The organism is Sphingomonas sp. Leaf343 (genome assembly GCF_001423765.1).
Taxonomy (GTDB): domain Bacteria; phylum Pseudomonadota; class Alphaproteobacteria; order Sphingomonadales; family Sphingomonadaceae; genus Sphingomonas.
On sequence record NZ_LMPG01000011.1, the window covers coordinates 164,345 to 219,973 of the forward strand.

Annotated in this window: 55 protein-coding genes, 1 tRNA gene and 2 pseudogenes (2 of these 58 only partly in view); 24 read left to right on the forward strand and 34 right to left on the reverse strand. The window is 68.0% G+C overall.

Annotated elements, in window-relative coordinates; genetic code table 11:
• A protein-coding gene (locus ASG07_RS08400) for a hypothetical protein (RefSeq protein WP_055844388.1) crosses the window boundary here: on the forward strand, positions 1–1,625 show its 3' portion. 148 nt of this gene lie to the left of the window's left edge; the window shows 1,625 of its 1,773 coding nt (coding positions 149–1,773); its start codon lies beyond the left edge, outside the window; it ends in the stop codon at positions 1,623–1,625.
• A 61-nt stretch (positions 1,626–1,686) separates the two neighbouring features.
• Positions 1,687–1,869: a hypothetical protein gene (locus ASG07_RS08405; RefSeq protein WP_055844392.1), complete on the forward strand. Its 183-nt coding sequence runs from the start codon at positions 1,687–1,689 to the stop codon at positions 1,867–1,869.
• Here ASG07_RS08405 and ASG07_RS08410 read toward each other — a convergent pair.
• The 5 genes from ASG07_RS08410 to ASG07_RS08430 form a co-directional block, all read right to left on the reverse strand.
• Positions 1,856–2,473 carry a MarC family protein gene (locus ASG07_RS08410; RefSeq protein WP_055845006.1) on the reverse strand — a complete coding sequence of 206 codons (618 nt, stop codon included), beginning with the start codon at positions 2,471–2,473 and terminating at the stop codon, positions 1,856–1,858. The two genes, ASG07_RS08405 and ASG07_RS08410, sit on opposite strands and share 14 nt — an antisense overlap.
• An 11-nt stretch (positions 2,474–2,484) precedes the next feature.
• Positions 2,485–3,369, reverse strand: a complete 885-nt coding sequence (gene folD / locus ASG07_RS08415; RefSeq protein ID WP_055844395.1) for a bifunctional methylenetetrahydrofolate dehydrogenase/methenyltetrahydrofolate cyclohydrolase FolD — start codon at positions 3,367–3,369, stop codon at positions 2,485–2,487.
• Between the two features lie 56 nt (positions 3,370–3,425).
• A complete protein-coding gene (locus ASG07_RS08420; RefSeq protein ID WP_055844398.1) occupies positions 3,426–3,734 on the reverse strand; it encodes a YggT family protein in 309 nt (102 codons plus the stop codon).
• Positions 3,735–3,835: 101 nt separating this feature from the next.
• Positions 3,836–4,747 (reverse strand): acetylglutamate kinase, encoded by a 912-nt coding sequence (argB, locus tag ASG07_RS08425; protein ID WP_055844401.1) that lies wholly within the window; start codon positions 4,745–4,747, stop codon positions 3,836–3,838.
• A 190-nt stretch (positions 4,748–4,937) separates the two neighbouring features.
• Positions 4,938–5,570 (reverse strand): queuosine precursor transporter, encoded by a 633-nt coding sequence (locus ASG07_RS08430; RefSeq protein WP_055844405.1) that lies wholly within the window; start codon positions 5,568–5,570, stop codon positions 4,938–4,940.
• A gap of 214 nt (positions 5,571–5,784) precedes the next feature.
• Here ASG07_RS08430 and ASG07_RS08435 point away from each other — a divergent pair, with 214 nt between their 5' ends.
• The gene (locus tag ASG07_RS08435) at positions 5,785–7,113 is read left to right on the forward strand and encodes a NupC/NupG family nucleoside CNT transporter (RefSeq protein WP_055844408.1); all 1,329 of its coding nucleotides are present in this window, start codon (positions 5,785–5,787) and stop codon (positions 7,111–7,113) included.
• Positions 7,114–7,150: 37 nt separating this feature from the next.
• On the opposite strand, the pseudogene ASG07_RS18130 reads toward ASG07_RS08435, so the two are convergent.
• From ASG07_RS18130 to ASG07_RS08450, 4 genes and pseudogenes are all read right to left on the reverse strand, one after another.
• Positions 7,151–7,249 (reverse strand): annotated as a pseudogene (locus ASG07_RS18130) (PEPxxWA-CTERM sorting domain-containing protein); the annotation flags it as partial.
• A gap of 183 nt (positions 7,250–7,432) precedes the next feature.
• Positions 7,433–8,620: pseudogene (locus ASG07_RS08440) on the reverse strand (esterase-like activity of phytase family protein); the annotation flags it as partial.
• Between the two features lie 142 nt (positions 8,621–8,762).
• The gene (locus ASG07_RS08445) at positions 8,763–9,314 is read right to left on the reverse strand and encodes a fasciclin domain-containing protein (RefSeq protein WP_055844411.1); all 552 of its coding nucleotides are present in this window, start codon (positions 9,312–9,314) and stop codon (positions 8,763–8,765) included.
• A 109-nt stretch (positions 9,315–9,423) separates the two neighbouring features.
• Positions 9,424–10,293 carry a 3-hydroxybutyryl-CoA dehydrogenase gene (locus tag ASG07_RS08450; RefSeq protein WP_055845012.1) on the reverse strand — a complete coding sequence of 290 codons (870 nt, stop codon included), beginning with the start codon at positions 10,291–10,293 and terminating at the stop codon, positions 9,424–9,426.
• A 73-nt stretch (positions 10,294–10,366) separates the two neighbouring features.
• On the opposite strand from ASG07_RS08450, the gene ASG07_RS08455 reads away from it, so the two are divergent.
• On the forward strand, positions 10,367–11,506 hold the full coding sequence (locus ASG07_RS08455; protein WP_082474673.1) for a DUF1176 domain-containing protein: 1,140 nt from the start codon (positions 10,367–10,369) through the stop codon (positions 11,504–11,506).
• A gap of 76 nt (positions 11,507–11,582) precedes the next feature.
• Here ASG07_RS08455 and egtD read toward each other — a convergent pair whose 3' ends face one another.
• From egtD to gluQRS, 5 genes are read right to left on the reverse strand one after another with little or no spacing between them, the layout of a single operon-like run.
• Positions 11,583–12,560, reverse strand: a complete 978-nt coding sequence (gene egtD, locus ASG07_RS08460) for an L-histidine N(alpha)-methyltransferase (RefSeq protein WP_055844417.1) — start codon at positions 12,558–12,560, stop codon at positions 11,583–11,585.
• A gap of 1 nt (position 12,561) precedes the next feature.
• Entirely contained in the window at positions 12,562–13,809 is a 1,248-nt protein-coding gene (egtB, locus tag ASG07_RS08465; RefSeq protein ID WP_055844420.1) for an ergothioneine biosynthesis protein EgtB, read from the reverse strand.
• 36 nt (positions 13,810–13,845) lie between these two features.
• Complete coding sequence (locus tag ASG07_RS08470) at positions 13,846–14,394, reverse strand: cob(I)yrinic acid a,c-diamide adenosyltransferase (protein WP_055844423.1); 549 nt, start codon at positions 14,392–14,394, stop codon at positions 13,846–13,848.
• Positions 14,395–14,418: 24 nt separating this feature from the next.
• Positions 14,419–14,646, reverse strand: a complete 228-nt coding sequence (locus ASG07_RS08475; RefSeq protein ID WP_055844427.1) for a twin transmembrane helix small protein — start codon at positions 14,644–14,646, stop codon at positions 14,419–14,421.
• Between the two features lie 9 nt (positions 14,647–14,655).
• Positions 14,656–15,510 carry a tRNA glutamyl-Q(34) synthetase GluQRS gene (gene gluQRS / locus ASG07_RS08480; protein WP_055844429.1) on the reverse strand — a complete coding sequence of 285 codons (855 nt, stop codon included), beginning with the start codon at positions 15,508–15,510 and terminating at the stop codon, positions 14,656–14,658.
• Positions 15,511–15,590: 80 nt separating this feature from the next.
• On the opposite strand from gluQRS, the gene ASG07_RS08485 reads away from it, so the two are divergent.
• The 3 genes from ASG07_RS08485 (at position 15,591) to ppc (ending at position 19,352) form a co-directional block, all read left to right on the forward strand.
• A complete protein-coding gene (locus ASG07_RS08485) occupies positions 15,591–16,157 on the forward strand; it encodes an HNH endonuclease (protein WP_055844431.1) in 567 nt (188 codons plus the stop codon).
• A gap of 28 nt (positions 16,158–16,185) precedes the next feature.
• Complete coding sequence (locus ASG07_RS08490) at positions 16,186–16,590, forward strand: hypothetical protein (RefSeq protein ID WP_055844434.1); 405 nt, start codon at positions 16,186–16,188, stop codon at positions 16,588–16,590.
• Between the two features lie 77 nt (positions 16,591–16,667).
• Positions 16,668–19,352: a phosphoenolpyruvate carboxylase gene (gene ppc / locus ASG07_RS08495; protein WP_055844436.1), complete on the forward strand. Its 2,685-nt coding sequence runs from the start codon at positions 16,668–16,670 to the stop codon at positions 19,350–19,352.
• Positions 19,353–19,565: 213 nt separating this feature from the next.
• Here the strand turns inward: ppc and rpmG are convergent, their stop codons facing one another.
• A complete protein-coding gene (rpmG, locus tag ASG07_RS08500; RefSeq protein WP_055844439.1) occupies positions 19,566–19,733 on the reverse strand; it encodes a 50S ribosomal protein L33 in 168 nt (55 codons plus the stop codon).
• A gap of 177 nt (positions 19,734–19,910) precedes the next feature.
• Here rpmG and ASG07_RS08505 point away from each other — a divergent pair, with 177 nt between their 5' ends.
• From ASG07_RS08505 to ASG07_RS08520, 4 genes are all read left to right on the forward strand, one after another.
• Entirely contained in the window at positions 19,911–20,231 is a 321-nt protein-coding gene (locus tag ASG07_RS08505; RefSeq protein WP_055844442.1) for a hypothetical protein, read from the forward strand.
• Positions 20,232–20,247: 16 nt separating this feature from the next.
• The gene (locus ASG07_RS08510; protein WP_236694607.1) at positions 20,248–20,799 is read left to right on the forward strand and encodes a TMEM165/GDT1 family protein; all 552 of its coding nucleotides are present in this window, start codon (positions 20,248–20,250) and stop codon (positions 20,797–20,799) included.
• A gap of 61 nt (positions 20,800–20,860) precedes the next feature.
• On the forward strand, positions 20,861–21,358 hold the full coding sequence (locus ASG07_RS08515; RefSeq protein WP_055844448.1) for a Dps family protein: 498 nt from the start codon (positions 20,861–20,863) through the stop codon (positions 21,356–21,358).
• Positions 21,359–21,362: 4 nt separating this feature from the next.
• The gene (locus ASG07_RS08520; RefSeq protein ID WP_055844450.1) at positions 21,363–21,545 is read left to right on the forward strand and encodes a DUF1328 family protein; all 183 of its coding nucleotides are present in this window, start codon (positions 21,363–21,365) and stop codon (positions 21,543–21,545) included.
• On the opposite strand, the gene ASG07_RS08525 is transcribed toward ASG07_RS08520, so the two are convergent.
• Positions 21,529–22,443, reverse strand: coding sequence for a metallophosphoesterase (locus ASG07_RS08525; protein ID WP_236694608.1), 915 nt, complete (start codon positions 22,441–22,443; stop codon positions 21,529–21,531). The genes ASG07_RS08520 and ASG07_RS08525 overlap by 17 nt on opposite strands.
• On the opposite strand from ASG07_RS08525, the gene ASG07_RS08530 reads away from it, so the two are divergent.
• The gene (locus ASG07_RS08530) at positions 22,442–24,016 is read left to right on the forward strand and encodes a cisplatin damage response ATP-dependent DNA ligase (RefSeq protein ID WP_055845018.1); all 1,575 of its coding nucleotides are present in this window, start codon (positions 22,442–22,444) and stop codon (positions 24,014–24,016) included. The genes ASG07_RS08525 and ASG07_RS08530 overlap by 2 nt on opposite strands.
• A gap of 4 nt (positions 24,017–24,020) precedes the next feature.
• Here the strand turns inward: ASG07_RS08530 and ASG07_RS08535 are convergent, their stop codons facing one another.
• The 6 genes from ASG07_RS08535 to ASG07_RS08560 all read right to left on the reverse strand — a co-directional run bounded on the left by ASG07_RS08535 (position 24,021) and on the right by ASG07_RS08560 (position 31,299).
• Positions 24,021–25,004 carry a glutathione S-transferase family protein gene (locus ASG07_RS08535; RefSeq protein WP_055844453.1) on the reverse strand — a complete coding sequence of 328 codons (984 nt, stop codon included), beginning with the start codon at positions 25,002–25,004 and terminating at the stop codon, positions 24,021–24,023.
• A gap of 69 nt (positions 25,005–25,073) precedes the next feature.
• The gene (locus tag ASG07_RS08540; RefSeq protein WP_055844456.1) at positions 25,074–25,859 is read right to left on the reverse strand and encodes a glutaminyl-peptide cyclotransferase; all 786 of its coding nucleotides are present in this window, start codon (positions 25,857–25,859) and stop codon (positions 25,074–25,076) included.
• A gap of 87 nt (positions 25,860–25,946) precedes the next feature.
• Entirely contained in the window at positions 25,947–27,527 is a 1,581-nt protein-coding gene (gene purH / locus ASG07_RS08545) for a bifunctional phosphoribosylaminoimidazolecarboxamide formyltransferase/IMP cyclohydrolase (protein ID WP_055844459.1), read from the reverse strand.
• Positions 27,528–27,546: 19 nt separating this feature from the next.
• Positions 27,547–29,223 (reverse strand): heparinase II/III family protein, encoded by a 1,677-nt coding sequence (locus tag ASG07_RS08550; protein WP_082474696.1) that lies wholly within the window; start codon positions 29,221–29,223, stop codon positions 27,547–27,549.
• A gap of 59 nt (positions 29,224–29,282) precedes the next feature.
• A complete protein-coding gene (rpe, locus tag ASG07_RS08555; RefSeq protein WP_055844465.1) occupies positions 29,283–29,948 on the reverse strand; it encodes a ribulose-phosphate 3-epimerase in 666 nt (221 codons plus the stop codon).
• Positions 29,949–30,000: 52 nt separating this feature from the next.
• Positions 30,001–31,299: an RsmB/NOP family class I SAM-dependent RNA methyltransferase gene (locus tag ASG07_RS08560; RefSeq protein ID WP_055844468.1), complete on the reverse strand. Its 1,299-nt coding sequence runs from the start codon at positions 31,297–31,299 to the stop codon at positions 30,001–30,003.
• 74 nt (positions 31,300–31,373) lie between these two features.
• Here ASG07_RS08560 and ASG07_RS08565 point away from each other — a divergent pair, with 74 nt between their 5' ends.
• Both ASG07_RS08565 and ASG07_RS08570 read left to right on the forward strand, forming a co-directional pair.
• Entirely contained in the window at positions 31,374–31,535 is a 162-nt protein-coding gene (locus ASG07_RS08565; RefSeq protein ID WP_082474698.1) for a DUF1674 domain-containing protein, read from the forward strand.
• 45 nt (positions 31,536–31,580) lie between these two features.
• Positions 31,581–33,419, forward strand: a complete 1,839-nt coding sequence (locus tag ASG07_RS08570) for an AsmA family protein (RefSeq protein ID WP_055844472.1) — start codon at positions 31,581–31,583, stop codon at positions 33,417–33,419.
• A gap of 177 nt (positions 33,420–33,596) precedes the next feature.
• Here the strand turns inward: ASG07_RS08570 and ASG07_RS08575 are convergent, their stop codons facing one another.
• Positions 33,597–34,574: an NAD(P)H-dependent glycerol-3-phosphate dehydrogenase gene (locus tag ASG07_RS08575; RefSeq protein ID WP_055845021.1), complete on the reverse strand. Its 978-nt coding sequence runs from the start codon at positions 34,572–34,574 to the stop codon at positions 33,597–33,599.
• Entirely contained in the window at positions 34,574–35,599 is a 1,026-nt protein-coding gene (gene tsaD / locus ASG07_RS08580) for a tRNA (adenosine(37)-N6)-threonylcarbamoyltransferase complex transferase subunit TsaD (protein WP_055844475.1), read from the reverse strand. The genes ASG07_RS08575 and tsaD overlap by 1 nt, the downstream gene beginning before the upstream one ends.
• Positions 35,600–35,691: 92 nt before the next feature.
• On the opposite strand from tsaD, the gene hemC reads away from it, so the two are divergent.
• The 3 genes from hemC to ASG07_RS08595 all read left to right on the forward strand — a co-directional run bounded on the left by hemC (position 35,692) and on the right by ASG07_RS08595 (position 38,204).
• Positions 35,692–36,603: a hydroxymethylbilane synthase gene (gene hemC, locus ASG07_RS08585; protein ID WP_055844478.1), complete on the forward strand. Its 912-nt coding sequence runs from the start codon at positions 35,692–35,694 to the stop codon at positions 36,601–36,603.
• Positions 36,600–37,265: a uroporphyrinogen-III synthase gene (locus ASG07_RS08590; protein ID WP_082474675.1), complete on the forward strand. Its 666-nt coding sequence runs from the start codon at positions 36,600–36,602 to the stop codon at positions 37,263–37,265. Before hemC ends, ASG07_RS08590 begins: the two co-directional genes overlap by 4 nt.
• Positions 37,266–37,346: 81 nt before the next feature.
• Complete coding sequence (locus ASG07_RS08595; protein ID WP_055844481.1) at positions 37,347–38,204, forward strand: hypothetical protein; 858 nt, start codon at positions 37,347–37,349, stop codon at positions 38,202–38,204.
• A 33-nt stretch (positions 38,205–38,237) separates the two neighbouring features.
• Here the strand turns inward: ASG07_RS08595 and ASG07_RS08600 are convergent, their stop codons facing one another.
• The 3 genes from ASG07_RS08600 to ASG07_RS08610 all read right to left on the reverse strand — a co-directional run bounded on the left by ASG07_RS08600 (position 38,238) and on the right by ASG07_RS08610 (position 42,326).
• Positions 38,238–39,122: a YihY/virulence factor BrkB family protein gene (locus ASG07_RS08600; RefSeq protein ID WP_156361798.1), complete on the reverse strand. Its 885-nt coding sequence runs from the start codon at positions 39,120–39,122 to the stop codon at positions 38,238–38,240.
• A gap of 97 nt (positions 39,123–39,219) precedes the next feature.
• Complete coding sequence (locus tag ASG07_RS08605; RefSeq protein WP_055844485.1) at positions 39,220–40,011, reverse strand: DUF72 domain-containing protein; 792 nt, start codon at positions 40,009–40,011, stop codon at positions 39,220–39,222.
• Entirely contained in the window at positions 40,008–42,326 is a 2,319-nt protein-coding gene (locus ASG07_RS08610; protein WP_055844488.1) for a DNA translocase FtsK, read from the reverse strand. Before ASG07_RS08610 ends, ASG07_RS08605 begins: the two co-directional genes overlap by 4 nt.
• 197 nt (positions 42,327–42,523) lie before the next feature.
• Here ASG07_RS08610 and ASG07_RS08615 point away from each other — a divergent pair, with 197 nt between their 5' ends.
• Together ASG07_RS08615 and ASG07_RS08620 are read left to right on the forward strand one after the other, a co-directional pair.
• On the forward strand, positions 42,524–43,738 hold the full coding sequence (locus ASG07_RS08615) for a UbiH/UbiF/VisC/COQ6 family ubiquinone biosynthesis hydroxylase (protein WP_055844492.1): 1,215 nt from the start codon (positions 42,524–42,526) through the stop codon (positions 43,736–43,738).
• A 45-nt stretch (positions 43,739–43,783) separates the two neighbouring features.
• Positions 43,784–44,134 (forward strand): PilZ domain-containing protein, encoded by a 351-nt coding sequence (locus tag ASG07_RS08620; RefSeq protein WP_055844496.1) that lies wholly within the window; start codon positions 43,784–43,786, stop codon positions 44,132–44,134.
• A 3-nt stretch (positions 44,135–44,137) separates the two neighbouring features.
• Here the strand turns inward: ASG07_RS08620 and ASG07_RS16920 are convergent, their stop codons facing one another.
• From ASG07_RS16920 to ASG07_RS08645, 6 genes are all read right to left on the reverse strand, one after another.
• The gene (locus ASG07_RS16920) at positions 44,138–44,311 is read right to left on the reverse strand and encodes a Trm112 family protein (RefSeq protein ID WP_082474677.1); all 174 of its coding nucleotides are present in this window, start codon (positions 44,309–44,311) and stop codon (positions 44,138–44,140) included.
• Entirely contained in the window at positions 44,308–44,925 is a 618-nt protein-coding gene (locus tag ASG07_RS08625) for an LON peptidase substrate-binding domain-containing protein (protein WP_055844499.1), read from the reverse strand. The genes ASG07_RS16920 and ASG07_RS08625 overlap by 4 nt, the downstream gene beginning before the upstream one ends.
• Positions 44,926–44,935: 10 nt before the next feature.
• On the reverse strand, positions 44,936–45,829 hold the full coding sequence (locus ASG07_RS08630) for a tetratricopeptide repeat protein (RefSeq protein ID WP_055844502.1): 894 nt from the start codon (positions 45,827–45,829) through the stop codon (positions 44,936–44,938).
• 359 nt (positions 45,830–46,188) lie between these two features.
• On the reverse strand, positions 46,189–49,611 hold the full coding sequence (locus ASG07_RS08635; RefSeq protein WP_055844505.1) for an error-prone DNA polymerase: 3,423 nt from the start codon (positions 49,609–49,611) through the stop codon (positions 46,189–46,191).
• A gap of 67 nt (positions 49,612–49,678) precedes the next feature.
• Positions 49,679–51,193, reverse strand: a complete 1,515-nt coding sequence (locus ASG07_RS08640) for a Y-family DNA polymerase (RefSeq protein ID WP_236694610.1) — start codon at positions 51,191–51,193, stop codon at positions 49,679–49,681.
• On the reverse strand, positions 51,138–51,938 hold the full coding sequence (locus ASG07_RS08645) for an ImuA family protein (protein WP_055844509.1): 801 nt from the start codon (positions 51,936–51,938) through the stop codon (positions 51,138–51,140). Before ASG07_RS08645 ends, ASG07_RS08640 begins: the two co-directional genes overlap by 56 nt.
• A gap of 151 nt (positions 51,939–52,089) precedes the next feature.
• On the opposite strand from ASG07_RS08645, the gene ASG07_RS08650 reads away from it, so the two are divergent.
• A tRNA-Gly gene (locus ASG07_RS08650) sits at positions 52,090–52,164 on the forward strand.
• Between the two features lie 48 nt (positions 52,165–52,212).
• Here the strand turns inward: ASG07_RS08650 and ASG07_RS18020 are convergent.
• On the reverse strand, positions 52,213–52,341 hold the full coding sequence (locus ASG07_RS18020) for a hypothetical protein (RefSeq protein ID WP_269082631.1): 129 nt from the start codon (positions 52,339–52,341) through the stop codon (positions 52,213–52,215).
• Positions 52,342–52,470: 129 nt separating this feature from the next.
• Here ASG07_RS18020 and ASG07_RS08655 point away from each other — a divergent pair, with 129 nt between their 5' ends.
• From ASG07_RS08655 to ribA, 4 genes are all read left to right on the forward strand, one after another.
• A complete protein-coding gene (locus ASG07_RS08655; protein ID WP_055844516.1) occupies positions 52,471–52,995 on the forward strand; it encodes a DUF1440 domain-containing protein in 525 nt (174 codons plus the stop codon).
• A gap of 35 nt (positions 52,996–53,030) precedes the next feature.
• A complete protein-coding gene (locus ASG07_RS08660) occupies positions 53,031–53,702 on the forward strand; it encodes an outer membrane lipoprotein carrier protein LolA (RefSeq protein ID WP_082474679.1) in 672 nt (223 codons plus the stop codon).
• A 301-nt stretch (positions 53,703–54,003) separates the two neighbouring features.
• A complete protein-coding gene (gene xth, locus ASG07_RS08665) occupies positions 54,004–54,837 on the forward strand; it encodes an exodeoxyribonuclease III (protein ID WP_201780983.1) in 834 nt (277 codons plus the stop codon).
• 35 nt (positions 54,838–54,872) lie between these two features.
• Positions 54,873–55,629, forward strand: the 5' portion of a protein-coding gene (gene ribA / locus ASG07_RS08670; RefSeq protein WP_055845028.1) for a GTP cyclohydrolase II. The gene runs 263 nt beyond the window's last position; 757 of the gene's 1,020 nt are visible here — the first part of the coding sequence; its start codon is at positions 54,873–54,875; the stop codon falls past the right edge of the window.

Below are 55,629 nucleotides of genomic sequence, written 5' to 3' on the forward strand. Positions count from 1 at the left end.
TCGCTCAGGTGCGCGCATGGCTGGGCGGTCAGGGCTGGTCGGATCTGCGCCAGTATCGCCTGAACCCGCCCGCCGGATTCGACATCCACTGGAGCCGCATCGTCGACCTGCCGATCGCCGGCCTGATCCTGTTCTTCCGCCTGTTCACCAGCAACGCGTGGGCCGAACGGCTGGCGTGCGGCATCGCGCCGCTGCTGCCGCTGTCGATCGTCTTCGTCGCCCTGTCGGCGATGGTCCGCCGCCTCGTCGCGCCGCTGGCATGGACATTGGCGCTCGTCATCCTCGTCACCGGCGCGACCGCGACGATGCTGATGTTCATGCCCGAACGCATCGATCACCACGGCTGGCAGCTCGCCTGCCTTGCCGTCACCGTCGCGGGGCTCGGCGATCGTCGGGGTCCGCGCGGCGGCGCGCTCGTCGGGTTGGCCAGCGCGATGTCGCTCGCGATCGGGCTGGAACTGCTGCCCTATGCCGCGATGGCCGGCGCGATCATCGCGCTGCGCTGGGTGTGGGACCCGCGGGAGGCGCGGCGGCTGGCCGTCTACGCGCTGACGCTGGGCGGCGGCGGCGCGATCGGCTTCGCGCTGTTCGCGTCGGACGCCAATCATGCGATGCGCTGCGACGCGCTGACGCCCGTCTGGCTCAGCGTCGTCGTCGCGGCGGGGGCGCTGCTGTTGCTGCTCGCCTTGCTGTCGCCCCGATCGGCGGGCGTCCGGCTCGGGCTGGCGCTCGTCGCCGGCGGGGTGATCGCCGCCGGGTTCGTCCACTTCTTCCCGCAATGTCTCGGCCGTCCCGAGGGGGTCTCGCCCGAACTGGCGCGCAACTGGCTGGACAATGTCCGCGAAGCCAAGCCGATCTACAAACACCCGTTCCGCGTCGCCTTTCCGATCGTCGCGCTGCCCGCCATCGGCCTGATCGGCGCGTTCGTCGCCGCGTGGCGGGCGCGGCGCGGACCGCAGGCGGTCGGCTGGGCCGCGGTCGCGCTGTTCAGCGCGTTCGCGGTGGCGATGCTGTTCTGGCAGGCGCGCGCCGGCCCCGCCGCGCAGTTGCTGGCGATTCCCGGCGCGGTGGCCCTCGCGTGGCTGCTGCTGCCATGGCTGTTCAACCACCGGCTGATGCCGGTGCGCGTGTTCGGCACCGTGATCGGCTTCCTCGTCGTCTCCGGCCTGTTTGCCGGCCTCGCGATCAAATACCTGCCGATCGACCGGCCGACGACCTATACGCGCCGCGTCAACGCCGCGACCGGGGAGTGTCTCCGCACCTCGCGGCTGATGACGCTCGACCGCATTCCGCGCGCGACGATGTTCACCTTCGTCGATCTCGGCCCGCGCCTGATCGTCGTCACGCATCACGATGCGATCGCCGGGCCGTACCACCGCAATGGCGACGCGATCCTCGACGTGCAGCATGCCTTCGGCCGTTCGCCGATGGAGGCGCGCGCGATCATGAAGCGGCACGGCGCGACGATGTTGCTGGTCTGTCCGGACATGGCGGAGGCGACGATCTACCGGGCGCGCAACCCCGGCGGCTTTTACGACCGGCTGGCGCATGGGCGGACGTTAGACTGGCTGACGCCGGTGCCGCTGGTCCGCGGCTCGCCCTACCGGCTGTACCGTATCGACTAGGAAACGGTTTGTTTCATCCTCGGGACGCCCTTAACCATTCGAGATTTCATATACGATCGCGATGAAGACGCTTCGCCCCACCGACCAACACCGGGAACTGGCCGCGATGATCGCCGAGTCGCTGTCGCTTGCCGATTCGCTCGGGCTGCACCGCGTCGGCATCGGGCTGAACGACGCGCTCGAACAGCTGACCGGCTTCGGCTACGCCCCGCCGGGGACGGAGCCGGCCGTCAACGCAGCGTGACCGCCAGCCCGTCCATCACGAACTGAACCGCCAGCGCCGCCAGCAACACGCCCAGCAGGCGCGTGATGACCGCCTCGATCTTCGCACCCAGCATCCGCATCAAAGGCCCCGCCGCCAACAAACTCACCAGCGTCAGCAACAGGATCGACGCCAGCGCGGCCATCACTACCGCCGACCGTTCAAGGCCGTCGTTGCGACTCATCAGCAGCATGACCGAGGCGATCGATCCTGGTCCGGCGATCATCGGCATCGCCATCGGAAAGATCGAAACGTCCTCCGCTTCGTCGGAAGAGATGTTGGCGGCCCGGTCCTCGCGCCTTTGCGTGCGCTTCTCGAACACCATCTCCAGCGCGATCAGGAACAGCATGATCCCGCCCGCGATGCGGAAACTGGCGAGGCTGATGCCGAGCCCCCGCAGCAAAGCTTCTCCGAACAAGGCGAACACGACCAGGATCGCCGCCGCGACACCCACCGCGCGCACCGCCATAGTGCGGCGGTGGATCGGCGTCGCGCCCGCCGACAGGCCGGCATAGATCGGCGCGCAACCGGGCGGATCGATAACGACGAAGAACGTGATCAGCGACGAGACGAACAGCTCCAGCAGGCCGGACGTGCTCACAACTCCGGCTCGGCGACGCCGGCGCGGCGGCTGGCGGCGACCAGCGTATTGCGCAGCAGGCAGGCGATCGTCATTGGCCCGACACCTCCCGGCACCGGCGTGATCGCCCCCGCGACCTGCACCGCGCTGTCGAAATCGACGTCGCCGACCAGCCCGTCGTCGGTGCGGTTGATGCCGACGTCGATCACGGTCGCGCCCGGCTTGATCCAGCCGCCCTCGATCATCTTCGGGATACCAACCGCCGCGACGACGATATCCGCCCGCCGCACCGCTGCGAACAGGTCCCGCGTACGACTATGCGCGATCGTCACCGTGCAGCTTTCCGCCAGCAGCAACTGGGCCATCGGCTTCCCGACGATGTTCGACCGCCCGACCACCACGGCATCCAGACCCGCAAGGTGGCCATGCACCGCCTTCAGCATCATGATACAGCCGAGCGGCGTACACGGCACCAGTGCCGGCAATCCGGTCGCCAGCCGTCCCGCGTTGACGGGGTGGAAACCGTCGACATCCTTCGCCGGATCGATCGCCGCGATGACCGCGTGGCTGTCGATGTGCGAGGGCAGCGGCAACTGCACCAGGATGCCGTCGACGCTGTCGTCGGCGTTGAGTTCCGCGACCAGCTCCAGCAACCCGGTCTGGTCGACATCGACCGGCAGGCGATACTCGATGCTGTTCATGCCGGCCGCGGTCGTCGCCTTGCCCTTCGAGCGGACATAGACCGAAGACGCGGGGTCGTCCCCCACCAGCACGACAGCCAGCCCCGGCCGGCGTCCGGTCGCAGCGGTAAAGCTCGCGACCCCCTCCGCGACGCGCTGGCGCAGGGCGGCGGCGTGCGCCTTGCCGTCGATGATCGTGGCGGAAGAGCTGGGAGCCGTCATGGCCCGCCCCCTTAATGCCAAGCCGCCACTTTCGCCAGTGTAGCGAATGCGGCCGATCAAACTCCCGCGGTCGCCGCCATATAGTTCATCATGATGTTGGGCAGCACGATGTTGGACAGGATATAGACGATCAGCAGCACGACCATCGGCGACAGGTCCAGTGCGCCGAAATCGGGCAGGATGCGGCGGATCGGCCGGTACAGCGGTTCAGTGATCCGTTGCAGCGCGTTCCATACCGTCCGCACGAAGTCGCTATACGTGTTGATGACGTTGAACGCGATCAGCCACGACAGGATCGCCTGCACGACGATGACCCACCACAGGACGTTGAGGAGCAACTGGACGATCTGGAGGATGGCGATCAAGGCGGGAACTCTCCGAAACGGGTGTCACCGGCATCTATAGGGTGTCGCGAGCCCCGGGAGAACCCGACGCCCGCAAAAACCGCTTCGCGCAGACATGCGGCCTACCGCGCCGCCTTCGCGCTCACCAGCGTACCCGCACCCTGACGCGTGAAGATTTCCAGCAGCATCGCATGCGGGATTCGCCCGTCGAGGATCACCGCTGCGTCGACGCCCGATTGCACGGCAGCCACGCACGTTTCGATCTTGGGGATCATCCCGCCGGTGATCGTTCCGTCCGCGCGCAGTTCCTCGACCGCGGCCGGGTCGAGCGAGGTCAGCAGTTCGCCCTGCTTGTCCAATACCCCCGCGACATCGGTCAGCAGGAAGAACCGCGACGCGCCCATTGCCGCCGCGATCGCGCCGGCCATCGTGTCGGCGTTGATGTTGTAAGTCGTTCCGTCCGCACCGACCCCGACCGGCGCGACGACCGGGATGATGCCCGCGTTGGACAACGTATCGAGGATGCTGCGATCCACGGCGATCGGCTCCCCGACGAAGCCCAGATCGACATGCCGCTCGATCCCCTGCAACGGGTCGGGATCGCGCAGGCCCACCTTCTCCGCCAGCACCAGCCCGGCATCCTTGCCGGATATGCCGACCGCGCGCCCGCCCGCCTGACCGATCCAGCCGACGATATCCTTGTTGATCGATCCCGCCAGGACCATCTCGGCGATCTTCGCGGTTTCCGCATCGGTCACGCGCAGCCCGTTCACGAACCGTGATTCAACGCCCAGCCGCTTCAGCATCGCGCCGATCTGCGGCCCGCCTCCGTGAACGACGACGGGATTGATTCCGACTGCCTTCAGCAGCACCACGTCCTCCGCGAAGTCGCGCTGCAACTCCGGATCGCCCATCGCGTGCCCGCCATATTTCACGACGAAGGTCTGGCCGGCGTAGCGCTGGAGATACGGCAACGCCTCGGTCAGCGTCTCCGCCTTGGCGAGCAGGGCGGCATCGGGAGAGTTATCGGTCATGATTGCGCCCTTAGCGGCCACCGTAACCAGACGAAAGCGGATGTCGTTGTGCGCTGGTCCTGACGGCGTATGGACGTCATCCAACCGATCGCGAGGATCGACGTCGAGAGCAGCGATCGTGATGATGACGCCCGAACCCGACGCACTGGCAGCCTTCGTGGCCGGCGTCGCCCCAGTGAAAGGCCCGCGCCTACCGATCCAGCCGCCGCCCCAGCCCCACGAACAGATAGATCGCTGGCGGCACCAGCACCGCCGACAGCACCACCTTCGCCAGCATCTGCCCGGCCAGCAACTCCCCGATCGGAAAGATGCCCAGGAACGCGATCGACACGAACAGCAAGGTGTCGACGATCTGGCTCAGGATGCTGGCGATTCCCGCGCGCAGCCATAGCAGCGTCGCGCCCTCCCGCCCTTTCAGCCATGAAAAGATCGTGACGTTCAGCGTCTGCGAGATGCCATAGGCGACGATCCCGCCCAGCCAGATGCGGGGCGTGCCGCCCATCATCAGCGCGAACGCGTCGCGACGCGCCGGCTCCATCTGCGGGCTCGCCGGCACCGCCAGCACGATCACCGCCAGCAGGATCGACACGATCAGCGGCACGAACCCGATCCGCACCAGCCAGTTGGCGATGTCGCGCCCGTGCAATTCCGCGACCGCCGACGAGGTGACGACCAGCAACAGGAACGCAAAGATCCCCGCCTCGACCGCCAGCGGCCCGAGCGCCACCTGCTTGTTGCCGAGCACCCCGGCGATGCAGACCATCCCGCCGTAGAAGATCGAAAAAGCGAACAGGGATCGGGGGATGCGGAGCGCGGTATCCATCGTCGCAGTGCTAGCGTCCGCTTGCGACGGGTACAATCGCGCGCTTTCGGGCAGTCGTCCGGGCGCCCCGAACCTCGGGGCTGTCCTACACCCCCGATTATTGCCATAACCCGCGGCGACATCAAGGTTGGGGGCGTACGAAACGTCCCAAGAAGGGGCTGTTTGCCGTGACGTTTGGGACCATTCGCGCGTTTTTCAGCCGGACGCGCCGTTCGTGAGCCGCTTCCTGATCGGTATCGCCGGCATCGTCGTCATCCTCGGCATCGCCGTGCTCCTCTCCAGCGATCGCCGGGCGATCCGCCTGCGCGTGGTGGGATCGGCGTTCGCGTTGCAGGCGGGCATCGCGGTGCTGGTGCTCTACGCCCCGTGGGGGCGCTCCGTGCTGGCGTTCCTGTCCGGCGGCGTCGCCGACCTGCTGAGCTATGCCAAGGCCGGGACCGATTTCCTGTTCGGGCCGCTCGCGACGCCGGCGATCGGCGGCAACAGCTTCGCGATCGCGGCACTGCCCGTCATCATCTTCTTCGCCAGCCTCGTCTCGATCCTCTATTATCTCGGCGTCATGCAATTCGTGGTGCGCTGGATCGGCGGCGGCATCGAAAAGGTGATCGGCGTGTCGAAGGTCGAATCGCTCTGCGCGGCGGCGAACATCTTCGTGGGCCAGTCCGAATCGCCGCTCGTCATCCGGCCCTACCTCGCCGGGCTGACCCCGCCGCAATTGTTCACCGTGATGACCAGCGGCATGGCCGGCGTCGCAGGCACGATCCTCGCGGCCTATGCGTCGATGGGCATCTCGATCGAATATCTGCTCGCGGCCAGTTTCATGGCCGCGCCGGGTGGCATCCTGATGGCGAAGATCATCATGCCCGACACGCGCATGCCGGTGCAGGGCGAACTGCCGCTGGGCGATACGCACGTCCGCGACGTGCATCTGGCAGAGGCACGGATCAGCGGCGTCGGCCCTGCGGCGCTGCTGCCGGAGGGGACCCCCGGCGAACCCTTGCCCGATGCCTCGCATGACGAGGAACGGCCCGCCAACCTCATCATGGCCGCCGCGCAGGGCGCCCAGACCGGCGTCAAGCTTGCGGTCGCGGTTGGTGCGATGGTGCTGGCGTTCGTCGCCCTCGTGGCGCTCGCGAACGGGCTACTCGGTGGCCTTGGCAACATGGTCGGGCTACCCGGCCTGTCGTTCCAGGGGCTGCTCGGCTACGTCTTCGCGCCGGTGCTGTTCCTGCTCAACGTGCCCTGGACGGAGGCGGGCATCGCCGGAGGGCTGTTCGGCCAGAAGATCGTTCTGAACGAATTCGTCGCCTATATCTCGCTCGGCCAGCAGGCGGCGGCGCTCAGCCCGCGTACCGTCGCGATCGTGACCTTCGCGCTGTGCGGGTTTGCGAATTTCTCGTCGATCGCGATCCAGATGGCGGTGACGGGCAGCCTCGCCCCCGATCAGCGGCCGATGATCGCCAGGCTGGGTATCCGCGCGCTCGTCGCCGGCAGCCTCGCGAACCTGATGTCCGCCGCGCTCGCCGGTCTCCTGATCGGCTGAGAAGGGGGAGGAGCCGAAGCCCCTCCCCCTCACGAACTCAGACGAAGCGAACTGCCGTCCGGCGACGGCGCATCGCACCGCCGATTAGTCCGACGCCCGCGATCATCATCGCCCACGTGGCGGGCTCCGGGACCGCCCCCGTCAGCGACAGATATTCGCCGCGCGACAGCTTGAAGCTGTAGACCAGATTGGGGATCAGCGACTGACCGGTCGGACACATATCCCCCAGCGCCACCTGCGACCGCGCGGTGTTGGCCGCATTGACGCACACGTCAAACTGCGTGCCCGCGCCGTTCTGCGTCACGGAGAAGTCGTTGTCGGTGATGACCACCAGCGTGATGCCGCCATCCGCCGTCCGCGGCCCGAAGGTGAAGCCCTCGATCTTTTCCGGCACTTGCAGGCCCCGGGCCTTCAGCGCAGCGGCGATGTCGATGAACGGCGTCGCGTCCTTCTTCGCCGCGACGACACCCGTCGGCAGCGCATTGGTGCCGGCCAAGCTGACGTTCGCCACGTTCGTCGCGCCGGTCAGGTCGATCTGGTAGATGCGCTTGGACGCGACCTCGGTCGATGCGGTTTCGTCGACGCTCAGTCCGCGATTGTCGCGCTCCAGCACCAGGAACTTGCCGTTGCCCAGCGACTGGATCGCCGACACGCCGATCGACCGCCCCTGATTGTTCGCCCCGAACGTGTCGATGACGCGCGCGTTGATGTCGGCACGATCCTCCAGTTGATAGATGAACTGCCCGGTCGACTGGCCGGATGCGATATCGAACGCGACGATGCGGACGTTGCGGCTAAAGCGCCCGTCCGCGCCGCCATTGTTCGCACGCCCCTCGTCGACCAGCGGGTCCTGCAGGATGGCATAGGCCGTCTTGCCGTCCGGCGTCACCGTCAGCCCCTCGAACCCACGATTGTCCTGACGGCCGTTCACGATTGTCGGTCGGCCGTCGACATGGTTCAGCGTACCGTTCGCATCCTTGGGCAACAGGTTGGCCGGCGTCGTGAAACTGCGGATCATCCGCCCGTTCGCGTCGAACTCGTACAGCGACGGACCATATTCGTCCGACACGAGGAAATTGCCGTTCGCCAGCCGCGCCAGCCCTTCGGAATCGAACGATCGGCCGAGCGTCGCGGCATTGCCGTTCAGCAGGCGCGGATTCAGGCCGTTGAATGCCTGACCGTTCATGTCTGTGAACACCGTCGTACGCTGCAAGGTGAAGCCGCCGATCGCACCGGTCGAATCGATGTTCAGCGAGAACGCCTGCATCCGCGGGGCAAAGGACAGCACGCCACCCCCCGGCCCGCGATCCGTGATGCCATAGAACAGCCCGTCCGTGGCGTTGTAGACGAGGTCGGATCCGAACCCGCCCAACCGGTTGTTGCCGGTCCCGGTAAAGCCCGACAGATCCGTGCCGTTGGCGACCGACAGGCTGGAGACGAAGCTGGCCGCATGGGCGGGAATGGCCGGTAGAGCGGCGGCGATCAGTAAGGTGGCGATACGGCGCATCGTGATTCACTCCCTGTTAACCGTTCGGCCAAACAGGAACATGGTGACGTGCCCGTGACGTTTCGGCGACGGAATGACGACTCTGCCGCGGCTGCGGCAATTCTCCGAAATTCGTCAGAGGACTGCCGCACTCCCGCCTTTCTTATGGCATCATCACCGTATCGATGACGTGGATGACTCCGTTCGACTGATACACGTCGGCGACCCTGATCCGGCCCATATTGCCCTTGCCGTCCATGATGCCCCAGCCGGCACCCGCCTTATGGAACGTCAGCGGCTCGCCCTGCACGGTCGTGTAGGTCGCTGTGCCGCCGTTGGCCTTGGCCTTCGCCGCGATCTCCTTCGCGGTGATGCGGCCAGGCACGACGTGATAGGTCAGGATACCCGTCAGCGTCGCCTTGTTCTCCGGCTTCACCAGCGTGTCGACAGTGCCCGCCGGCAGCTTCGCGAAGGCGGCATTGGTGGGCGCGAAGACGGTGAACGGGCCGGGGCCGGACAGTGTCCCGACCAGATCCGCGGCCTTCACGGCAGCGACCAGCGTCGTGTGGTCCTTCGACGCCGCGGCATTTTCGACGATGGTCTTGGTCGGGTACATCGCGGCACCGCCGACCTTCGGATTCTTCTGCGCGTAGACCGCTCCGCCGCCCGCGACCATTGCGACGGCGGCCACGGCGTTCAGGATATTCCGGTTCATGCTGCTCTCCTCCGCGCCGTCAAGCGACGCGAAGGAGGTACGGACGACAAGGGTCGATTGATGCAAAGCAACCTCGCGTCCGGGCAACGTGCGTTACCCGTCGGCAAGATCAGCGCGTCGGCACCGGCGTCTCGCCCGAATAGTCGTAGAAGCCGCGCCCGGTCTTCTTCCCGTACCACCCCGCCTCGACGTATTTGACAAGCAGTGGCGCGGGCCGGAACTTGGGATCGCCTGTCCCCTCGAACAATACGCGGGTGATCTCCAGACACGTATCCAGCCCGATGAAGTCCGCCAGCGTCAACGGCCCCATCGGATGGTTCAGCCCCAATTGGCAGGCTGCATCGATGTCGGGGATCGTCGCCACGCCCTCGCCCAGCGCGAAGCACGCCTCGTTCAGCATCGGCATCAGCACGCGGTTGACGATGAAGCCCGGCGCATCGTTGGCGCGCACCACGCGCTTGCCCAGGGCCTGCGCGTAGCTCTCGACCGCCGCCACCGTCTCGTCCGACGTGGCGAGCCCGCGGATCAGCTCGATCAGGCCCATCACCGGCACCGGATTGAAGAAATGCACACCGACGAACCGCGCCGCGTCGGGTGCCGCCTGCGCCAGCCGCGTGATGGGAATCGACGAGGTGTTCGAAGCCAGCACCGCATCCGCGCGCAGCACCTTGCCGACATCGGCGAAGATCTGACGCTTGATCGCCTCGCGCTCCGTCGCGGCCTCAATGACGAGATCGCAGTCGCCCATCGCCGCGACCGCCTCTACGGGCTCGATCATCGCCAGTGCCGCATCGCGCGCTTCGCCGGTGATTTTCTCCTTCATCACCGCGCGCTCGAGCTGTCTGGCGATACCTGCCTTACCTTGTTCGGCCTGCGTCAGCGATACGTCGGCCAGCAACACCGTGAAGCCGGCCTGGGCAGACACTTGCGCGATTCCCGCGCCCATCTGTCCCGCCCCGATCACGCCGATAATCCGCATGCTGCTCTCTCCTCTGTGACCGCGCGCATAGCGGCTGCGGAACGTCATCGCCAGCACGGGGGTTTGTCCCTCCATGCGTATCGCTTTGCCTGCCGTTTCGGCCGTAGCCCTTGGTATCGTTCTACTTGGAGGCTGCACCGTCACGGACGCTCCACAGGCGAAGTCCAGCCCGACGCCTGGCGGGACGCGGGAAGCCCATGTCACACCGCAGTCTGCACCGACGCCGTCGGCCATCGTCAATGCCTCGACGACCCCGGCAAAGCCGGGCGAACAAAAGACGTTCGGAGACTGGATCGTTGCGTGCGACAACACTGCCTTGTGTCAAATGGCCTCGCTTGGCCCGGAGGATGGAGCTTTCCCCTTCCCGTCGGTGACGATGGCGGTGCTGCGCCAGCCGGGGCCGGACGGTGCGGTCGATCTGTCGTTCGACGTCGCGGGTGACGAAAAGCCCGTCCGTCCGGTTGCCGTGACAATAGACGGCCGCCGCATTGCACTGACGAATCTCAACGGGCCGGTCGCCGCTACCGTCGCCGCCGCCATGACGAACGGGACCGTGCTGACGGTGCTGGAGGCTGGCGACCGGCGGCGTGCGACCGTTTCGCTGAAGGGCGCGTCCGCCGCGTTGCGCTGGATCGATGCCCGGCAGGGTCGCGCCGGAACCGTCACCGCCCTCGTTGCGAAGGGAGACAAACCGGCCGCGTCGGTGCCGGGACGCCGCGCCGCGCCGATTATCAGGGCCGTCGTCGCAACCGGTCGTGCGGCGATGCCGACGCCGAAGCAACTTGCGGAGATGAAACGTCTGGCGGCGTGCGGCGAGGGCTTCGCCACGACGATGCAGCCGGAGACGCATGCGCTGGGCGGAGAAGCAACGCTCGTAATGCTGCCTTGCTCGTCCGGGGCCTATAACCTGTCCTCGGCGCTGTTCGTGATCCGCGGCGGCGACGTCGATGTTGCCAGGGCCGACGTGCCAACCGGTTTCGGCCCAACCCCTGCCGCCGGGGAGGATGTAACGACGTCGGTCGTCAACGGCGCATGGAAGGATGGCGAGCTCACCAGCTACGCGAAGGGTCGCGGCCTGGGTGACTGTGGCGTGACGCAAAAATTGGTCTGGGACGGCTCACGCTTCCGCCTGTCCGAACAGGCGGAGATGGGAGAGTGTCGAGGCAATCCCCATTACCTTACGACCTGGCGGGCGCAGGTGGTGCGGCAGTAGTCGGAGGTGCAGGGGCGATCCCCCACAATACCAATATTCGGTGCGGTCGAAACGATATCTGGAAGCCCGCCGAGCGCTACGGCGCGACGCGTTCCGCTTGCGCCTCGGCAAGATAGACGGCGAACAACCCATCGGGATCGGTCCACTCCGCGACCGGTGTCCAGCCGCCGCCTCGCAGCAGGATACGCCCATCGCGCGGTCCATATTTGTGACTGTTTTCGGTATGGATTGATTCGCCCGCGCCAATCGTGAACGAGCGGGTGTCCACGTCGAACGCAACGTCGCGCGTTGCGACGAGGTGCATCTCGATCCGCGCACGGTCGTTGTTCCATCGCGCCTCGTGCCGGAACGCATCGACCGGCACGGTGCCATCCAGTTCGCGGTTGATCCGTTCCAGCAGATTCATATTGAACGCCGCCGTCACCCCGGCCGCATCGTCATAGGCGGGAACGAGCACGCCCTCATCCTTGATCCGGTCCATCCCGATCAGCAGCATTGCGCCTTCTCCCAGCGAAGCCTTCATCGCGCGCAGCAGATCGATAGCCATCGCCGGGGTCATGTTGCCGATCGTGCTGCCGGGAAAGAAGCCGAGTTTGGATGCGTTCGCGATCGTCCGCGGCAGCGCCAATGGGCGCATGAAGTCCGCCTCGAAAGGCAAGACCAGCAGATCGGGAAAACGCGCTGCCAGGATCTTGGACGACGCGCGCAGGAAATCGCCCGAGATATCGATCGGCACATAGGCCGATGGCGCGATCGCCTCCAGCAGCAGCGGCGTTTTGGTCGAGGAGCCGGAGCCGAATTCCACCACTGCACGCCCCTCGCCGATCCGCGTGCGTACGTCGGCGCCGATGCGCGACAGGATCGCGACTTCGGTCCGGGTGGGATAATATTCGGGCAGGTCGGTGATCTGCTCGAACAGCTCCGATCCGCGCCGGTCATAGAACCAGCGCGCCGGAATCGCACGCGGGCGACGCTCCAGTCCGGCCAGTACGTCGGCGCGGAAGGCCGGATCTGCGAGACTGCGCGTGCGGTCCGCGTCGCCCTGCTTCAGCATGTCAGAGATCCCTGGCGAGTCGCACGCCGGTGAACTGCCACCGGTGGTGCGGATAGAAAAAGTTGCGGTAGCTGGCACGTGCATGGCCGCGCGGCGTTGCGCACGATCCGCCGCGCAGTACGAACTGGCCGCTCATGAACTTGCCGTTGTACTCGCCGACCGCACCCTCGGCAGCCCGGAAGCCCGGATAAGGGCGATAGGCACTGCCGGTCCATTCCCAGACATCGCCGAACAAGCCGCCGTCCGGCCGTGGTTCGACGGGCCCCGCATCGGCCATCTGATTGCCGCCGGTGGGGTCGAGCCCGGCTGCGGCCGCTTCCCACTCGAACTCTGTCGGCAGGCGCGCACCGGCCCAGGCGGCATAGGCATCGGCCTCGAAAAAGCTGACATGCGTCACCGGCGCGGCGGGATCGATCGCGCGCCTTCCATCAAGGCCGAACCGCGTCCATCCGCCGTCCTGCTCTTTCCAGTATAGCGGTGCGACGATCGCCTCAGCCTTCACCCATGCCCAGCCATCCGCCAGCCACCAGCGCGGCTCCCGGTAACCGCCATCGGCAACGAATGCCTGCCACTCGCCATTCGTCACCGTCCGATCGGCAAGCGCGTGCGGTGTGAGCAGAGCATCGTGGCGCGGCCCCTCGCAATCGAACGCAAAGCCGTCCCCATCATGGCCGACCTGTACGATGCCGGTCCGGCCCTCCACCCACGCGATCGGCCCCGGCATCGCCACCGGCACCTTGCGCGCAGCCGGCCACAACGCCGGCTCCAACGGATTTTCGGAAAAGCCGTGCAGGATATCGGTGACGAGCAGTTCCTGATGCTGCTCCTCGTGATGACAGCCGAGTTCGATCAGTTCCAGCGCGGTATCGGGCAGCGTCGGCAATGCCGCGACCAGCGCGGCGTCGACATGTACGCGATACGCCCGCACCTCGTCCAACGACGGGCGCGTCAGCATCCCGCGGCGCTCCCGCGCATGGCGACGACCCTCGGCTTCGTAATAGCTGTTGAACAGGAACGGCCAGCGCGCGTCGTGCAATCGGTACCCGGGCACGTGATCGCGGAGTATGAACGTCTCGAAAAACCACGTCGTATGCGCCAGATGCCACTTGGCCGGCGACGCATCGGGCATCGACTGCATCGTGGCATCGGCATCCGACAATGGTCTTGCCAAGGCCATGCTCAGCGCCCGAACCGACGCGAATCGTTCGCCATGAGGCGACCGTGCGTTCGCTACCGCCGCTATCGTCATACCCGCCCTTTCGCCAATGATGCGCGGGCGTTAGGCTCAGCGCGTTCCCCCCGGAACCCACAGAACGTCGCCGGCGCCATTTTGGTTCAGCGCCCTTGCCGCGACAAACAGGTAATCCGACAACCGGTTGATATAGGTTGCAGCCACATGGCTCGCGTCCGGCATCGCCGTGACCGACCGCTCGGCCCTGCGCACAACCGCCCGCGCCAGATGTAACCCGGCCGCACTTGGCGTGCCGCCGGGAAGGATGAAGCTGGTCAGTGGCAACAAATTGGCGTTCAACGCATCGATCGCCAGCTCCAGCCGTTCGACCTGGGAAGGGACGATACGCAATGCACCGTCGATCGCACCGGGCGTTGCAAGATCGGCACCGAGATCGAACAGGTCGTTCTGGATGCGCGCCAGTTCGTCGCGAACGACTCCGGTCACCATTCCGATTAGCGCGACGCCGATCGCGCTGTTGGCCTCGTCCAGGTCGCCGATCGCAGCGATCCGGCGATCTGATTTCGCAACGCGCGATCCGTCGACCAGACCCGTGGTGCCGGTATCACCGGTGCGCGTGTAAATCTTTGTCAGTTTGACCATGACGCCGTTCGCTATGCGGAACGATCAGGTTCGGCCAGCCGCAAACAAGATCACGACCACGATCAGTACCGCCAACGCCTGAAAGAAGATGCGCTGCTGCATCATGCGATTGGATTTAAGCGATGCCTGGCTCGGCCCCTCGCCATGCACTTGGGCGTGCGATTCCTGAAGGAAGGAGATGACGCCGCGAACGAGCGCCACGACCGTCGCGATCATAGCGGCGATCAGCAGGATGACGAGGAACGTATTCATGTCTTCAATCTAGGCGTTCCGCGCCGAAAAACCAGTAGGCAAGCGGCCGGCCCGCAACAGGTCTGCGAGCGCACGACCATCCTCCCCCGCCTCGCGTAGAGCCGCCAACGTCGGCGCACCGTGACGCTTCGCCAACCGCTCGCCGTCCGACCGGGTCAACAGGGGGTGATGACGATAGCGCGGCGTTGGCAGCCCGAGCAGCGCCTGCAACAGGCGGTGGACATGCGTCGCCGCGAACAGGTCGATACCGCGCACCACGTCGGTCACGCCCTGCGCCGCATCGTCGACGGTGACCGCCAGATGATAGCTGGACGGCGCATCCTTCCGCGCGAGCACGACATCACCCTGCGCCGCCGCCTCGCACGCAACGGTGCCTGCGGTTTCGTCCCACCAGTTCAGCGGCCCCGTCCGCGCCAGCGCCTTCGCGACATTGAGGCGCCAGCAATGCGGTGCATCCGGCTGGTCGTCGCGCGGCCGATGCCGGCAGGTACCGGGATACACCGCCTCTGGCCCATGAGGGGCAGACAGGCTGGCCGCGATCGCGGCACGCGTACAATAGCACCGATAGACCAGCCCCATCGTGTCCAGTTTCCCGAACGCATCGGCGTACAGGTCCAGCCGCTGCGACTGGAACACCGGCCCTTCCCAGCTGAGCCCCAGCCAGGCGAGGTCGGCCACGATGTCCGCGACATGCTCCGGCCGGCTCCGCGTCCCGTCGATATCCTCGATCCGCAGCAGGAACCGCCCGCCCCACGCGAGCGCAAAATCATGCGCGCGGATTGCGGAGGCGGCGTGGCCTAGGTGCAGCCGCCCGGTCGGGCTGGGGGCGAAGCGGGTGACTATCCCCTCTTGACCCGGAATCATGCTCCGTGCTGTCATCATGACGTCACGCCGATGGGCGACAGCGCCCGCGAGATCATCGGCGACTTCGCTTGGGAGGGCGCGTGTTTCATCCCGACCTGATCCGGCATCCCGACAGCTGTCCTACGCTCGTGCTCAATGCGGATTACACGCCGCTGTCTTATTACCCGCTCAGCCTGTGGCCGTGGCAGACCGCGGTCAAGGCGATGTTCCTCGACCGGGTCGACGTCGTCGCGCATTACGAGCGGGAGGTGCACAGCGCCCGGATGTCGCTGAAGCTGCCGTCCGTGATCGCGCTGAAGCAATATGTGAAGCCGTCGCAATTTCCCGCCTTCACCCGCTTCAACCTGTTCCTGCGCGACCGGTTCGCCTGCCAGTATTGCGGCGTGTCGCGCGATCTGACGTTCGATCACGTCATCCCGCGCGCCCAAGGCGGCCGGACGACATGGGAGAACGTGGTCACCGCCTGCGCCCCCTGCAACCTGAAAAAAGGCGGGCGAACACCGAAACAGGCGGCGATGCCATTGTATGTGGAGCCCATCCGCCCCACCAATTGGCATCTGCAGGAACATGGGCGGTCGTTTCCGCCCAATTACCTGCACGACACGTGGCACGACTGGCTCTACTGGGACATCGAGCTGGAAGCCTGAACGATTTGGGCCTGAATTGGGGATACCGATGCGGATCGTGGTGGCGGGCGTTCTGGCGTTCGCAGTGGCGGCATGCGGCGACAACGCGCAGGACAACATGGCGGAGGCGGACGCGAAGGCCGCGAACTTCACGCCGCCCTCGGTGACGTCGCGGCTCGACTATGGAGGCGCGATCAGCCGGCGTTTCCGTAATCTCGATCGTAATGGCGACGATGCGCTGACGCCGGACGAACTGCCGCGCGCCAACACGCGCCTCCGCGCGCTCGATCGCAACGGCGACGGCCGGATCACGCAGATCGAATATTCCGAAGGGCTGCTCGCCCGGTTCGACGCGATGGACCTCAATCACGACGGCACCGTCACGTCGGAGGAGCGCGAGGCCTATCGCAGCGGCCAGCGGGGTGCGCCGACGCCGGTGGCACCGGGGCCGTAAGACCGTCAACGGGCACGATCGTACCGACCTGAACGGACGAGGTTGACGCCCGCCCTGCCGCAGCGCAGCATCGGGGCATGGCCAGCCTTCCCCCCATCGCGAACAACCCCGACATCCGCTATCTGGGCGCGCTGCTCGGCGACGTCATCCGTGCCTATGGTGGCGAGCGGCTGTTCGCCGCGACGGAGACGATCCGGCGGGCGTCGGTCGAACGCCACCGCGGGCTGGGCGACGGTGCGTCGGTCGACCTCCAGCTCGAAAAGCTCGATCTCGATGAGACGCTCGATTTCGTTCGCGGCTTCATGTTGTTCTCGATGCTGGCGAACCTGGCCGAGGATCGTCAGGGGATCACCGCGGAGGACGGGGCGGACGTCGCCTCCGCGCTGAAGCGGCTGGCGGCCGAAGGTATCGACGGCCCGCGCGTGCTGGACCTGCTCGACCACGCCCTCGTCGCCCCGGTGCTGACCGCGCATCCGACCGAGGTGCGGCGCAAGAGCATGATTGACCACCGCAACCGGATTGCAGAACTGATGGCGATCCGCGATGCCGGACAGGAAGAAACCGCAGACGGCGATCTCGTGGATGAGGCGATTACGCGGCAGATCGCGCTGTTGTGGCAGACCCGCGCGCTGCGGCGGGATCGGCTGGGCGTGGCGGACGAGGTGGAGACCGCGCTGTCCTATTTGCGCGACGTGTTCCTGCCGGTGCTGCCCGCGCTCTACCAGCGTTGGGATCGCGCGCTCGGTCATCGCACGCCGCCGTTCCTGCGGCCGGGAAGCTGGATCGGCGGCGACCGGGACGGCAACCCCAATGTCACCGCCGCATCGCTGACGCTGGCACTGTCCCGCGCAAGTGAAGCTGTGCTCGGCTATTACTGCGACACGATCCACGCGCTGGGTGCGGAACTGTCGATCTCATCGCTGCGCACCGATATCGATCCCGCCGTCGAGGCGCTGGCGGAGGCGAGCGGCGATAGCGCCACCAGCCGTCAGGACGAGCCGTTCCGCCGCGCGCTGTCGGGCATATATGCGCGGCTCGCCGCAACCTATCAGGCGCTGACCGGCAAGAGCGCACCCCGCCCCGGCGCACTGCGCGGCGAACGCTATCCCGACCCGCAGGCGTTTCGCGCCGACCTCGTCACGCTCGCCCGTGCGCTGGCGAAGATGGGCGCGGCGGCGGGTGGCGACGGCGCGTTGCGGTCGAGCGGCGCACTGGGCCGGCTGGTGCGCGCGGTCGACGTGTTCGGCTTCCACCTCGCCGCGCTCGACCTGCGCCAGAACTCCGCCGTGCACGAACGCGTCGTCGCCGAGTTGTTGAAGGTGGCAGGCGTCGAGGGCGATTACGCCGCGCTGGACGAGGCCGGACGCATCGCACTGCTCCGCCGCGAACTCGAGTCGCCGCGCCCGCTGACCAGCCGCTTCCACGCCTATTCGGACGAAACCGCGTCCGAACTCGCGATCGTTCAGGCTGCGGCGGAGGCGCATGCCCGCTACGGCCCCGCCGCGATCGGCATCTACATCGTGTCGATGGCGAAATCGGTGTCCGACCTGCTGGAGGTGCACCTGCTGCTGAAGGAAGCCGGCCTCTATCGCCCCGGCGAGACCGCCACTGCCGCGATCATGGCCGTGCCGCTGTTCGAGACGATCGAGGATCTGGAGGCCGCACCCGCGATCATGACCGACTGGTTCGCCCTGCCCGAAGTCGCGGCGATCGCGGCCGCGCGCAAGCATCAGGAGGTGATGATCGGCTATTCCGATTCGAACAAGGACGGCGGCTATCTGTCGTCCACCTGGGGACTGTCGAAAGCGTCGACGGCGCTGCGCCCGGTGTTCGAGGCGGCGGGCGTCGGCATGCAGCTGTTCCACGGCCGCGGCGGTGCGGTGGGGCGCGGCGGCGGATCCGCCTTCGCGGCGATCCGTGCGCAGCCGACCGGCACCGTGCAGGGCCGCATCCGCATCACCGAGCAGGGCGAGGTGATCGCCGCCAAATACGGCACCCGCGAAAGCGCGGCCACCAATCTGGAGGCGATCGCCTCGGCGACCCTGCTCGCCAGCCTGGAGCCCGTCCGCCTGTCCAATTCGGAGAACAGCGCGTTCGCGGCGGCGATGGAGACGCTGTCCGGCAACGCATTCCGCGCCTACCGCGACCTCGTCTACGGTTCGGACGACTTCCGCACCTTCTTTCGCCAGATGACGCCGATCGCGGAAATCGCGAATCTCAAGATCGGCAGTCGCCCGGCCAGCCGTACCAAATCCGACCGGATCGAGGATCTCCGCGCGATCCCGTGGGTCTTCAGCTGGGCACAGGCACGCGTCATGCTGCCGGGCTGGTACGGCGTCGGTCAGGCGATCACGGCGTTCGAGGACAAGGGCCTGCTGCGAGAGATGGCGAAGGGCTGGCCGCTCTTCGCGTCGACGCTGGCGAACATGGAAATGGTGCTGGCGAAATCCGACATGAGCGTCGCCGCGCGCTACGCCGAACTGGTCGAGGACGGGCTCCGCGACCGGTTCACCACGATCCGCGATGCGTGGCACATGACGCAGGACGGCCTGCTGGAGGCGACCGGCCAATCGCGCCTGCTGGAGGATCATCCTGCGCTCGACGCGTCGATCCGGCTACGCCTGCCTTACATCGAACCGCTCAACCTGCTCCAGATCGAACTAATGAAACGACACCGCGCCGGCGATCAGGACGACCGCATCGGCGAGGGCATCCTGCTCTCGATCAACGCGATCGCGACGGGACTGCGCAATTCCGGGTGAACCCGCGCGAGCACTCCCCCTACCAGGCAGTCACCGACCACATTCTCCCTTGTAGAGGAGAAATTTTCGGCAGGTGCGCTCGACCAAGCGCGATCCAAATCAAGGCCGCGCTGATTGCGCGCGCGCAAAAAGGCCGCGGACGATGTCGTCCCCGGCCTAATCACCGCTACGATCGGCAATCGATCCACGCGCCGTTGACGGCGCGCGATCGAATTACTTGATCTTGGCTTCCTTGAAATCGACATGCTTGCGCACGACCGGGTCGTACTTCTTGAAGCTCAGCTTCTCCGTCTTGGTGCGCGGATTCTTCTTGGTGACGTAGAAGAAGCCGGTGTCCGCGGAGCTGACGAGCTTGATCTTGACGGTGGTCGGCTTGGCCATGAGCCCTATCCTGAAAAAGAAAGAGAGCGGCGGCCGGGGCCCCCGCTCGATCAGTGGCGGCGCATGACGCATGGCTGGTGCGAAGTCAACTAAAAGCACGTCGGCAGGCGGTTCTTAACGGCCCGGCAACCAGTGGAAGCGTAGGGTTTCAGCAGGATAGAAGAGGAGAGGGGGGATATGGAGCAGCCGATCGATCTGGACGCCGTCCGCGCCGACCTGACGATGCGAATTGCCGCGATCGACACCCGCGCCCCCTATGCCCGACCTTGCGAACTCGCCCCGGCGATCGATGCGATTCGCGTCATCGCGCATCGCAACGGCCTGAACCCCGCCGTCACCGTCGCCCATTTCGTCGACTCGGCGCTGTCCCGCGGCGAGCGCGGCGCGCTGGTGCACGGCTGGCTGTCGATCCTGTCCGACGCGGTCGGATGCGATCGTCAGGACGTCGCCGCCTGCGACGCCTATGCCGCGGCCTGCTCGGTCCGTCTCGCGAGCTGACGCTTTGGATGCATTGATGGCCGCGCTCGTCGCCGCCGCACTGGCCAGCGTCGGCGATCGGCCCGCCCATCTGGCGGCGATCCTCGCCGACCGGTTCAGACCCGCCACCGTCATCCTCGCTGCCCTGGTGGCACTGGCCGCCGCGACCGCGTTGGCGGCGGGCGCCGGCATCCTGCTCGCGCCGGCGCTGACGCCGGAGGCGGCACGGCTGTTGCTGGCACTGGCGCTGGCGTTGCAGGGCGGCGGCGCGCTTTGGCCCGGCAAGCCACCGGAGCGGCTCGACAGCTGGCGACTCGGCGGCTTCCTGACGACGGCTTCGGGTTTGTTCATCCTGGCATTCGGCGACGGCGTACAATTCGTGGTGGCGGCGCTCGCTGCCGGACGCGGATCGCCGGTGCTGGCGACGATCGGCGCGACATCGGGGGGGGCTGCCATCGTCGCCGCGGCGGCGCTGCTCGGCGAACGGGCGTGGCTGGCGCTGCCGCTGACGATTGCGCGACGGACGATAGCCGCGCTCTTCCTGCTCGCCGCCGCGCTGCTCACTGTGTCGGCACTCCGGCTGGTTTGAATGCGGAGCCATTCGGCGGAAGGATCGTTACGCTGACGATCCCGAAACCCGGAGCTTTAAGATGGCCGACGTCGCCCCCGACCTGAAGACCCCCACCGACCTCAACCGCAACGATACGCGTACCGTCGCGGAGGCGCTGAACATCGCGCTGGCCGATTGTTTCGCGCTGTACCTGAAGACGAAGAACTTCCACTGGCACGTCTCCGGCCCGCATTTCCGCGACTATCACCTGATGTTCGACGATCAGGCCGCGCAGATCCTCGGCATCACCGACGCGATCGGCGAGCGGGTGCGCAAGACCAGCCAGACCACCCTGCGCTCGATCGGCGACATCGGTCGTCACCAGACGATCGTCGACAACGATCACGACTATGTCAGCGCCGACGAGATGCTGGCGGAACTCCGTGAGGACAATCTGAAGCTGATCGCCGTGTTCCGCGATGCGCGCGAACGCGCCGAAGAAGCGAACGACACCGCCACCTCGTCGATCGTCGACGACTGGATCGATCAGGCGGAGGAGCGCGCCTGGTTCCTCTTCGAAACCGCACGGAAGGGCTGATCCCATGCTGAAACTCGCATTGATCTTCCTCGTTTTGGGCCTCGTGCTAGGCGGTCTCGGATTCGGTGGTGTCGGCGGCGCCTTTGTCGGCATCGCCAAGATCCTGTTCGTGATCGCGCTGGTATTGTTCGTGATCTTCCTCGTGCTGGGCCTGTTCGCCGGCAAGAAGGTCAAGGACGCGCTTTGACTCCGCCCGTCCGGCTGGTGGCGAGCGGTCCGATCCGGATCAGCCACCAGTCGGGCGGCGCGCCGAAGCGGATCGGCAGATTGCTGGTCCCCAGCCCGCCCGTAACGATGATCGTGCGTCCCGGATCCCGGATCACGCCGCACCGATAGCGGGGCGGAGCGACATTGATCGGTGCGCCGAAGAACGGCAGCACGACCTGCCCGCAATGCGTATGCCCCGCCAGCAACAGGTGGATAAGTGGCTTGGCCCACAACGTCGCCTCGGGCGAATGGGCGATCATCACGCCCGCACCCTGAAGCCGCAATAGCGCGAACAGCCCCGGCGCGATCCGGAAATGGCCGGTCGACTGGTCGCCGAACCCGGCGACCCGCAACGGACCGATCTGCGCGGCGTCGTTGACGAGCAGGGTCGCCCCGATCCGCCGTAACATCCGCGCGACCCGTGCATCATCCGTCGTATAATCGTGATTGCCCAACACGGCGACGATCCCGAACGGTGCCGACAGTCGCCGCAGTTCGGTTTCCAGCAACGGCACCGCGTGGATGGCCTCGGCTACGCCGTTCCCTTCGATGAAATCACCCGCGATGACGATCAAATCGGGACGTTGGGCGTTCACGCGATCGACCACGCGGCGCAAACGGCCCGGGTCCATTGTCATGCTTTCCATGTGGATGTCGCTCAACAGCGCCACCGTCATCGGCGGCGCACCCACCGGCCAGTCGGGCAGCCCGACAATGGTCCGGCGCAGCACGGGATCGAGGCGCGCATTGTGCACGCCGATGCCGAACAGGATACCGCCGGCCGCGATTAGAAGCAGAGAGGCGAGCAGCGAACGGTGCAGAAACATCGCCGCCCCGTAGCGGGAGCGGTTCCGCCACGCCATGCGTTCGGATGCCATGCACGCCTTCGCCGCGCTTCTCGATTCGTTGATTTATACGCGAGGGCGTAACGCCAAGCTGAAGCTGGTCGCCGATTATCTGCTCGCGACGCCCGACCCGGATCGCGGCTGGGCGATGGCGGCGCTGACCGGCGATCTCGATCTCACTGGCGTCAAACCCGCGCAAATACGTGCGTTGATCGAACAACGCGTCGATCCCGTGCTGTTCCGGATGAGCCGGGATTATGTCGGCGACACGGCAGAGACGGTGGCGCTGCTCTGGCCTGCACCGGTCGTACCCGCAGAGCCCGAGCCATTGTCGCTGGCGCAGGCGGTCGACCGGTTGCGGCACCTGTCGCGATCGGATGCGCCGGCGGTGCTGGCGACGATGCTCGACCGGCTGGATGCGGAGGAACGGTTCGCGCTGCTGAAGATGGCGACCGGCGGCCTGCGCATCGGTTTATCGGCCCGACTGGCGAAGACCGCGTTGGCGAACGCGTTCGGGATCGATGTCGATGAACTGGAGGAGCTGTGGCACGGCCTCGATCCTCCCTATGCGACGCTGTTCGAATGGGTCGAGGGTCGCGCGGAACGACCGACGGCGGTGGATACGCCGATCTTCCGCCCGTTCATGCTGGCGCACGGGCTGGAGGATGCGCGCGTCGATCTCAAAGAATATGCCGCAGAATGGAAATGGGACGGCATCCGCGTCCAGATCGTCCATGTCGCGGGTCAGACGCGCCTCTACAGCCGCACCGGCGACGACGTAACCGGTGCGTTTCCGGATGTCGCCGCCGCTTTCGCCGAACCCGGCGCCGTGGACGGCGAACTGCTGGTGAAGGGGGAGGCGCAGGGGGGCGAGGCAGCAAGCTTCAACGCATTACAACAGCGGCTGGGCCGCAAGACCGTATCGGCGAAGATGCTGGCCGATTATCCCGCCTTCGTCCGGCTCTACGACATTCTGGTCGACGGCGACGAGGACCTGCGCACGCGGCCGTGGACCGAACGGCGCGAGCGGCTGGAGGCTTTCGTGCCACGGCTCGATCCCGAACGTTTCGACATCAGCGCGGTGATCGAGGCGGATGACTTCACGCATCTGGAAGCGATCCGAGCCGGCGCCCGCGACGCCGCGATCGAGGGCGTGATGCTGAAACGGCGCGACAGCCCTTATGTCGGCGGTCGCCGCGCCGGGCTGTGGTACAAATGGAAACGCGATCCGCTGACCGCGGATTGCGTGATGATGTACGCGCAGCGCGGCAACGGCAGGCGCTCCTCCTATTATAGCGACTATACCTTTGGCTGCTGGACCGACGACGGCGAGTTGCTGCCAGTCGGCAAGGCCTATTCGGGGATCACCGACGAGGAGTTGCGGATGCTCGACAAGTTCGTCCGCAACCACACGCTCAACCGTTTCGGCCCGGTGCGGGAGGTCGAGAAGACGCTGGTGCTGGAGATCGCGTTCGATTCGATCCACGCCTCGACGCGGCACAAATCCGGCGTCGCGATGCGCTTCCCCCGGATTGCGCGGATCAGGACGGACAAGCCGGCGGCGGAGGCCGATCAACTTGGCACGCTAAAACGGCTGGTGAGCTAGATTCTCATCGCGACGAAGGTGATGGCATAATCAGGTCCGCCCATGGCAGATCGGGACCAACGGGAACGATACCGGTCGGATCCAGATCGCGATGGCTGGCATAATAATGTGTCTTGATGTGGTCGAGATGAACCGTCGCCGCGATCTTCGGGATCGCCAGCATCCGTTCCAGATAGGCTTCCAGCGCGGTGTAGTCGGCGATGCGGCGGATGTTGCATTTGAAATGGCCGACATAGACCGGGTCGAACCGGACCAGCGTGGTGAACAGGCGGATGTCCGCCTCGGTCATGGCATCGCCGACCAGCCAGCGACGGGATGCCAGCCGCGCCTCCAGCCGATCGAGCGTCGCGAACAGCGGCCTGACGGCGTCCTCATAAGCGGCCTGCGTGGTTGCGAAGCCGGCCTTGTAGACGCCGTTGTTCACCCGGTCATAGATTTCGGCGTTGATCGCGTCGATCTGGGGCCTCGGCGCGATCGGATAATAATTGCCTGTCGCCGCGCCGAGCCCGTCGAACGCGGATGTCAGCATGCGGATGATCTCCGACGATTCGTTGCTGACGATCGCACCGGTTTCGATGTCCCACAGAATGGGCACGGTGACTTTGCCCGAATAGCCGTTTCGCGCGCGGGCATAGAGCTGCCACAGATACTCCGCACCGTGGAGCGGATCGCCGGTGCCGCCCCGGTCCGTTGCAAAGGTCCAGCCGTGATCCAGCATGACCGGATCGACGACCGATACGCCGATGACCTCCTCCAGCCCCTTCAACGCGCGCACGATCAGCGTGCGGTGCGCCCACGGGCAGGCATAGCTGACATATAGGTGATAGCGTCCCGCCGTGGCGGGTCGGCCGGGTTGCCCGTCCGGCCCGGGTCCGCCGTCTACGGTGATCCAGTCGCGAAAGCCCGCGTCCTGCCGCTTGAACGCGCCATCGGCGGAGTCTTCGGTCACCTTGCCCGGCCGCCAGACGCCGTCCACCATTCTGCCCATCTGCCGCTCCCGTTTCGCGAAGGGACTACGCGCGAAGGCTGTCCGGTGATCCGCCGGATGCGCCCGGCATCACGGCAGCGCGATCTCGAACAGGGTCGGCCAGAGCTTGCCCGTGACGAACAACCGCCGGCCCTTGGCGTCCCACGCGATGCCGTTCGCCACAGCCTCGATATCGGTCGCCCCGATTTCCGCGACGATCGGCCCCAGATCGACGATCTGGACGACCTTCCCCGACGCGGGATCGATACGGACGAGATACGGCGTGTGCCACACATTCGCGAGGATCGTGCCATCGACGAGTTCCAGCTCGTTCAGGTCCTTGAGCGGCCGGCCGCGGATCGTGACGGAGATGCGGCGGCGATCCTTCAGCGTCTTCGGATCGACCACACGCAACGTGTCGGAGCCGTCGGAGCGGATCAACTGCGTCGCATCGCCGGTCAGTCCCCAGCCTTCGCCGGAATATCGCAACGTCCCCAGCCGCTTCAACGTCTTCGCATTCCAGCGGTGCGCGATACCGTCATGCCATGTCAGGCTGACGAGTTCGTCGCCTGCCAGTGCGACCCCCTCCCCGAACTGCGCGGGCGGGATCGCAGCGCGGGCGATGATGCGGCCGTCGTTCAAGCGCACGCGCCGGACCTCTGACTGGCCCTCCTGCCCCGTGCTTTCGACCAGCATGCCGTCGTGCCACAACAGGCCTTCGGTGAAGGCCATGCGGTCGTGCGGGTAGCGGGCGACGATACGCGGTATGACGACGGGAATGTCCGCCTCCGCCGGTGCGGCGACGGGGGCCGATGGCGATGGCGCCTGTTGCGGCGCGAGCCACAGCGCGAGCAGGGTGAGGAGCGTCGGGATCATCGCACCTGAGTGCGGCAGGCGATGCGAGGCTGCAAGCGCCTACCGCTCCGTTGCCGTCCCGTCCGCACCGATCAAAACCCCTGGATCCTAATGGCGGAAGTGGCGCATGCCGGTAAAGACCATCGCCAGCCCCGCCTCGTCCGCCGCCGCGATCACCTCGTCGTCGCGGATCGAGCCGCCCGGCTGGATCACCGCCGTCGCACCCGCCTCCACCGCCGCGAGCAGGCCGTCGGCGAAGGGGAAGAACGCGTCCGAAGCCACCGCGGAGCCGATCGTGCGCGGTTGCGCCCAGCCTGCCTTCTCCGCCGCATCCTTCGCCTTCCACGCCGCGATCCGCGCCGATTCCAGCCGGTTCATCTGGCCCGCACCGATGCCGGCCGTCGCATTGTCCTTCGCATAGACGATGGCATTCGATTTGACGTGCTTGGCCACCGTCCATGCGAAACGGCAATCGGCCAGTTCCTGCCCGGTCGGGGCGCGGCGGGTCACCACCTTCAACTCGCCCAGCCGGCCGTCGTCGCGCGACTGCACCAGCAGGCCGCCGGCGATGCTCTTGATCGCCAGCCCGCCGCGCGTCGGATCGGGCAGTTCGCCTGCGATCAGCAGGCGCAGGTTCTTCTTGCGCGCGAACACGGCCCGCGCATCGGCATCGGCGTCGGGCGCGACCACGACTTCGGTGAAGATCTCCGAGATCGCCTCCGCCGTCGCACCGTCGAGCGGGCGATTGACCGCGACGATGCCGCCGAACGCCGACACGGTGTCGCACGCGAAGGCGGCGCGATACGCGTCCAGCACCGTCTCGCCGTTCGCCACGCCGCAGGGGTTGGCATGCTTGACGATCACCACCGTCGGCGGTCCGTCGCGGAACTCCGCCACCAGTTCCAGCGCGGCATCGGCATCGTTGAGGTTGTTGTAGCTGAGCGCCTTGCCCTGCAACTGCTCCGCCTGGGCGATGCCGCGGGCGTGCGGGCCGCGCGGCAGGTACAAGGCCGCCAACTGGTGCGGATTCTCGCCGTAGCGCAATTCCTCGGCATGGCGCGTGAAGGCGAGCGGCAGCGTCGCCGGAAACGTCTCTCCCTGATCGGAAAAGGCGAACCACTGCGCGATCGCCGAGTCGTACGCGCCGGTGGCGGCGAACGCCTTGGCCGCGAGGCGGCGGCGCGTGGCGAGCGTGGTGCCGCCAGCATCGAGTTCGGCCAGCACGCCCGCATAGTCGGCGGGATCGGTCAGTATCGCGACATGCGCGTGGTTCTTGGCGGCGGAGCGGACCATGCTGGGTCCACCGATGTCGATATTCTCGATCACCTCGTCCCGTTCCGCGCCCTTCGCGACCGTCGCCTCGAACGGGTAGAGGTTGACGACGACGAGGTCGATCGGCGCGATGCCGTGCTCCTGCATCGACGCGACATGCGCCGGATCGTCGCGCACCGCGAGCAGGCCGCCATGGACCTTGGGGTGCAGCGTCTTGACGCGGCCGTCCATCATCTCCGGAAAACCGGTCAGGTCCGACACGTCGTCGACGGTCAGCCCGGCCTCGCGCAGCGCCCTTGCGGTGCCGCCGGTGGAGACGAGCGCGACGCCCTTCGCCGCCAGCGCGGTCGCGAGGTCGACGATGCCGGTCTTGTCGGAGACGGACAGGAGGGCGCGGGTGACGGGGATGGTGCTCATGGCCAGCGCCCTTGGCCGGTCAGAGCGCGCGCTTCAAGACCCAGCTGATATGCGCGCCGCCGGTCGGGGCTTCTCCGCCGACCACCAGTTGCTGGATCGCCACGGGCCGCCCCTCCCCGTCGATCCACACGCTCTCCTCGATCGCCAGCGCACCGCCACGCGCGCGGAACTGCCACAGCGCGCCACCGGGCAGGCGCAGGATCGCCGCCTGTCCATCGGCAGTGGCCGACGCCTGCACGCCGCGACCGAGATGGAACCGGACCGCGAACGCCGTCGCGCCCGGGTTGCGCTTGCGGCCGGCGGGCAGCAGCGCATCCTCGCCGCGCAACTCCCGACCATCGCCGGTCAGCAGCAACTGGCGTCGATGCTTGAAGCCCCAGCGGCGGACGTAACCGTCATGGCTCGCCTCGATCCGGCTCGCGGCATCCGACTCCTGCCGGGACAATTCGACCTCCGCGACGCCGCGGCCGAGCGTGCCGTCGGCGTGGATCGCGGTGGAGTTCGAATCACCGACCGTCAGCGTCGAATGCGCCGCGGTGGTGCGCAGCCCCTCGGCGAGGCTGGCCGGCAGTTGCACCACCGCCGCGCGCGCGCCGCCGCAATTGACGACAATGCGGACGGGGCCGTCGCTGAACTCGAACGCCAGCGTCGAGGCGCAGCCGCCGTCGACCACCCGCGCGACCGGCGGCGGCGCGGCATCGACGATCAGCACCGCGGATCCGGCCGCCAGCCGCTGATACCCCCATTCGCGCGACTGGCGCAGCGGACGGGTGCGGATGCCGCTCGCCGCGATGACCGCCGCGACCTCCGCTTCGGTCGAGGGTCCGCCGCCCTGCCAGCTCGACAAAGCGCGGTCGCCGTGGCTTGCGCCGAGCAGCGCCGGGACCATCCGCGCCAGCGCCGACTCAGCGACGCCGGGCAGCTCCAGCCGGCGCGCGGCATAGGTTTCGCGCAGGGTCGACAGCAATGCGATCATGTCGAGCAGCATCGCCGGGCTGCGCGACACGACGCCGCCATCCTCGGACAGACCGGTGTGCAGCGCGCGGGTCAGTCCCGCCTCCCCGAACGCCTGCCGCGGCTCGCCGCCGGGGATGAGCAGGCCCGCCGCGACCACGCCGCACCACGCGGCCACGCGTGGCGCACCAGCGGCGGCCTTGTCGGCGCTGCGATCCAGATGCCGCGCGCCCCGCGCCAGCGTATTCAGTACCTGCGACCGATAGATCAGGTCGGTGGACGACAGGATCAGCGGCGCATGCGCGGTCCAGAACAGGATGCGGCGACCCCAATTCTCCGGCGACCACGCCGCGCCCTCGATCTTCGTGCCATGCGCGGCCAGCCACCGCTGCATCAGCCCTTCGGCGACGGTCGCGCCGTCGGCGCGGGTGGCTCCCGACGACAGATCGCGCAGCCACGCGAAACTGTGGACATAGGCATCGAACGCGGGCGACCAGTCGGGCCTGGCGAAATCGAGCGTGTCGGTCGCCCGTGTCTCGCCGCGAAAACCAAGCTGGCCGGCGAGCAGCGCCTGACCCCGGGCGGCATCGCCCAGCACGGGATCGTCCGGCACCGCGATCAGCTTCAGCGGATACCGCCCCTTCAGCCGCATGCCGTGAAGCGGCGTCCGCCACGTCAACCGGTGTAACCGTTCGGTCAGCCGTTCCGCCAGCGACAGGCCGGACGTGCCGCCGACGCGCATCAGCCGCCTGCCCTCGTCGATTCCGTCGAGGCACTGATTGGTATCGGGGGGAAGGTCGCTCACGCGCCGCGAAGGGCCTGAATATTGTCGGCGTAGCGATCCGGCCCGCCACGGAATACCGCCGTGCCGGCGACCAGCGCGTCCGCGCCGGCGTCGATGCACTGGCGCGCGGTGTCGGGATCGACGCCGCCATCGACCTCCAGATCGATGGCGCGGCCGGTCTGGTCGATCATCTTGCGGATCGCCGCAATCTTCCTGAGCTGGCCGGGGATGAAATGCTGACCGCCAAATCCGGGATTGACGCTCATCACCAGTACGAGATCGACGGTGTCGAGCAGATAGTCGAGCATCTTGGCGGGCGTGCCGGGACACAGCACCACGCCCGCCCGCTTGCCCAGCCCCTTGATGTGCTGGAGCGAGCGATGGATGTGCGGCCCCGCCTCGTAATGGATGCTGATGCAGTCCGCGCCGGCATCCGCGAAAGCATCCAGATACGCATCGACCGGCGCGATCATCAGGTGGACGTCGAACGGCTTGGCCGTGACGCCGCGCACCGACTTCATCACTGCCGGGCCGAACGAGATGTTGGGCACGAAATGCCCGTCCATCACGTCGATGTGGATCCAGTCCGCGCCGGCGGCGTCGATGGCGCGCACCTCCTCGCCCAGCTTCGCGAAGTCGGCGGACAGGATCGATGGGGCGATACGGACGGGAAGGGCTGGCATGGGCGCTCGTGTAACGCGGGATGGGCCCCGGTGAAAGGTGGGGTGCGAAAGGTCAGGCGCGGCGCAGCTTCACCGCGAAGAACCCGTCGAGACGTCCCTTTTCGGCCAGCATCGTCGGCAGCGTCCGGACATATCCTTCCGCCCGGGCCGTCACACCAGCAGGCAAAGACGCCGTGTCGACCGGTTCGACCGCGAAGTCGCGCCGCGCAACAAGGAAGCGTTCGAGTTGTCGTTCGCCCTCCTCCTGCTCCAGCGAACAGGTGGCGAAGACCATGACGCCGCCCGGCTTCACCCAGTCTGCGGCGCGGTTCAGGATGCGCGTCTGAAGCTCCGCCAGTTCGGCGACCATCGACGGGCGAACGCGGTGCAGCACGTCGGGGTGGCGGCGGAAGATGCCGGTCGCGCTGCACGGCGCATCGATCAGGATCGCGTCGGCCGGTTCCTCCGGCGACCAGAGCAGCACGTCGGCGCGCACCACCTCGGCCTTCAGGCGGGTGCGGAACAGGTTCTCGCGCAGCCGCTTGATCCGCCCCTGCGACGAGTCGATCGCGACGGTCTGCCAGCCGGCGGCGGCGAGCTGCATCGTCTTGCCGCCGGGCGCGGCGCACAGGTCGAGCGCGACACCGTCGCCCTTCCCCAGCATACGCGCCGGGATCGTCGCGGCAAGGTCCTGCACCCACCACGCGCCGTCGGTGTAGCCCGCCATTTCCGGCACGGGGTCATGATCGACGAGGCGCAGATGGCCGGGCGCGAGGCTTTCGCCACCCAACCGCCCCCGCCATTCCTCCGTCGCGTCCGGATCGGCGAGCGTGATGTCGAGCGGCGGCGGTGCGGCGATGGCTTCCGCCGCGGCCTCGACCATCGCCTCGCCCCAGGCGGCCTCCCACCGCGCCTCGACCAACGGCGGCAGGGCGGGGATTTCCGGCAGCAGGATGTTGGCGCGCATCAGCGTGCCGAACACGCCGTGGACCAGCTTGCGCGGGCCGCCGTCGACCAGCGGCAGCACGGTCGAGATCGCAGCGTGCGGCGGCGTGCCGAGCACCAGCGCCTGCACCAGCGCGATGCGCAGCGCCGTGCGCGCCTTGGCATCGTCGGGAAGCGGTCGCTCGGTCGCGCCGTCGATCGCGGCGTCAAGATCGGGCAGGCGACGCAACGTCTCCGCGGCGATGGCGTGCGCCAGCCCGCGATCGGGACCGTGGACCATCCGCGTCGCCGCCGGCAATGCCGCCTCCAGCGATTCGCCGCGACGCAGGACCGCATCGAGCAGCTTGATCGCGGCGCGGCGGGTCGGCACACCGAGCGGTTCGGGCGCATGCGTCTGCGGCCCCGCCGGCTTCGTTCTGGGCTTCACTTGGGAGAACTCCTTTGAGCCCCTATGTGGAGCAGCAGCGATATTCCAGCAACCACAGCACCGGAGATACGCCGATGGGACAGCGTCCCGACCATCTGAAGCCGCCCAGCTATCTGTCACCCAACCCGCCGGTGCCGCAGCCGGAAGCCACGCCGAAGCGCGACGACGATCCGCTCGGTCGTGATCCGGTACGGTACGGCGACTGGGAATTGAAAGGGATCGCTGTCGATTTCTGACGCCCGCGCGGGAACTTGTTTTCCCTGCGGAACGTCCCGCTTGATATGGGGCAAATCGGCAGGCGCTGGCGGATCATCGGCGGGGGGCTGCTCGGCGTCGTCGTCATCCTGTTGCTGATTGTGGCGATGTTCCCGTGGGGCGTGTTCCGCGGCATCGTCGAGCGTGAGGCGACGGAGCGCTTCGGCCGGCCGGTGACGATCGGTGCCGTGGACCGGATCGACTCGTTCGGCTTCGTTCCCGTCATCGCCATCCGCGACGTGCGCGTGCCGCAGGCGAATTGGGCGGGAACCGGCGATTTCGCGCGGGTAAAGCAGGTGACGGTCAGCTTCCCGGTATGGCCGCTGCTGACCGGCGAGTTCCGACCCCGCGATGTGACCGCGGACGGCGTGCGGCTGGCACTGGTCCGCGATGCGCAGAAGCGGACCAACTGGGATCGGCCCGGCAATCCGCAGGGCGGCGGCTCCACCGACCTCGGCGCGATCACGATCCGCGATGCCATCGTCAGCTACGCCGACGCGGTGCAGGACCGGCGCGCGACGATGCGGCTGAGCGCCGATCCTGACGCCGGGTTTAAGGCGGAGGGCGACGGCGTCATCCGCGGTGCGCCGGTTCGGATTACCGTGAGCGGCCCCGCCCCCGTTCGCGCACGGCCCTGGCCGTTCACCGCCGACATCACCGGACGTGCTCTGACGATGCACGCCAAGGGTAACATGGACCGGCCGCTCGACACCGATGCGATGACGCTGGACGTGTCGGCGCGCGCGACCGACCTGAAGCTGATCGACGCGGTGATCGAGGCTGGCCTGTTCCGGACCCGACCCGTGGCGCTGACCGCGCATGTCCGGCATGATCCGACGCGCTGGACGATCACCGGGCTGAAGGGAACGATCGGCCGGTCCGACCTGCGTGGCCGGATGACGGTCGACAAGGTCGACGGCCGGTCGAAGATCGACGGCGAGCTGATCTCGCGCCAGTTCGCGTTCGACGACCTGACCTCGCCGGAAGGACGCGCCGAGGGTGCCGCGAATGAACGGGCGATCGGGCCCCGGCTGGTCCCCGACACCCGCATCGACATCGGCAATATCGATAACACGGACGGGCGACTAGTCTTTCGCGTCGGCCAGATCGTCGGGCCGGGAGCCAATGCGCCGATAAGCTCGCTGGCCGGGACGATGACGATGGACCACCAGTTGCTGACGTTGGCGCCGCTGAAGATGCAGCTGGCGCAGGGTCGCGTCACGGGGCGGGCGACGATCGACCAGCGTGGCGATCGTCGGTCGCCGACCCTGTCGTTCGACATACGGCTGGACGGCGGCCGCGTCGCGGGCTTCGCCGCCGGGGGACAGTTCACCGGCAAGGTCGACGGACGGGCGCGGCTGAGCGGCACCGGCGACACCATCCGTAGTGCGATCGGCCGGTCGAGCGGCAGCATCGGCTTCGTCGTGCGCGACGGTCAATTGCCGCAGCGTTACGCCGCCGCGCTGGGTTTCGATGCGGGCCGCGCGCTGATGGCGGGCTCGCACGATCGCGCCGGATTGCGCTGTCTGATCGCGCGGGTATCCGTGAAGGGCGGTAGGGGCCGCGTCGATCCACTCGTGGTGGACACCGCGATCAGCCAGCTGAAGGGGGCCGGCACGATCGCATTTCCGGCGGAGACGCTGGCGCTGACGATGAACGGCGCACCCAAGCAGGACGTGATCCTGCGTATTCCCGGCAATGCCAGTATCGGAGGAACGCTGACCGATCCGCGCATCGTCGTGCCGCGCGAGGTGAAGTCGGTCGGTAACATTCTGAAAGCAATCGGCAATCGGATTACCGGGCACAGTGGACCGGTGGCGGGCAACGCCGATTGCGATACGCTGGCGGCGCGGGCTCTCCGCTGATCGTCGCGGCGGAACGTCAGGCCAAGGTTCGTCCAGCCCGGTATGCGACGACGGATCATATCCGTGGTGCAACGAGCGCGTTGTCGGGAGCGATATAGATAAGACGGGATGCTGCAGGGCAGCGTGATGCGAGAACGGCGCGCCACCTCCCCCTGGAAAAGAGAGGACCTAAAAAGTCTATCGGCCTTCGTCGCGCAGCGGTCTGGCCAGCAGGTCGCCGACGACCTGCGCGGCCGGGGCTCCTTCCAGCAGGCGGCAGACGGCCTCGGTCACCGGCATGTCGACGCCGGCATCCGCCGCCGCCTGACGCAGCACGGGGGCGGTGAACGCACCCTCGGCGACGGTGCGGCGGTCGGCGAGCAGCGTCGCCGCGATTTCTCCACGCCCCAGCCCGACGCCGAGCGAGAAGTTGCGGCTGCTGGTCGACGAGCAGGTCAGGACGAGATCGCCCAGCCCGGACAGCCCCGCCAGCGTCTCCGCCCGCGCTCCGCGTGCCAGACCGAAGCGGGTCATCTCCGCGAAGCCGCGGGCGATCAGCGCGGCGCGCGCATTCTGGCCGAGCCCAGCGCCCTCCACCACGCCGCAGCCGATGGCGAGGACGTTCTTCACCGCGCCGCCGATCTCCGCGCCGGTCACGTCGCTGGATGCGTAGGGGCGGAAATGCGGCGCGGCGAGACGCTCCATCAACGCCCCGCGCAGATCGTCATCCTCGCACGCCAGCGTCACCGCGGTCGGCAGGCCCCGCGCGACCTCGTGCGCGAAGGTCGGGCCGGACAGCACGGCGATCGGCGCGGCCGGGTGCGCGGTGCGCGCGACCTCCCCCACCAGACGCCGCGTACCCGCCTCGATCCCCTTGGCGCACAGCACCAGCGGCGTCGTGCCGACCGGCGTCGCGCTCAGGATCGCGGCGACATGCTGCGCCGGGACGACGACGAGCAGCGCGTCGAGATCGCGCATCCGCCCCGGATCGGTCGTCGCGACGATTGATGTCGACAAGGGTATGTCGTTCAGGAACAGCGGGTTGAGATGATCGCGGTTGATCGCCTCCACCACCTCCGGCTCGCGTGCCCACAGCAGCACCTCGCGACCGCCATGCGCCGCGACCTGTGCCAGCGCGGTACCCCAGGCACCGCCGCCGAGAACCCCGATCCGCATCATGCCTTCACTCCTGCGCCACGAACCGGGGGAGCCGACGGGTCGAGCGGCCAGCGTGGACGCGCGGGCATGTCGAGCGGGTCTGTCAGGCCGGCGGCGAACCGCTCCACCCCCGCCCATGCAATCATCGCGGCATTGTCCGTGCACAACCAAAGGGGGGGCGCGACGAAACGGCGGCCATGCTCCGCCGCCAGACCCGCCAGCGCGGTGCGGACGGCGGTATTGGCAGCGACCCCGCCCGCCACCACCAGCGTCCGCGCCTGAGGCGCGGCGGCGAGCGCGCGGGCGGTGCGATCGATCAGGCATTCGACCACCGCCGCCTGGAAGGATGCGGCGAGATCTTCGGGCGAATGATCGGCCACCGCGCGGGACACGGCGCTTTTCAGCCCGGCGAAGGAGAAATGCGGCTCCGGCGACCCCTTCAGCGGACGCGGCAGCGGCACCGCGCGAGGATTGCCGAGCGCCGCCGCCCGCTCCACCGCCGGGCCACCGGGGAAACCGAGGCCCAGCACCTTGGCGGTCTTGTCGAACGCCTCCCCCGCGGCATCGTCGATCGTGGTCGCGAGCCGGTGATAGCGGCCGACACCTTCAACCAGCAGCAACTGGCAATGACCGCCCGATACCAGCAGCAGCAGATAGGGGAAATCGAGATCGGGATCGGACAGCCGCGGACTGAGCGCATGCCCCTCCAGATGATTGACGCCGATCAGCGGCTTGCCGACCGCATGCGCCAGCGCCTTGCCGGTGACGAGTCCGACCATGACGCCGCCGATCAATCCCGGCCCGGCGGTCGCGGCGATCGCATCGACATCGGCGAGCGCGATGCCGGCATCGCTCAGCGCGGCGGCGATCAGCGGCTCCATCGCCTCGACATGCGCCCGCGCGGCGATTTCAGGCACGACGCCGCCATAAGGGGCATGCGCCGCCTCCTGCCCCGCCAGCCGGTGCGCCAGCACGCGGCGATCGTCGGTGACGAGCGCGGCGGCCGTCTCGTCGCAGGAGGATTCAAGGCCGAGGATCAGCATCCACGCTCTGTAGGACGGGCGACGGGGACGGGCAAATCCGCGTCGGCACGGGTAGCGTTGCGAAGCCCCGCCCCGCGCGCTAACCCGCGGGGATGATCCGGTTCAGGCTCGGGACGCGGGGGTCGCCGCTGGCGCTCACCCAGGCGGGGATGGTGCGCGCGGGCCTGTGCGCCGCCCATGACTGGCCCGAGGACGCGGTCGAACTGGTCGTGATCCGCACCACCGGCGACCGGGTGCAGGACCGCGTGCTGGCGGAGATCGGCGGCAAGGCGCTGTGGACGAAGGAACTCGACCGCGCGCTGCTCGATGGTGAGATCGATGCGGCGGTGCATTCGATGAAGGATGTCGAGACGATCCGGCCGGAAGCGATCCGCATCGCAGCGACGTTGCCGCGCGCCGATGTGCGGGACCGGTTGATCGGGGTGGAATCACTGGATGCGCTACGGCACGGGGCGGTCGTCGGCACCAGCTCGCCGCGACGGCGCTCGCAGTTGCTGCGGCTGCGGCCCGATCTGTCGATCGTGCTGTTCCGCGGCAACGTCGAAACGCGGCTGGCGAAGCTGGCGGCGGGCGAGGTCGATGCGACGCTGCTGGCGGCGGCGGGGCTCGACCGGCTGGGACGCGAGGATATCGGCCACGCGATCGGCACCGACGTCATGCTGCCAGCACCGGCGCAGGGCGCGGTCGGGATCGAGGTGCGCCGCGCCGATGCCTCGGCGGAGGCGCTGGTCGCCGCGATCGACGATCCGGCGACGCACGTCTGCATTGCCGCCGAACGATCGCTGCTGGCGGGGCTGGCCGCGGATTGCCACTCGCCCGTCGCGGCGCTGGCGAGTTTGGCGGGCGAGACGCTGTCGCTGCGCGGCCAATTGCTGTCGGAGGACGGCGCAGAGGCCATCGTCGGGCAGGTCGAGGGCGTGCCGGGCGAAGACCTTGGCGGCGCACTGGCCGCCGACCTGCTGGCGCGGGCACCGGAGGCGGTACGGCGACTGTTCGCAGCGTGACCGGCGGCGGGACACCCCGTCCCATCGCCGTCTTGAGGCCGGAGCCGGGGAATTCGGCGACGGCGGCGCGGGTCCAGGCGGCCGGGTGCGGGGCCCGCAGGTTACCGTTGTTTTCGGTAGCGGCGGTGGACTGGGCGGCGCCGGAACCATCGCATTTCGACGCGCTGCTGCTGACCAGCGCCAACGCCGTGCGGCATGGCGGCGAGGATCTGGCGCGACTCCGATCCCTTCCCGTCGTCGCCGTCGGCGAGGCAACGGCGCGAGCCGCGCGAGCAGCGGGATTCACGGTGACGCTGACGGGAAGCGGCGATGCCGCTTCGGTAGCAGCGGTCACTTCCGGGCGGCTGTTGCATCTGGCGGGCCGCGAGCATCGCGCGGTGGCGGGCGCTACGACGATCGTCGTCTATGCCGCGGAACCGCTGCCGGTCGACGTTTCGTCCTTGGCCGGTACCGTCGCCATGCTGCATTCGGCGCGCGCAGCGTCGCGGCTGGCTTCGCTGGTGGCGGGGGAACGGCGCAAAAGCATCGCGCTTGCGGCGCTCAGTCCCTCCATCGCCGCGGCGGCTGGGGATGGCTGGCGATGCGTGATCGCCAGCGAATTGCCCCGGGACGAGGCACTCGTCGCGCTGGCGGTGCGGCTCGCCGGTGCCATCGGTGATTGACCGGATCGCCCCACGGCCCGATAAACGCCCACGATGAGCAGCCACGCGCCCACCGATCCGACGCGGTCCCGCGGGCCTCGCATGGGCATCATCCTGACGCTGGTGCTGCTCGCCTTCGTCGGCGGCGCGCTGCTGGTGGGGCTGGCGTTCCGGTCAGGCTGGTCGTTCGGCGGACTGATGGCGCAACGCCAGGCCGCGGAGGCACAGCCGGCCGCGACCGGTTTCCAGCCGGCGCAACCATTGACCTCGACCGGATCGGTGCCGAACGTCGATCCCGCGACGCTGGTCACCCGCGAGGCGGCACTGGCCGGTCAACTCGCCGCGCTGGAGGCGCGCGCCGCCGTCGTCGCGACCGATGCCGCCGCCGCGGGTGCGCAGGCGACGCGGGCAGAGGCCCTGATGGTCGCGTTCGCAGCGCGGCGAGCGATCGATAAGGGCACGCCGCTCGGGTATCTGGAGGAGCAGCTCCGCACCCGCTTCGCGCAGGCGCAGCCCAAAGCGGTCGCGATCATCGTGCAGGCGGCGCACGAGCCGGTGACGGCGGAGGATCTGCGCCAGGGCCTCGATGCGCTCGCCCCCGATCTGGCACGACCCGCGAGCGAGGGCTGGTGGGCGGACCTGCGCCGCAGTTTCGGCAATCTGGTGGTGTTGCGACCGGAGGGTACGCCCTCGCCCGCCGCCGAGGACCGGCTCGCACGGGCGCGCCGGTTGCTGGACGATGGCCGGGTCGATGCGGCGCGGGCGGAAGTCGCGCGCCTGCCGGGCGCGGGCGATGCCGGTGCGTGGATGGGGGCGGCACGGCGCTGGGTCCTGACGCATCAGGCGCTCGACGTAATCGAGACGGCGGCGATCCTGGGGCAGGCGCAGGGTCTGCAACCGCCGCTGCGGGTGGCGCCGGCGCAGGACACTACGCCGGTGGTGACGACCGAAGGCGCCTGAGCGGCCTACGTCGGCTGGTGACCCGGTCGTGCGTTAGGCGTCCCGTTCGACGATGGCGGCTCCGGCGGATCGCATCGCCTCTGCGTTCAGCCGCGCGCCGAGTAGCAGGACCCAGGCTGACACCATCAGCCAGAGCATCAGCACCACGACCGCCGCGAGCGAACCATAGGTGTCGCCGAGCGACGCGAAGCGCGCCACGTAGAGGCGGAATACGAGGGTAGCGAGCAACCACATCGCGACTCCGGCGACCGTCCCCGGCAACGCACGATGCCAAGGGATCGGTTCGCAGGCCGGCGCATAGCGATAGATGATGACGAGCCCCCCGCCCGCACCCAGCGTCAGCGATCCGAACAGGATGATGGTCGATACCAACCATGCGCCGGGCAGCCCGTCCGGCACATAGCTTTGCAGCAACGCCAGCACCGACAGCGACACCAGCGCGGTCAGCACCAGCGCCGCACAACCAAGCACCAGCAGCGTGGATACGACCTGCCGGCGGATGCCGCGACGCTCCACCCGCACGCCATATGCGAGGTTGATGCCGTGGAGCAGCGATCGTCCCGCTCGCCGGGCGCTGAACAGCGTCACCGCGAGCGAGACGAGCGTCGTTGCGATATCGCCGCGCAGCACCGTCAGCTTCGTCGCCAGCCCGCGGGATACCAGGCGTTGCGCATCGGCGGGCAGGATGGCGACGAGCTGCGTGATGTTGCGCGCCACCGTGTCGGGCGAGACGAACAGGCCAAAGGTGCCGGCGATCAGCCCGATCAGCGGCACCAGCGCGAGAAATGCGGCGAAGGCGATCGAACTCGCGGCGATACCGAAATCATCCCGCAACGCTCCACGGATCGTCACGACCATGAGGTGGAGCCAGCGGGAGATGCGCAGCCAGTGGAGCGGCGGAGCCGTGATGGACTGCATCGCCAGCAAACGGGTTGGTCAGCCGGTCGTTCCGGATCCATCGCGCGGACTGCTACGCCGACGACCCGGGACCGCGGTTGTGAATGGACGCCCGCCGCTACAGCCGCTCGATCAGTGCCATCGCCCCGTGCGGCGCACGGACCTTGGCGCCGTTGATGAAGAACACGAAGGTGTCGCGCGGCTGGTCCGGCGCAGGATCGGGCGCGGCATAGGGCAAGCCGTCCGGCTGTCCGCCGCCCGCCCAGCCCCTCGCGATCGTCGCCCAGTCGTCCAGCGCTGCCGGGGCGTAGCCGGCGACGAATCGCTCCTCCGCCGCCTCCAGTCGGGCGTAGACGAGATCACCGGACACGTCGGCAATCGCCGGATATTCGGTCGAGTGCGCGTAGACGATCGCGACGCCGGCCGCGCGGCACGACGCGACGAACTCCGGACAGGCGAAGCTGTCGTGACGGACATGCACGGCGTGGCGCAGTGCGATGCCGTCCTGCTGCGCCGGCAGCAGTTTGAGGAACGCACCGAAATCGTCGGCGTCGAACGTCTTCGTGGCCATGAACTGCCACAGGATCGGTCCGAGCTTGTCGCCGAGCTCGGAGATCCCCTGCCCCGTGAAGCGCGCGATCGACTCGCCCGCTTCGGCCAGCACCTTGCGGTTGGTGCAATAGCGCGACGCCTTCAGCGCGAAGACGAAGCCGTCCGGCGTCGCGTCGCGCCAGCCGGCGAAGGTCGCGGGTTTGAAGCCGCTGTAATAGGTGCCGTTGACCTCGATCGCGGTGACCTTGCCCGCGGCATATTCCAGCTCGCGCTTCTGCGGCCATTTTTCCGGAAAGAAGGTGCCGCGCCATGGTTCGTAGGTCCAGCCGCCGATGCCGACCCGAATACCGGCGGTCATATCGCGTGCCCCTCGGCATCGCGCAGCACTTCGCGCCGGCCGACATGATCGGGGCGGCCGACGATACCGTCCTTTTCCATGCGTTCGATCAGACGCGCAGCGGAGTTGTAGCCGATCCGCAACTGGCGCTGGAGCCAGCTGGTCGACGCCTTCTGCGATTCGCAGACGAGCTGGATCGCGGCGCGATATTGCTGGTCCTCTGCCGAATCCTCGCCGGTCGGTGCGCCCTCCAGCGCGAATCCATCCTCGGGTTCCTCGGTGACGGAACTGATGTAGTCCGGCAGCCCCTGCCCACGCCAGTGATCGGCCACCGCGCGCACCTCGTCGTCGCTCGTGAAGGGGCCGTGGACGCGGACGATGCCCTTGCCGCCGGGCATGTACAGCATATCGCCGCGCCCGAGCAGCTGCTCCGCGCCCTGTTCGCCCAGAATGGTGCGCGAATCGATCTTCGACGTGACGTGGAAGCTGATTCGGGTCGGCAGGTTCGCCTTGATGACGCCGGTGATGACGTCGACCGACGGGCGCTGCGTCGCCATGATGAGGTGGATGCCCGCGGCGCGAGCCTTTTGCGCCAGCCGCTGGATCAGGAATTCGACTTCCTTGCCGGCCGTCATCATCAGATCCGCCAGCTCGTCGACGATCACCACGATCTGCGGCAGGACGTCGTATTCGAGCTTCTCCTCCTCGTAGATCGGCGCGCCGGTATCGGGGTTGTAGCCGGTCTGGACGCGGCGGCCGAGCGGCTGGCCCTTGGCGCGCGCCGCCCTCACCTTGTCGTTGAAGCCCGCCAGCGAACGCACGCCGACCGACGACATTTGCCGATAGCGGTCCTCCATCGTCTCCACCGCCCATTTCAGCGCGCGGACGGCCTTGGCGGGATCGGTGACGACCGGCGACAGCAGATGCGGGATGTCGTCGTACATGCTGAGTTCCAGCATTTTGGGATCGATCATGATCATCCGGCACTGGCTGGGCGTGAGCCGGTAGAGCAGCGACAGGATCATGCAGTTGAGGCCGACCGACTTGCCCGACCCGGTTGTGCCCGCGACCAGCAGATGCGGCATCGGCGCGAGATCGGTGATGACCGGATCGCCCGCGATGTTCTTGCCCAGGATGATCGGCAGCTGCGCCGCCTGATCCTCGAACGACTGGCTGCCGACGAGTTCGTGGAGCGATACAGGCTCGCGCTTGGCGTTCGGCAGTTCGATGCCGATGACGTTGCGGCCGGGGATCACGGCGACGCGCGCGGAAATCGCGGACATGTTGCGCGCGATGTCGTCCGCCAGCGCGATGACACGGCTGGCCTTGATGCCCGGCGCGGGTTCCAGTTCGTACATCGTCACGACGGGACCGGGGCGAACCTCGATGATCGAACCCTTGACGTGGAAGTCGTCGAGCACGTTCTCCAGCAGACGGGCGTTCCGCTCCAGCGCGGCCTTGTCGATGACGTTGCCGGACGACGGAGGCGACGGCACCAGCAGGTCGAGCGAGGGCAGCACGTAATTGTCGCGCAGATCGAGCTGCTGCTGGCGCTTCGGCGTCGCGGCGGACACGGGTGCCAGATTGCGGTCGGCGATCACCGGCGCGGGGCGCGGGTCCGGTTCCGCCACCGCGCGCGGCTGCACGGGTTTCCGCGTCAGCGTCAACGGTTCCTCGTCATCCTCGTCGGTCGCATAGGCGTCGATGTCGTAGGGCAGGTCGCCATCCACCGGGCGGACGCGGCGAAAACGCCAGCGCCGCTCGCCGAATTCGATCTCCAGACTGCGCGCCCAGACGATGACGCCGGCGATGGCGGCGATCAGGCCGATGCCCCGCCCCGCCCACAGCTCCGCCACCGGTTCACCGATGAACGCCAGCGCCCAGCGGATCGCACCCGCGATGCCGAGCCCGACGATCCCGCCCCACCCGGCGGGCAACGCCAGCACCGACGCCGCCGACACGAACGCCAGCGCGGTCGCCATCAACGCCACCCCCAGAGTCGCGCCGCGCAACATCCGCACCCAGCGACCTGCCGGCGCGTCGCGCCACAGCCGCAGACCGACGATCGGCCCCACCGGCAGCAACAGCGCGACGATGGGGCCGAACGCGGTCAGCATCAGGTCCGCCAGCCATGCGCCGGCAAAACCGACGAGATTCGCGGCGCTGCCGCCGGACGCGGTGTTGATCGCGGGATCGGCCGGATGATAGCTCGCCAGCGCGAGCGCCAGCAGCGTGGTGACGGCGAAGATCGCGGCCGACGCGATCAACGCCCCGCTGCGCACCGCGCCTGCCTTCATCGTCTCGCGCCACAGCGGCGGCTGCGCCTGGCTGGCCATCGCCTTCGTTCCCCGTCAGAATGTTCGTAGAATGCCCGGCGGAAATCATCGGCTTTCGCGTTAACCTCGTCAAGCCGGCGTTGCCGTCCTGTTCCCGGGACGAGCGGGAATCGCGGCACTGCCTCATGGCGATGTATGTCCCTCCCGCCGCATTTCGCGCTTGGGCCGGCGCGGCCAGCGCGGGTAAGACGCTTTGCATGCAGAACGATGTCATCATCCTCGGCGGCGGACTGGTCGGGGCCACGCTGGCGCTGGCGCTGGACGCGCATGGCCTGACCTCCACCGTGATCGACCCTGCCGATCCGGCGGTGATGCTCGCTCCTGGGTTCGACGGGCGCGCGTCGGCCGTGGCGAGCGCGAGCCACCGCATGCTGGATGCGATCGGCGTCGGCGCGACATTGTCGGGCAAGGGCTGCGCGATCCGGCAGATCCGGGTCAGCGATGGCCTGAAGCCCGGCGCGCTCGACTTCGTGCCCGATGCCGACGACGGCGCGCTGGGGACGATGTACGAGAACCGGCTGCTGCGGCGGACCCTGTTCGAGGCGGCGCGCGCTGCAAAGCATGTGACGCTCAGGATGCAGACGCGTGCCACCCACGTCGAACGCAGGGCGGCGGGGGTCTTCGCGACGCTGGACGACGGCAGCGTCGTGCGCGCTCCGCTGCTGATCGCGGCGGAGGGGCGTCATTCGCCGACGCGGGAAGCGGCGGGCATCCGCGTCGCGCGCTGGTCCTACGATCATGCCGCGATCGTCGGTGCGTTCCATCACGCGCAGCCGCACGGCGATATCGCCTACGAGATCTTCTATCCGTCGGGTCCGTTCGCTCTCCTGCCGTTGCCCGATGACGAGATCGGGCATCGTTCCGCGATCGTGTGGTCGGTCGCCGCGGCGTACGGGCCGGGGCTGGTGAAACTGTCCGATCGCGCTTTTCTGGCGGAGGCGGAGAAGCGGATGGGCGGGTTCCTCGGCACGCTGTCCGCGCCGAGTCCGCGCGCCTCCTATCCGCTGGGGTTTCATCATGCCGGCACGATCACGGCGGAGCGGCTGGCGCTGGTCGGCGATGCGGGGCACGGCATCCACCCGATCGCCGGACAGGGCCTGAACCTGGGGTTCCGCGATGTCGCGGTGCTGGCGGAGGTGCTGGTGGAGGCACGGCGGCTGGGGCTCGACCTCGGCGACGCGCAGGTGATGGCGCGGTATCAGAGCTGGCGCGGCCTCGATACGCTGGCGGTGGCGGCGGCGACGGACGGACTGACGCGATTGTTCGGTGTGCGGGGACGAACGGCGAGCGCAGTACGGCGGTTCGGCATTTCCGCCGTAGACCGGCTGCCGCCGCTGAAGGCACGGTTCATGGCGGAGGCGCGCGGCGAGAGCGGGCAACTGCCGCGGCTGTTGCAGGGCGCGATGATATAGGACGGGTTTAGCCGACCCTTAACCTCGATCCGATAAAGCCGGGGCATGACCGACCCAATATCCGAAGCCCGCGAGAAGCGGAGCGGTGTCATCCTCCGGGCCGCCCTGTCGCGTGATGGGGCGACGGTGGAGCGGCGGGTCCGCAACCTGTCGCCGCGTGGAGCCTGCGTCGACAACGAGCAGGATTTGGCCCCCGGCGACGTCATCACGGTGGCGATGGGCAGCCTGCGCGATCTGATCGCCGATGTGATGTGGGCCAAGCCGCAGCTGGCGGGGCTGCGCTTTCGCTCGACCATCGATCTGGAGGCGGCGCGCAAGCCACGCGCGACGATTGCCGCTGCAGCTAAGGCCGGCTGGATCGCCGACATGGGCCACGCCTACCGCCGCGGCAGCTGACGGTCAGTCGAGCGACCGCGCTTCGTCGACCAGCATCACCGGCACGCCGTCGCGAATCGGATAGGCCAGCCCGGCCGACTCCGACACCAGTTCCTGCGCCGCCTCGTCATAGCGCAGCGGCGTACGCGTGACCGGGCAGACGAGCCGTTCCAGCAGCCACGGATCGAGCGCGCTCATTGCAGCGTCACCCGATCCTCGCCGTCGTGGCGGCCGAAGAACTGCATGAGCTGGATGATGAGTTCGGCGCGCTGTTCGATATCGGGCGCCTCCAGCAGCGCCTGTTTCGCGGCGACGTCGAACGGCGCGATCTGGGCGATGCCATTGACGAGGCTCTGGTCGTCGAGCCGGCCGACCGCATCCCAATCCACCGAATAGCCAGCAGCGTCGGCGAAGCGGCGCGATTCCATTTCCAGCGAAGAGCGACGGCCCAGTGACAGCGCGTCGTCGGCAATCGTCGGCAGCAGCTCCGCCTCGATCTGGCGGAACGCGGTTGCAGCGTCGAGTTCGCGGACGACGCGGAACAGCGAAAGCCCTTCGAGGATGACGTTGTAGCGGCCGTCCTCCAGCGCCTCCACCTCCGCGATCTTGCCGACGCAGCCGGTGGTATAAAGCGGCGGCTTGTCCGACATCGCGCCCGGCTCGATCCGCGGCTGGATCATGCCGATCCGCCGGTCACGCGCCATCGCGTCGGAGATCATCGCGCGGTAGCGCGGCTCGAAGATGTGCAGCGGCAGGTGCATGTCGGGAAATAGCAGCGCGCCAGGCAGCGGAAAGATCGACAGCCGCGTCATCGGGCGTCCGTCATCCGAACAGCACCGCGGACAGACGGCGGCGCTGCGCCGACACCCAGGGGTCCATCAGGCCGACGACTTCGAACAGCTTCAGCAACTGGGTGCGCGCCGCCCCGTCGTTCCACTCGCGGTCGGCGGCGACGATGTAGAGGAGGTTGTCGGCGGCAGCATCGCGGTCGCCCGCCGCCATCTGCGCACCGGCCAGGGCGAAGCGACGCTCGTGATCGTCGGGATTGTTCTGCACATCGGTCGCGAGTGCGGCATAGTCCGCCACCGGCTGCGCGGTCTGCGCCAACGCCAGCGCGGCACGGGCGCGGTCGAGGCCGGGGTCCTTCAGGTCGGCGGGCAGCGAATCCACCGCCGCCTGCGCGTCGTCAGTGCGGCCCGCGGCGACCAGCGCGCGGATGCGGCCGGACAGGACGGCGGGATGCTCCGGCGCCATCTCCAGCAACTGGTCGAACAGCGACAGCGCGCGTTCGCCGTCGCCTTCTGCCAGCATCTCCTCACCCATCGCGACCAGTGGTTCCAGTTCGGCCTCCTGATCGGCGGCTTCGGTCTGGATCGGCAGTTGCTTCAGGAGCTGGTCGAGCATCGTGCGCAGTGCGCTTTCGGTGCGCGCGGGCGTCAGGTCGGCGACGAGCTGACCCTGGAACATCGCGTAGACCGTCGGGATCGACTTGATCTGGAATTGCGCGGCGATGAACTGGTTCTTGTCAGTGTCGACCTTGGCCAGCACCACGCCCTTGTCGGCATAGGCGGCGGCGACCTTTTCCAGCACCGGCGTCAGCGCCTTGCAGGGCCCGCACCACTCCGCCCAGAAATCGATGATGACGAGGCTCGACATCGACGGTTCGACGACATCGCGGCGGAAGGCGGCGACCGCATCCTTTTCGGCAGGCGACATTCCCAGGGTGGCCACGTGATCTCCGTTCGCTTGTGTCGGTCGCTATTTGGGGCGGAAGAGGGCGGATTGGAAGCCGGAGCGGGGCGAAAGGTCCCAAAGGTCACGGGATATCGCGTGCAGGTGGGACTGTTCGCCAGTTCGATGTCGGACTGTGAGGGCAGTCCTTAGTGCATGGGGTAGTTGTAGGACAGCTTTGGGACGTCCTATCCTTCCCCGCCCCTCGACCCCGGCGAAAGCCCGGGGGCCGGTTGCCGCCAATGCCGTGAGTCTCATCGATTTCGTGGAGGCTGGACCCCGGCCTTCGCCGGGGTGGTCCGGATGGGGTGTGGGACCGCTGCGTCCTGCTCCACCGTCATGCCTCAATGGAAATCCCGTGATTTGGGCAGCACGCGCACGTCGCGGGGGTGGCCGTGGCGGGGAGGGTCGTCGTGGCGGGGATCGCGGCCGCGGGGGTGTTGCGGGCGGATGAACTCGTCGGCGCGCGACAGGGTGATCGTCGGCTGGTGATCCTCCGACAGGCCGCGCAATTCATGCGTGCGATCCTCGACCCGTGAGGTCATCAGATGCACCACCCCCTCGTCGCTGCGCTGGACGACGCCGTGCAGGACCATCAACCGCGATGCCATCACGGCGCGGCGATGCTCCTCGAAATCGCGCGCCCACATCAGCGCGTTGGCGATACCGCTCTCGTCCTCCACGGTGATGAAGACGGCATTGCCCTTGCCCGGCCGCTGGCGGACGAGGACGACCCCGGCGACGCTGGCGCGGCGGCCGTCCTTCGCATGGCGCAACTGGTTGCAGGACAGGATGCCCTCGCCTGCGAACGTCGCGCGCAGGAAGGTCATCGGGTGGTCCTTCAGTGACAGCCGCGTCGTCTGGTAATCGGCGGCGACCTGTTCGGACAATGGCATCGCGGGCAACTTCGCATCCGGTTCCACCCCCAGTTCCGGCGCATCGGCCGCGGCGAACAGCGCGAGTTGTACGGGCGGCGTCCGGCGTACCTCCCAGCCCGCCTGCCGCCGGTCCGTCCCCAGCGAGCCGCACGCATCGGCATCGGCGAGCAGCTTCAACGCCCGCGACGGCAACCCGGCGCGGCGGGCAAGGTCCTCGATCGACGCATAGGGCGCGGCGGCGGCGATGGCGCGGCCCCACTCCTCGCGAAACCCGTCGATCTGGCGGAAGCCGAGGCGGATGGCGAGGTGGCGATCGTCGCGGACCTCCGCATTCCAGCCGACCGGCTTTCTGTCAGGGCCGATACGGCGACGATGGAAGTTGCGCGCGACCGGCTTCGGCGCACCGGGTTCCAGGCGATTGTCCCAGAGGCTGTGATTGACGTCGATCGGCGTCACGTCGACGCCGTGTTCGATCGCGTCGCGCGCAAGCTGGGCGGGGGCGTAAAAACCCATCGGCTGCGAATTCAGGATCGCGCAGCCGAATACCGCCGGATAGCGGCATTTGATCCACGACGAGACATAGACCAGCCGCGCGAACGACAGGGCGTGGCTTTCGGGGAAACCATAGCTGCCGAACCCCTCGATCTGGCGATAGCAGCGCTCGGCGAATTCGCGGGTGTAGCCGCGCGCGGTCATGCCATCGACCAGCTTCGCCTGAAAATCCTCCATGCCGCCGACGTGCCGGAACGTCGCCATCGCCTTGCGCAGGCGGTTCGCCTCGTCGGGGGTAAAGCTGGCGGCGACGATCGCCAGCTTCATCGCCTGTTCCTGAAACAGCGGCACGCCATACGTCTTGCCGAGCAGCGTCTTCAATTCGTCCGGATCGTGCGGTGGTGACGGCGATGGACACTCGACCAGTTCCTTGCCGGCGCGACGGCGCAGATAGGGGTGGACCATGTCGCCCTCGATCGGCCCGGGCCGCACGATCGCGACCTGCACCACCAGATCGTAGAGTTCGCGCGGGTTGAGCCGCGGCAGCATGTTGATCTGGGCGCGGCTTTCGACCTGAAACACACCGATGCTGTCGCCGTCGCACAGCATCTCGTACACCTCCGGCGCATCGGGGGGGACGGTGTCGAGATCGTGATCGCCCATATCGGCATCGCGCATCAGGTCGAACGCCTTGCGGATGCAGGTCAACATGCCGAGCGCGAGGATGTCGACCTTCATGATCTTCAGGACATCGATATCGTCCTTGTCCCATTCGATGAAGGTCCGGTCCTTCATCGCGCCGTTGTGGATCGGCACCGTCTCGTCCAGCCGCCCCTCGGTCAGGACATAGCCGCCGACATGCTGCGACAGATGCCGCGGAAACTTGTGCAGCTGGTCGACGATCGTGCGCAGCTGCGCGATCTGCGGATTGGCGAGGTCGAAGCCGGTTTCGTGGAAGCGGCGTTCGTCGAACCGGTCGGAAAAGCTGCCCCAGACGGTGCTGGTCAGCCGCTGCGTCACATCCTCCGTCAGACCGAGCGCGCGGCCGACCTCCCGCACGGTGCTGCGCGAGCGATAGCGGATGACGGTGCCGGCGATCGCCGCGCGGTGGCGACCGTAGCGGCGGTAGATGTACTGCATCACCTCCTCGCGCCGTTCATGTTCGAAATCGATGTCGATATCGGGCGGCTCGTCGCGCTCCGCCGACACGAAGCGCGAGAACAGCAGGTCGTGCTTCATCGGATCGACCGACGTGACGCCGAGCAGCCAGCACACCGCCGAATTCGCCGCCGAGCCGCGCCCCTGACACAGGATCGGCGGATCGCATTCGTCACGCGCGAAGCGGACGATGTCGTGGACGGTCAGGAAGTAATGCGCGTAGTGGCGGTCTGCGATCAGCGGCAGTTCCACCTTCAACAGCCCTTGCAGCTTATCCGGAATTCCGTCGGGAAAGCGTTGCCGCGCCGCCGTGTAGGTGATGTGTTCCAGCCAGCTTTGCGCGCCCCAACCCTCCGGCACCGGTTCGTGGGGGTATTCGTAGGAGAGTTGCGACAGATCGAAGCCGATGCGATCGAGCAAGATCTGGCTCTGCGCGATGGCATCCGGGCGAAACGCGAACAGCCGCGCCATTTCCTCCGGCGGTTTCAGGTGGCGTTCGGCATTGGCGGCGAGGATGCGGCCGGCGGCGTGGACCGTCAGCCTCTCGCGGATGCAGGTGACGACGTCATGCAGCGGGCGGGCGCTCGGGTCCGCATAGAGCGCGTCGGTGGTCGCCAGCAGCGGCACGCAGGCCGCGTCCGCAACGGCCGCCAGCCGTGCTAGTCGCCGCCGGTCGCGCCCCGCACGCGGCATCGTCAGGCCCAGCCAGACGCAGCCCGGTGCGGCCTTTGCCAGCTCGGCCAGCGTCGCGGGCAGGCCGGGATCGGCACGGCCTGGTGGCAGGGGGATGCCGGGCATCGGCTTGACCAGCCGCTCGGTCGATCGGGACAGGACGATCAGCAGCAGATCGTCGGAATGACGGATCAGGTCGCCGAGCCCCAGGATGCAGCCACCCTTCTCCGACCGCAGATTCCCCGTCGTCAGCAGGCGGGTCAGCCGACCCCAGCCGTGGCGGGTGGCGGGATAGGCGACGATGTCGGGCGTGCCGTCCGCGAACACCAGCCGTGCGCCGACCGCCAGCTTGAACGCGAGCGGCGGCAGTTGCGCGCCGAGCAGGCCCTTTCGCGCGCGCTCCAGTGCGTCATAGGCGCGGACGACGCCGGCCACGGTGTTGCGGTCGGCGATGCCGATGCCGGCGTGCTTCAACTCCACCGCGCGGGCGACCATGTCGCCGGGCTGGCTCGCGCCGTCGAGGAACGAGAAGCTGGTGGCGGTGACGAGATCGGCGAACGCGCTCATCACTGCCCGGTGCCTCCGCAGCCTCGCATGACCCCCTTCTTGTTGGTCCCGCACCGTGCGAACAGCATCACGCGAACAGCCCGTGCAAATACCAGCGCGGCGCTTCCGTTTCCGAATACAGGCCGTGGCGGAAGATCCAGAAGCGCCGCCCGCGCCGGTCCTCGATCCGGAAATAATCGCGGGTGGGGATCGCGGCGTCGTGGCGTCGCCACCATTCGCCGGCGATCCGCTCCGGCCCCTCGGCGCGTGCCACGTCGTGCAACGTGCGCCGCCAGCGGAAGCGGGCGGGTGGGCCGTCCGGCACCTCCGCCATCACGCTCTCGATCGGCTGCGGCGGATCGAACAGGTAGATCGGGCGAAGCGGCGGCTCCCCCGCCTCCGGCTCCGGCCAGGGTATCGCCGCGGTCGCGGGCGCAGCAGCGGGCAGCATCAGTTCGGCCTGTTCGGGGATGTGGCTGTCGCGCGCCGCGAATCGCCGCACCCGATCGCGGCCGAGGCGTGTCGAGAGTTGGTCGACCAGCGCGCCGACATCGCCGCCGCCAACACTCTGGCGCGTCTCGCCGCCCTCCAGCTGCAACTGGCTGGTGTCGAGCCGCTCCGCCAGCACCACGTCGAGCCGGATCAGGTCGTAGCCGAAACCGGGGTCGAGGGGATCGGCCAGCCCGTCGATCCGCTCCGCGAACAATCGCATCAGCAACGATACGTCGCGGGTCGGGCGGCCGGTCTCCACGCGCAGCCGCTGGATCTGGCCGTCGGCGCGGAACAGCTTCGCCTCCCACCGACGACCGCCCTCGCGGCGTTTCTCCAGCGCGTCGACAGCTTCGGCGGCGAGGTCGGCGATTACCTCCAGCGCATATTCGGTGCGCGCAACCGGTTCGGCGAAGCGCCGTTCGGCCGCGATCGGCTGGACCGTTTTGCGCGCCACGACCGGGGACTTCGCCTCCCCCGACAGCCGCCGCACCGCCGTCGCCGCCGCTTCGCCGAAGCGTGCGGCGATACCACTGAGCGGGCGGCTCATGACGTCGCCGACCGTCTTCAGCCCGGCGCGGCGCAGCGCCTCGCTATCATCGTCGTCCAGCCCCAGCGCCGCCACCGGCAGCCTCCGCACCGCCCCCGCCTCGTCCGGGGCGGGCGAACCGGCATAACGGGCGAGCGCCCTCGCCACCTCCGGCGTGTCGCCGAACGCATGGCGGACCAGCACACCGCGCCGCGCCAGCCGCCCCTCGACATCGGCCGCGAGGAACCGCTCCCCTTCGAACGCATGGACGCATCCGGCGATGTCGAGCGTCAGCCCGTCGGGCGCATCCAGCGCGACGGTCGGCGTGTAGCGTGCGCAGCCCTCCGCCAGTCGTTCCAGCCATTCGTGATCGGCATGCGGGTCGCTGGGAAAGACCTCCAGTTCCGGCACCCGCGCCCGTGCATCGGCCAGCGTCAGGCCGGGTTGCAGCCCCGCGAGCATCGCCGCCCGGTCGAGCGCGACGAGGCGCACGGCTTGGCCGACCGTCTCCACGAAGGCGGTCGGCGTCTCACCCCGCCCGACGAACAGATGCGGTCGCGTCGCGCGCAACCGTTCGATCGGCAACCAGGGGAAGACCAGCGCCAGATAGCGCCGCTTCCCGGGCCGGCAGGGGGACGAAATGTCGGGTTTCACGGTTCCACTCCACGGGCCAGCGGGTGCCGGCAGGGCCGCCGCGCCGACGCAGGCATTCGACGAGAAAGGCAGGTCGGCCGGGTGCGGGCGTGCCGAACACGTCCCCCGGCAAGGTGCGAGACGGCATGGCGGCGACGCCCCAGCGGCTGGCGGCGGCGCTGGGTTCGACCTGTGCGGCGAGGCGGACGCCGAGCACGGTGACGCCGGACGATTCGGCGGCCAGCATCAGCCGGCGGGTCGCGGTCAGGTCCAGCCCCGGCACGCGGCCATGCGTCTCGACGATGACGGTACCGAGCCCCGGACAGCGCGCCGCATCCGCCGCCACGCGCAGCAATGCGGCGGGATCGGGCACCTCCGCCAGCACCAGCGTATCCGGGGTCAGACCAAGGTCGAGCAGGCCGGTCGCATGCAGCCGCCCGTCGCCGCGCCCCTGTTGCCGCACCCACAGGATCGGTGCAGTCGTGTGCGCCCATGCCTGTCCGGCCAGTGCCAGCGCCACCGCGAATCCCGTCGCCGCCGGCCCGTCCTCCGCCTCCGTCCCATAGATTTCATGCAATTGCGCCGCCGGTGCCCCCCGCTCCAGCCAATCGTCCGGACCGGCGGAATCGATCGCCCTGCCGCTGCGGGGGGCGGCGATCGCGCGAAGATGCGCTATCAGGGCAGTCGAGTCGGCCATCTATGTTCTTGTAATGTTCTATTTGATGAGTCGCCAACCCTGAATCTTCGCGCATTCGGAGATGGTCGTCGCGTTTTGCGCTTGCGAGCACGACGCACCCCTGTTAGTGGCCGCGCCTCACCCAGCCGGTCCGCCGGCTTATGGCGCCAGAGCGGGCGTAGCTCAGGGGTAGAGCACAACCTTGCCAAGGTTGGGGTCGAGGGTTCGAATCCCTTCGCCCGCTCCAGTTTTCCGTCAAAGCCGTCAGAGGCTTTCGGTTCAGCACGCTTTCCGATTATGCGTCCAGATCCGCCGCCAGCGACAGCGACATATAGCGTCCCGCGATGACATACAGTCCCGCCGACGCATTCGCGACCAAGCGATAGGTGTCGACCGCATTATTGTCCTGCACCCGCGCGATCACGTCGAGCCCCGCCAGATGCAGCCGATAACGGGTCCCCGGCGCGACGGTATTTGGGGGAACGGTGGCCCACCGGATCGGTTCTGGAACGATAAGAGTGACTGGCCGGATGCGAACATACGGGAGACGATCATGAGCGACGAGAACCGGAATACGGGGGCCCGGATCGCGAGAGGCGCGCTGGCCGGACTGGTCGGCGGCATCGTCGCATCGCTGGCAATGGATGGATTGCAGGCCATCCTTGCCAGATTGTCCGACGCCGACAGCGGCGGGGACAGCGACAGCGACGCAGAACCTACGACGAACAAGGCGGCGGACGGGCTCGCGAGGCTGGTCACGGGCGACGAGGTCGCGGACGCGAACAAGCCGCTGGCCGGGCAGGCGATGCACTATGGCCTGGGGGCTGTTCTCGGCGTCGCTTACGGCATCGCGGCGGCGTTCGAGCCGCGCGTCACGACGGCGTCTGGCACGCTGTTCGGGCTGACCACCGCGACCGTGCTGGACGAGGGCGCGGTGCCCGCGCTGGGACTGGCGGATGCGCCGTGGAAGACGCCGGCGTCCGGCCACCTCTATTCGCTGGCGTCGCATCTGGTGTTCGGCGGGGTGACAGAGCTGGTCCGCGCGCAGGTCGACGCCACGCTCGCGCCAGCGGACTGACCGCCGCCGACACGGCTGGCGCGGACCCCGGGGGCATGCAACGACGTTCACGGCGAGTTCAATGCGCGGCAGGCAAGACATCGCGCATCCTCGGGAGATCGTCGTTGAAGTCCTTTATCGCCGCCGCCCTGCTCGTCCCGGCCATCGCTGCTCCGGCCGCCGCACAGGGGAACGACCTTGCGAGCGTGCAACGCTATCTGAAGGCGATCACGACGATGACCGCCGATTTCAGCCAGACCGATCGCAACGGTCAGGTGCTGACCGGCACGCTGACGTGGAAGCAGCCGGGCAATATCCGGTTCCAGTACCAAAAGGGCGTGCCGACGCTGATCGTCGCCGAAGGCGGCGCGCTGACGTTCATCGATTATTCGGTGAAGCAGGTGCAACGCTGGCCGATCCGCAATTCGCCGCTGGGCGTGCTGCTCGATCCAAACCGCGACCTGTCGCAATTTGCGAAAGTCGTGCCCGGCGATCCGCGGCTGGTATCGGTCGAGGCGCGCGATCCCAAGCATCCCGAATATGGCCGCATCACGCTGGTGCTGGCGCGCGATGCCGCCGCGCCGGCGGGCATGACGTTGCAGGGCTGGGTGGCGCTCGACAGCCAGAACAATCGCACGACCGTCCGGCTGTCGAACCAGCGTTATGGCGCACCGGTGGCGAGCAACGCCTTCCGTTGGACCGATCCGCGGCCGACGACGCGGCGGTAACGTCTTCACGATCGGATATCCCGCTTCGCGGGTGATGGATTTTCGAAGCTATATGCCCCCGCGAAACGCAGGGTTTCCCGATCAAGTCGTTTTTTACAAAGCCATTCATCCAATCGACAGGTTGCCGGGGCTAAAGCCGATTTGCGGATGTGGGGCGTCCGGGATTTCCCCCTGTTGCCTGGATCGAACCTCCATTCGCCTGCGTGACGAACGCTGAGTCGGCCCTCGTTCCATGCCCCCGGAACGGGGGCCTTTCTCATCCGGTTGCGAACGACCTGACATTGGACGGCGCGGCTTGGCCATGACGCGCCGAACATCGACGCGCCCCGCAAAACCCGCTACCCGCGCGCCCGTGAAGATCGTCTCCTGGAACATCAATTCGGTGCGGTTCCGCATCGCCATCGTCGAGCATTTCCTGCGCGAGCAGGCACCCGACATCCTGTGTCTTCAGGAGACGAAGGTGGTCGACGACGACTTCCCGTTCGAGATGTTCCGCTCGCTCGGCTACGACCATATCGTCATCCACGGCCAGCGCATGCACCACGGCGTCGCGATCCTCAGCCGCGTGCCGATCGCGCTGGACGACCGGTTCGACTGGCAGGCCAATCGCGAGGCGCGGCATGTCGGCGTCGCCCTGCCGAACGGCGTGCGGCTGGAGAATGTCTATGTCCCCGCCGGCGGCGACGTGCCCGATCGCGAGGTGAATCCAAAATTCGGCCAGAAGCTCGATTTCGTGGAGCGGATGACGCGCTGGTCGGAGGAGTTGTCCGGCCCGACGATCCTGGTCGGCGATTTCAACATCGCACCACTGCCCGAGGACGTGTGGAGCCACAAACAGCTGCTCGACGTGGTCAGCCACACGCCGATCGAGGTCGAGGCGCTCGCCCGGTTGCAGGCGGCGGGCGACTGGGTCGACCTCGGCCGGCACTTCCACCCGGCCCCCCGGCGGCTGCACACCTGGTGGAGCTACCGCGCGAAGGATTGGGCGGCGTCGGATCGCGGCCGGCGGCTCGACCATATGTGGGCGACGCAGGACGTGGCGGCGCAGGCGGTGGCGCACACCGTGTTCGAGGACTGCCGCGGCTGGCTGAAGCCGTCCGATCATGTCCCGATCATGACCGAGTTCGCGTGGTGAGGGAGGCGCGGGACGTCGCGCGCGCGATCGACGCGATGCGGCGCGGCTGGCCGATTGCGATCGATGCGCCGGGCGAGGGTCCGCTCACGCTGCTGGCGGTGGAAAGTGCCGATCCGGTGCGGCTGGCGGCATTCGCGCCGGGTGGCGGCCCGGCACTGATCACCAGCGGGCGGGCGGAGACGCTGAAGCTGACCAACCAGCTCGCCGCCGCCGATCCGGATTTCCCGGTGGTGGTGGAGCATGCGCCGTGGCTCGATTTCGATGCGGCGGTCGCGCTCGCCGACCCGCAGCTCGATCTCGCGACGCCGCTGAAGGGGCCGTTCCGAACGACCGACGTCGTCCGGCCGGTCGCCGCGCTCGCGGCGCTGCGACTGGCGCGGATCGCAGGATTGCTCCCGGCCTTCTTCATCAACGGGGTCGAGCCGGAGGTGACGATCGCCGCCGCCGCGATCGACGCCTACACCGCGCCGGCCACGCTCCGGATCGCGACGCGGGCGCGGCTGCCCGTCGACGGCGCGGAGGATGCGGAGATCGTCGCGTTCCGCGCCCCCGATTCGGGGGACGAGCATGTCGCGCTGATCGTCGGTCAGCCGGACGGGACGCCGCCGCTGGTACGGCTGCACAGCGAGTGCCTGACCGGGGACGTGCTCGGCAGCCTGAAATGCGATTGCGGGCCGCAGCTTCATGCCGCGATCCGCGCGATCGCCGCGAACGGCTGGGGCATCCTGCTTTATCTTCGGCAGGAGGGCCGCGGGATCGGGCTGGTCAACAAGCTGCGCGCGTACCGGTTGC

Bases quoted from the DNA above. Each gene is read 5' to 3' on its own strand.
- ASG07_RS08610 (WP_055844488.1), bottom strand. From the start codon at position 42,326: ATGGCCAGCCAGGCGCAGCCGCCGCTGTGGCGCGAGACGATGAAGGCA.
- ASG07_RS08635 (WP_055844505.1), bottom strand. From the start codon at position 49,611: ATGAGCGCGTTCGCCGATCTCGTCACCGCCACCAGCTTCTCGTTCCTC.
- hemC (WP_055844478.1), top strand. From the start codon at position 35,692: ATGATCCGGTTCAGGCTCGGGACGCGGGGGTCGCCGCTGGCGCTCACC.
- ASG07_RS08490 (WP_055844434.1), top strand. From the start codon at position 16,186: ATGCGGATCGTGGTGGCGGGCGTTCTGGCGTTCGCAGTGGCGGCATGC.
- ASG07_RS08600 (WP_156361798.1), bottom strand. From the start codon at position 39,122: ATGCAGTCCATCACGGCTCCGCCGCTCCACTGGCTGCGCATCTCCCGC.
- ASG07_RS08510 (WP_236694607.1), top strand. From the start codon at position 20,248: ATGGCCGCGCTCGTCGCCGCCGCACTGGCCAGCGTCGGCGATCGGCCC.
- ASG07_RS08595 (WP_055844481.1), top strand. From the start codon at position 37,347: ATGGGCATCATCCTGACGCTGGTGCTGCTCGCCTTCGTCGGCGGCGCG.
- rpmG (WP_055844439.1), bottom strand. From the start codon at position 19,733: ATGGCCAAGCCGACCACCGTCAAGATCAAGCTCGTCAGCTCCGCGGAC.
- ASG07_RS08570 (WP_055844472.1), top strand. From the start codon at position 31,581: ATGGGGCAAATCGGCAGGCGCTGGCGGATCATCGGCGGGGGGCTGCTC.
- ASG07_RS08620 (WP_055844496.1), top strand. From the start codon at position 43,784: ATGACCGACCCAATATCCGAAGCCCGCGAGAAGCGGAGCGGTGTCATC.
- ASG07_RS08530 (WP_055845018.1), top strand. From the start codon at position 22,442: ATGCACGCCTTCGCCGCGCTTCTCGATTCGTTGATTTATACGCGAGGG.
- gluQRS (WP_055844429.1), bottom strand. From the start codon at position 15,510: ATGATTCCGGGTCAAGAGGGGATAGTCACCCGCTTCGCCCCCAGCCCG.
- egtD (WP_055844417.1), bottom strand. From the start codon at position 12,560: ATGCTGAAGCAGGGCGACGCGGACCGCACGCGCAGTCTCGCAGATCCG.
- purH (WP_055844459.1), bottom strand. From the start codon at position 27,527: ATGAGCACCATCCCCGTCACCCGCGCCCTCCTGTCCGTCTCCGACAAG.
- ASG07_RS08540 (WP_055844456.1), bottom strand. From the start codon at position 25,859: ATGATCCCGACGCTCCTCACCCTGCTCGCGCTGTGGCTCGCGCCGCAA.
- ASG07_RS08505 (WP_055844442.1), top strand. From the start codon at position 19,911: ATGGAGCAGCCGATCGATCTGGACGCCGTCCGCGCCGACCTGACGATG.
- ASG07_RS08535 (WP_055844453.1), bottom strand. From the start codon at position 25,004: ATGGGCAGAATGGTGGACGGCGTCTGGCGGCCGGGCAAGGTGACCGAA.
- ASG07_RS08520 (WP_055844450.1), top strand. From the start codon at position 21,363: ATGCTGAAACTCGCATTGATCTTCCTCGTTTTGGGCCTCGTGCTAGGC.
- ASG07_RS08515 (WP_055844448.1), top strand. From the start codon at position 20,861: ATGGCCGACGTCGCCCCCGACCTGAAGACCCCCACCGACCTCAACCGC.
- folD (WP_055844395.1), bottom strand. From the start codon at position 3,369: ATGACGGCTCCCAGCTCTTCCGCCACGATCATCGACGGCAAGGCGCAC.
- ASG07_RS08430 (WP_055844405.1), bottom strand. From the start codon at position 5,570: ATGGATACCGCGCTCCGCATCCCCCGATCCCTGTTCGCTTTTTCGATC.
- tsaD (WP_055844475.1), bottom strand. From the start codon at position 35,599: ATGCTGATCCTCGGCCTTGAATCCTCCTGCGACGAGACGGCCGCCGCG.
- ASG07_RS08630 (WP_055844502.1), bottom strand. From the start codon at position 45,829: ATGTCGCCTGCCGAAAAGGATGCGGTCGCCGCCTTCCGCCGCGATGTC.
- argB (WP_055844401.1), bottom strand. From the start codon at position 4,747: ATGACCGATAACTCTCCCGATGCCGCCCTGCTCGCCAAGGCGGAGACG.
- ASG07_RS08405 (WP_055844392.1), top strand. From the start codon at position 1,687: ATGAAGACGCTTCGCCCCACCGACCAACACCGGGAACTGGCCGCGATG.
- ASG07_RS08450 (WP_055845012.1), bottom strand. From the start codon at position 10,293: ATGCGGATTATCGGCGTGATCGGGGCGGGACAGATGGGCGCGGGAATC.
- ASG07_RS08550 (WP_082474696.1), bottom strand. From the start codon at position 29,223: ATGCGCGTCGGCGGCACGTCCGGCCTGTCGCTGGCGGAACGGCTGACC.
- ASG07_RS08525 (WP_236694608.1), bottom strand. From the start codon at position 22,443: ATGGCATCCGAACGCATGGCGTGGCGGAACCGCTCCCGCTACGGGGCG.
- ASG07_RS08475 (WP_055844427.1), bottom strand. From the start codon at position 14,646: ATGAATACGTTCCTCGTCATCCTGCTGATCGCCGCTATGATCGCGACG.
- ASG07_RS08575 (WP_055845021.1), bottom strand. From the start codon at position 34,574: ATGCGGATCGGGGTTCTCGGCGGCGGTGCCTGGGGTACCGCGCTGGCA.
- xth (WP_201780983.1), top strand. From the start codon at position 54,004: ATGACGCGCCGAACATCGACGCGCCCCGCAAAACCCGCTACCCGCGCG.
- ASG07_RS08565 (WP_082474698.1), top strand. From the start codon at position 31,374: ATGGGACAGCGTCCCGACCATCTGAAGCCGCCCAGCTATCTGTCACCC.
- ASG07_RS16920 (WP_082474677.1), bottom strand. From the start codon at position 44,311: ATGAGCGCGCTCGATCCGTGGCTGCTGGAACGGCTCGTCTGCCCGGTC.
- ASG07_RS08615 (WP_055844492.1), top strand. From the start codon at position 42,524: ATGCAGAACGATGTCATCATCCTCGGCGGCGGACTGGTCGGGGCCACG.
- egtB (WP_055844420.1), bottom strand. From the start codon at position 13,809: ATGACGATAGCGGCGGTAGCGAACGCACGGTCGCCTCATGGCGAACGA.
- ppc (WP_055844436.1), top strand. From the start codon at position 16,668: ATGGCCAGCCTTCCCCCCATCGCGAACAACCCCGACATCCGCTATCTG.
- ASG07_RS08455 (WP_082474673.1), top strand. From the start codon at position 10,367: ATGCGTATCGCTTTGCCTGCCGTTTCGGCCGTAGCCCTTGGTATCGTT.
- rpe (WP_055844465.1), bottom strand. From the start codon at position 29,948: ATGCCAGCCCTTCCCGTCCGTATCGCCCCATCGATCCTGTCCGCCGAC.
- ASG07_RS08655 (WP_055844516.1), top strand. From the start codon at position 52,471: ATGAGCGACGAGAACCGGAATACGGGGGCCCGGATCGCGAGAGGCGCG.
- ASG07_RS08660 (WP_082474679.1), top strand. From the start codon at position 53,031: ATGCAACGACGTTCACGGCGAGTTCAATGCGCGGCAGGCAAGACATCG.
- ASG07_RS08645 (WP_055844509.1), bottom strand. From the start codon at position 51,938: ATGGCCGACTCGACTGCCCTGATAGCGCATCTTCGCGCGATCGCCGCC.
- ASG07_RS08470 (WP_055844423.1), bottom strand. From the start codon at position 14,394: ATGGTCAAACTGACAAAGATTTACACGCGCACCGGTGATACCGGCACC.
- ASG07_RS08605 (WP_055844485.1), bottom strand. From the start codon at position 40,011: ATGACCGCCGGTATTCGGGTCGGCATCGGCGGCTGGACCTACGAACCA.
- ASG07_RS08445 (WP_055844411.1), bottom strand. From the start codon at position 9,314: ATGAACCGGAATATCCTGAACGCCGTGGCCGCCGTCGCAATGGTCGCG.
- ASG07_RS08625 (WP_055844499.1), bottom strand. From the start codon at position 44,925: ATGACGCGGCTGTCGATCTTTCCGCTGCCTGGCGCGCTGCTATTTCCC.